This window comes from Marinomonas sp. ATLA20 (genome assembly GCF_057180105.1).
The window spans coordinates 115,343-173,013 of the sequence record NZ_JBXUKU010000001.1; the positions used below are offsets into that span (position 1 = coordinate 115,343).

Below are 57,671 nucleotides of genomic sequence, written 5' to 3' on the forward strand. Positions count from 1 at the left end.
AGTGTCATGGGCTTTGCTAACCTCGGGATTGTGTTGCCAAATTTTGTGTTAGCTCCTTTGTGTATCCTATTTTTCTCTATTTATAACCATTGGCTGCCACCTGGTGGCTGGAACGGTGGGGCTTGGCCTTACTTAGTCATGCCGGTCATCGCTATGTCCACCAGCTACATCGCTCAAATCGCACGTATTACCCGTGGCAGCATGATTGAAACTATGCATTCCAACTTTATTCGTACCGCGCGCGCCAAAGGTTTGCCGAAGTATCGCATTATTTTCCAACACGCTTTGCGTCCAGCTATGCTGCCCGTTATTTCCTACCTTGGGCCAGCATTCGTCGGCATAGTGACAGGTTCTGTGATTGTCGATGTGTATTTTGGTACCGGCGGTATTGGTCAGCACTTTATCAATGGCGCACTGAATCGTGACTACTCCATGGTTATGGGTGTGACTATTTTAGTCGGCACATTAACGATTCTATTCAATGCCATTGTCGATATTTTATACGCTGTCATTGATCCAAAAATTCGCTACTAAGGCCACGCAATTATGATTACTACAAAAGACAAAGTTCAGGCCGTCGAACAGTTCGCCGAAAAAGTGGTGGAAGTCGAAGGTCGCAGTTTATGGCAAGACGCTCGTCGTCGTTTTTTTTCTAACCATGCCGCGGTTACCAGCTTAGTTGTTCTAGCCATTATCACCGCCATTGCGTTGCTAGGTCCATTTTTCAGTCAATGGAATTACGACGATATTGACTGGGAAGCGCTATCTGATATTTCAGTATTGGGCCGCCCTAATATTGAAAACGGCCATTATTTTGGTACCGACACCTTAGGTCGCGATATCTTTGTTCGCACTATGCAAGGCGGTCAAATTTCGTTATTGGTCGGTATCATGGGCAGCGTAGTGGCTATCGTGATTGGGACACTTTACGGTGCAGCATCGGGTTACATTGGTGGACGTGTTGATAGCGTGATGATGCGCTTCTTAGAAATTCTTAACTCCTTTCCTTTCATGTTTTTCGTGATCATTTTGATGACGTTATTTGGTCGTCATATCTTTTTGATCTTTGTCGCCATTGGCGCGATCTCTTGGCTCGATATGGCGCGGATAGTTCGCGGCCAAACCTTGAGCCTAAAAAACAAAGAGTACATCGAAGCGGCTTACGCTTGCGGTGTGTCGACTCCGAAAATCATCTTGCGCCACATAGTGCCAAACGTACTGGGTATTGTGGTCGTTTATGCGACCTTGTTGGTACCAAATATGATCTTGTTAGAGTCTTTCATTAGCTTCTTGGGACTGGGTGTTCAAGAGCCAATGACGAGCTGGGGCGCATTGATCTCCGAAGGCGCGCAGAACATGGAAATTGCCATCTGGCAATTGGCTTGGCCACTGAGCTTCTTAGTAGTAACGCTATTTTGTTTTAACTTCCTCGGCGATGGCTTACGCGATGCGCTTGATCCAAAAGACCGCTAAGGAGGTTTTATGAGCTTATCAATGAAAAAGAACTTATTAGAAGTCAATAACTTAAAAGTAAATTTCAGAACACCCGATGGTTTTGTTACTGCTGTGAATGATCTGAATTTCACTTTGGCACAAGGCGAAACCCTCGGCATCGTGGGCGAATCTGGCTCTGGTAAAAGCCAAACGGCGTTTGCCCTAATGGGATTATTGGCTGGCAATGGCGTTATTGAAGGGGAAGCTCGCTTTAACGAGCAAAATATTCTCACTCTGAGTGAAAAAGCCATGAATCGCATTCGCTCTAAAGAGATTGCGATGATTTTCCAAGACCCAATGACGTCATTGAACCCTTATATGAAAGTCGGTAAGCAGCTGATGGAAGTCTTAATGCTGCACAAGGGTATGAACAAAGCCGAGGCGTTTGAAGCCTCAGTAAAAATGCTCGACGCGGTGAAAATGCCCGAAGCGCGCAAACGCATGAACATGTACCCGCACGAATTTTCTGGCGGCATGAGACAGCGTGTGATGATTGCTATGGCCTTGTTGTGCCAACCTAAGTTGTTGATCGCTGATGAGCCAACAACAGCCCTAGACGTCACCGTGCAGGCTCAGATATTAACCTTGCTGAACGAGTTAAAAGACGACTTCAACACTTCCATCATTATGATCACTCATGATTTGGGCGTGGTTGCAGGCTTATGCGACAAGGTACTGGTAATGTACGCGGGACAAACCATGGAATACGGCACTGCAGAAGACGTGTTTTATCGTCCTACTCATCCATATACCCAAGGTTTACTAAAAGCGATTCCACGTCTCGATGCAGAGGATGAGCAACTTTCAACCATTCCAGGTAACCCACCCAACTTGTTACAAATGCCATCTGGCTGCCCATTCCAAGCGCGTTGTGAGTTTGCCAGAGAACGCTGTGGAGAAAGCATGCCGCCGCTAGAAGAGTATGCACCGGGTCAACTACGAGCTTGTCATAAATCCGTTGATGGATGGGTCGCCTAATGAACACTGCAAACAATATTTTAATGGAAGTGAATAATTTAAAAGTTCACTTCAACATCAAGTCAGACAATGCGTGGCCGTGGGAAAAAGGCCAAGCCCTCAAAGCCGTGGATGGCGTTGATTTAACCATCTACGCGGGCGAAACACTTGGTGTGGTCGGTGAATCAGGCTGTGGTAAATCCACCCTAGCGCGCGCTTTATTACGCCTTGTACCCATCACTGAAGGCAATGTGGTTTGGCTGGGACAAGACCTGACAGATTTAGACAAAAAACAAATGCGCGACAAACGCCAAGAGCTGCAAATGATCTTTCAAGATCCATTAGCGTCTCTTGATCCTCGTATGACAGTGGGCGATATCATTGCTGAACCGCTTAAAACCTTTCGGCCAGAACTCTCTAAAGCGGAGGTAAAGGCAGAAGTCCGCGCCATTATGGATCGCGTGGGTTTATTACCAAACGTGATTAACCGCTATCCTCATGAGTTCTCGGGTGGTCAGTGTCAGCGTATCGGCATTGCGCGCGCCTTGATTCTGAAACCTAAGTTGGTTGTCTGTGACGAACCCGTATCGGCATTGGACGTGTCCATCCAAGCGCAAGTAGTAAACTTGTTGAAAGAGTTACAGGAGGAAATGGGCTTGTCTTTGGTGTTTATCGCTCACGATTTAAGCGTGGTAAAACACATTTCAGACCGTGTTTTGGTGATGTATTTGGGCAATGCGGTAGAGTTAGCAAGCAAACGTGCACTATACGAAAATCCTCAGCACCCATACACCAAAGCCTTGTTATCTGCGGTACCTGTGCCAGACCCAAGAGCAGAACGGGGTAAGAAAATTCAGTTATTAACGGGTGACTTACCCTCTCCTATTAGCCCGCCGTCAGGTTGTGTTTTCCGTACTCGTTGCCCTCATGCTAACGAAGGTTGTGCGCAGCAAAAACCAAGCTTGCAGGTGTTATCAGATGAACACCAAGCCGCTTGCTCGCGTTTAGCGGAAATTGCATAACGAACAACTAAAATACAATCACCACCAGCCGACGCCGCTTTAAGATTTTCAATTGAGGAAATCAAAGCGGCGTATTTGTATCTAAAACCCCATGTTCTTTCACTTCAAAGCGAGTTTTCATCGCACAAGACCGTTATTTTTGTCTATCATAGTATCAAATCCCTTTAAGTAACTAAGTTAGGCTCTTATTCATGCGCTTACGCTCTCCCTACACCACTCTAAACCTTTTTCTCTTAATATTTTTAAGTGTCACGTCTGTTTCGACCTACGCCGCAGAAAAACCAAAAGGAAGAGTGTTATTAACCGTGTCAGGCGCGATCAACAATACAGACTCAACACAGAAATCTAAGTTTGATTTGGCCATGCTAAACCGTTTGCCGCAATACACAGTCACGACCCATAATCCATGGACAAAAGGCCGTCACACTTACCAAGGTTTTTCGGCTATCGATTTATTCCCAAATTTGGGTAACTCGAACATCATTTTGCAAGTTACCGCACTCAATGAATACATGACTGAAATTCCACTGAGCGACTTTGCTGACAATGGTGCAATTTTTGCGACTCACATTGATGGCAAACCAATGAGCGTCAGAAACCTTGGTCCTATTATGGTGATCTATCCATTCGACGAACATGAAGAGCTAAAATCTGAAATGTTTTATGGTCGTTCTATCTGGCAAGTTGATCGCATTAAGACCATTATTATATCGGAGTAAACATGGAGCGCTTGTTTAAAGGGAAGACATGGTTATCCAAATTCAAGCTATGGGTGCTGTATGGCTTCATTGCTTTTATTATTGTGATCACCATCGCGGTGTTCGGTATTATCACCTATACCAGTGACAGCTCTAAACACAACAGCCGTCGCGTTTTTGAGAGCTCTTTATGGAACACTCTGCAACTGCAAATACAGTCCTATCGCTTCCTAAACTATTTAATCGCATTAGACGACAGCGATTACCCTTTGAACGGCAACGCTTTTTTTGAGTACGATTTATTGATGAGTCGAGTCGACTTGCTTAGACAGGGTGATGTTGGCTCTCTCATCCGAACGTTTGAAAGCGGACGTACAACGAGACTATTGAATATTATTAACGGTGAGTTGGAATTGCTTAGCTTCAATTTATCCAAGTTAGAAAATGGCGACACGTCTTATCTACCCAACCTAATTGAACGCATTCAACGTATCGAAGATCAAATCAACGAATTTGTTACCTTGGTGAACAAAGGCAGCAATGAGTTCATTAGTAACCAGCACAAAACATTGCAGATGAACCTAAATCATATACAGCTGCTTTCCATGGCATTGCTGGTTTGTTTATTGTGCTTATGTTTTTTTACGGTAAAAGGGTTAACCGAGCTTAAGAATGTCATTAGACGAAATGAAGAGCTCCAGCTAGGTATTCAAGCAGTTAATGAAGACAAAGCCAATTTACTCTCTTTCGTCAACCAGGAAATACGTTCTCCAATTAATGCCATTTTAGGCACCGCTAAGACCTTAAACGAATCGGTTTCAAAAAACGAAAAAGACGTTCTATCAAAGCATATTGAAGAGTCTGGGCTGCAACTACTGCAAACCATAGAAATGCTCTCTGACCTATCACTGATCGATGCGAAAAAGCTAACCCTGAATCCAACTATTGAGCACTTACAGCGCAGTATCGAAGATTATCTGGCTATTTTTGAGCCTCAAATGACACGCAAAAACTTGCAGAGTATCCTCTACATTGACCCGCTTTTGCCGAACTATATCAGCCTCGATTTTGTCAGAATCAAAGAAATTATCGTTGCACTGCTACAAAATGCGATTACGCACACCCCGTCGGGGAGCATCAGTTTACAAATTAGACCCTCGTCCCTAAACGCACCTCAAATGGCGCTTCCAACCGATACAACAGAAAGTAGAGTGCTACAAATAGCGCTTAGAGATACTGGGCTAGGCATGCCAAACGAGTTACAGCAAAATTTGAGAGTAAACCCATCCCTACCGATGCAGGAAGAAGGGCCACTACCAAGCAAAGTCGGCTTAAGTTTGGCGTTATGTCACAAGTTGGTTTACCTAATGCAAGGCGAGCTGCATTTTTCCTGTGCGCCACAAAAAGGCTGTGAATTTTGGGTGGATATTCCTTTTCACATACCCACTAATAGCCCAAGTAATGACCCGGAATCAAAAGACTCAAGCTTCCAATGCCCCGACAATACTCAAGCTTTAGTCATTGAAACAGACACACATTTGGCTAAAATTATTAGCTTGCAGTTAGCGGCGTTTAACATCGACACCATTCTATCGAAAGATGGCAGCCTGCAAGAATATAAGGACTATGATCTTGTCATTCTGGGCAACACTCCTCGCTTTGAGCGTGACGGCCATGATGCGCTCCAGCAATGGAATACTAAATCTTGCCCTGTCATCAGCTATCACTCTAGCGCCGTGGAGAACGCAGCGCACCGGATTATTCCAATCCACTTCCCATTAACTCAAAGCAAACTAGAGCCACTTATTGCTGGGCTATTTTCCTCAAAGGCACATAAATATGATTGATCACGCCCATCTGAACTCTCTAATCGAACTCATCGGCAAAGAAACCGTTAACAACATACGCTTGGAATTTGTTGAAGACAGCAATGAAAAAATCGCTTTGTTGTTACAAGCTTGGGACAGAAGAGATTATCAAGAATTAAGACAGGTTAGCCATTCACTCAAGTCGGCCAGTTTAAACATGGCCATGCAGGTGTTTGCTAAACAATGTCAGTTGATAGAAGAAGCAGCGACACAACAAAGTGATCAAGGAGTGCAGGCCATCATGGATAGCCTGCCCGCCACTCACCAGACTTCGCTGAAAGAACTTGATGCGTACTTTTCCAAATGAATTAGACAACAACGCTTACTCTTAGATTGACCAAACGCAGTCTGTGGCTTCAATAAAGGTGGCCACAAAAGACTCCAATCCCGCTTGGTCAATTTCAGAAAAACGCCCTACTTTCGGGCTGTCCATATCAAACACGGCAAGCAATTTGCCACCAACAATTACAGGAATAACCACTTCACTTGCTGAAGCCGCATCACACGCGATATGACCATCAAAGGCATGCACATCTTCAATACGTTGGGTTTGCAGGGACGTCGCGGCTTTGCCACACACGCCACGACCAAATGGGATGCGAGTACACGCCACTTTGCCAACATACGGCCCAAGCACCAATTCCTCGCCACGGGCAAAGTAGAAACCGGACCAATTCAGATCCGCCACCGTTTGCATCACAAACGCGGAAAATTGAGCGGCATTACAGATGAAATCGCGCTCTCCACTTAGCAATGCAGCTAGTTGAGCATTTAACTCACGATAAGATTCTTCGACAGAAGCGGTAGGATTGGTTTCTATGGTAAACATCGTATTTCACACCCGTTAAAACGAAAAGCAGATGATAACAAAGTCGGCCCGATAGCCCACCCATAAACAGTGAAAATACAATGATTGCAGAGGAGAAATAACGAAGAGTGAATGGGAAATATCGACCTCTTGGCTTTCGAATCAAACCAAGAGGTCGGCAACAAGAGTTATTTCTTATTCATTTCAACAGAAAGATCATTCACATTAACATGACGAACATCAACGCCTTTTACCATGAAGATCAAATGCTGACAGGTATGACGAGCATGATCGCCGATACGCTCTAAAGAACGTAATACCCAAATAACATTAATCACACGAGAAATACTGCGTGGATCTTCCATCATGTAAGTCACCAAAGAACGCATCGCTGTGTTGTATTCTTGATCTACTGCGCGATCTTGTTTCGCGACTTTAATGGCAGCATCAATATCTAAACGAGCATAGGCGTCTAAAGAGTCATGAATCATACGCGACACCATTTGACCGATGCGGTTGATCTCTACGTAACCACGAGGAGACTCGCCTTCATTGATCAAATTTAAGGTCAGATTGGCAATTTTCTTCGCTTCGTCACCGATACGCTCAAGCTCACTGACCGCTTTGCTGATCGACAAAATCATGCGTAAGTCAGACGCCGCAGGTTGGCGTTTCGCCAAGATACGACGACATTCTTCGTCGATCAAACCGTCTAGCTGATTCACCGTCGCGTCTTGATTTTTTACGTCTTCTGCCAAAGAGCCATTCGCGTCTAATAACGCTTGTACCGCGTCTTGAACTTGGTTCTCTACGACACCACCCATGGTCAAAAAGTGTTGGCGAAGCAGTTCCAGCTCGTTGTTAAACTGCTGAGAAATATGATCCGTTGTTAATTCTTTCATAATGCGTCCTCCGCCTAGCCGTAGCGGCCCGTGATGTAGTCTTCTGTTTGTTGTTTACTTGGGTTCGTGAACAAGGTGTTCGTGTCGCCAAACTCAACCAAATCGCCCATGTACATAAACGCAGTATAGTCAGAAACACGCGCAGCTTGCTGCATGTTGTGTGTCACAATCGCGATAGTGAACTCGTTTTTCAACTCATGGATCAGTTCTTCAATTTTCAACGTTGAAATAGGATCCAATGCAGAAGCAGGCTCATCCAACAGCAGCACTTCAGGTTTTACCGCCACCGTACGAGCGATAACCAAACGCTGTTGCTGACCACCTGACATGCCCAAGGCACTTTCATGTAGACGGTCTTTTACTTCGTCCCACAACGCCGCTGAGCGAAGTGCCCACTCAACGGTTTCATCAAGCAAGCGCTTTTTATTAATCCCTTGAATACGAAGGCCATAAGCCACGTTTTCGTAAATGCTTTTTGGGAACGGGTTTGGCTTCTGGAACACCATGCCAACGCGACGACGTAACTCAGCTACATCAGTGCCTTTCGCATAGATATTCTCATCTCGTAAGTTGATTTCACCCGTAATACGGCAACCATCAACTAAATCATTCATGCGGTTAAAGCAACGCAATAACGTTGATTTACCACAACCAGAAGGCCCGATAAACGCAGTAACCTTTTTCTCTGGAATGATCATATTCACGCCTTTCAGCGCTTCTTTTTCACCGTAGTACAGGTGCAAATCGTTTACAGATAGGCAAACGGTTTCATCTTCAATGCGCAACGCCTGTTGGCTACGCTGCATTGCTGAAATATCAATTGAGTGTGTTTTAACGTCGCTCATAATAATCTCTTCTCCGCCGCTTACATTTCCAGCGATTTGTATTTTTCACGTAAATGATTTCGGATCGTCACTGCCGACAAGTTTAATAGCGCAATAACAATCACAAGCAATAAGGCTGTTGCGTACACCAATGGTCGTGCGGCTTCTACGTTCGGACTTTGGAAACCCACATCATAAATATGGAAACCTAAGTGCATGAATTTTTGATCCAAATGGATGTAAGGATAGTTACCATCCAATGGCAACGATGGCGCTAATTTCACCACACCCACCAACATCAACGGTGCTACTTCACCCGCCGCTCGCGCTACCGCCAAAATAACCCCAGTCATAATAGCTGGACTCGCCATTGGCAGAACAACACGCCATAAAGTTTCAAATTTTGTTGCACCCAATGCCAAGCTGCCTTCACGTACGTTGCGAGGAATACGTGACAAACCTTCTTCGGTTGCCACAATAACCACAGGCACGGTCAATAGCGCGAGCGTAATAGATGCCCACATCAAGCCGCCAGTACCAAAGGTAGGTGATGGCAAGGCTTCTGGGAAGAAAGCTTGGTCAATACCTGACCCTAGGAAGTAAATAAAGAAACCTAAACCAAACACACCGTAAACGATGGAAGGCACGCCCGCTAAGTTGTTTACTGCGATACGTATAATACGAGTCACCCAACCTTGCGATGCATATTCACGAAGATAAACCGCCGCAACCACACCAAATGGCGTCACTATCACTGTCATCAGCAGAACCATCATGACCGTACCGAAAATAGCTGGGAACACGCCGCCTTCGGTGTTGGCTTCACGAGGCTCATCAGATAAGAATTCCCACACTTTAGTAAAGTAGAATCCCATCTTCTGACCGACATTCATCGCATTAGGGCGGAAGGCATGAACAATTTTTGCCACTGGCATTTCATGCTCTGTGCCGTCCATCACTTGAACAATGAAGGTATCACGATTGATCTGAGCGTAAAGGTCAATCAGGCTTTGCTGTAAACCTTTATACTCTTCATCGTATTGGCTACGCTCTACTGCCAAATCGGCTTCAGCGGCTGGCGTTAGCTTACCTTCTAACTCTAAACGACGCTGCTCAAGACGAATACGCTCCAATGCGTAGTTGATCTTACCAATGTCTTTTTTCTCAATGACATGAATTTCATCGAAAATTCTCGCAGCACGTTCGATGCTTTTCTCAAACGTATTCCAAGTTGCTAACGCAGAATCTGTAGGTGTCAGATCCGAGGTTTGAGACACGATTTTGCCGTCTTCTTTGACCGCTTTTAGGTAACCATATAAGTTACCCCACTCACGACGCTCTGCCGTAAACATCATCTCAGGGCGTTTAGTCTCTGTAAGATACTCATCGATCACCCAACGAAAGTCCGAACCATACACGTCACGGTTGCCGGTTTTCATCAAAGTACGCTGCATTAACTGATGATTGTCAGGTATATCAATCCCAGCTTCGCGCAACTGAGCCGCAGGCACTTCTACGCTTTCAACACGTTCTGCAACTAGATTGTATTCGGACTCACCTGGCAACGCATAATGTGTTTCAACCACATCAGCAGGCCAAAAATGTCCTAGACCACGCACCGCAATCAGTAATAACAAACCGACAACCATGATGACAGAAATCGCCACGGCACCTGCGTTTAACCACACCCATGGATCACCAGACTTCACCCATTCGGATACGGATTTTTTCTTCATTTTCATTTCAGTACTCATTATAGCGACCCGTATTTTTTGCGTAGGTGCTGACGCACGGTTTCAGCGATTGTGTTCACCACGAAGGTGAAGATAAAGAGCACAAACGCAGCTAAGAACAAGATACGATAGTGAGAGCTTCCCACTTCAGATTCAGGCACTTCTACCGCTAAGTTAGCAGCTAATGTCCGCATACCTTCAAAGATGTTGAAGTCCATAATTGGCGTGTTACCTGTCGCCATCAAGACGATCATGGTTTCACCAACGGCACGGCCCATACCAATCATGACGGCCGAGAAGATACCTGGGCTCGCAGTCGGTAATACAACACGCGTCATGGTCTGCCAATACGTTGCCCCCAATGCCAATGAACCTTGAGTTAAGGCTTTTGGCACACTAAAGATGGCGTCTTCGGTAATAGAGAAGATAGTCGGGATAACCGCAAAGCCCATGGCAAACCCCACCACCAGCGCGTTGCGTTGGTCAAATGTGATACCAAGATCATTGGTAATCCAGCCACGAATATTGCCGTCAAAGAAGCTCAACTCGATGATTGGACTCATTGCCAAACAAAACCAAGCCAAGAAAACGATGACAGGAATCAGCAATAATGGCTGCCAACCTTCAGGCACCATCCAGCGAATTTGCTGAGGCAGACGCGACCAAAGATAAGCAAACAATAGAATACCCACCGGAAGTACGACGAAAATACTGAAGGTCGCCGCTAGGTTTTCTTCTAAGAAAGGCGCGAAGAACAAACCGGCTAAGAAACCCAATATTACTGTCGGTAAAGCTTCCATTAGCTCGATGACAGGCTTGATCTTACGACGCAAGGCTGGCGCCATGAAGTAAGCCGTATAGATTGCACCACAAATTGCCAATGGTACTGCCATCAACATCGCGTAAAAGGCCGCTTTTAAAGTACCAAATGCCAAAGGCATCAAACTGTATTTTGGCTCAAAATCATTATTCGCTGCAGAAGACTGCCAAGTGTAAGTCGGCTCTTGATACCCTTCGTACCAGACTTTGCCCCACAAGGAAGACCAAGACACTTCTGGGTGCTCGTTATCTACGTAGAAGAAATGCAATCCTTTGTCGTCTTCCAGAAGTAAGCCGTTTGCTCGCGGTGCAAAACTGATTAGACGAGCATTGTCATCACTCAATTTTTCGTTTAGCACTTGGCGAGTCGAAGTGGCATTATAAATAGCAACCAAGCCACGCTCATCCAGTGTGGCAAAGCCTTTACGACGTTGTTCCATTGCCAAATCCACTAAAGCAACGGGTTGTTTTACGTCTCGGATGAAGGTGAGTTTTTCTTCATTCGTGTCATCGTTACGTACATTGAACCACTGGCTCACTCGGCCAGAAGTGTCCGCCACCATGATGGATGATTTGCCTAGCAGATACGTCATCGATACCAGCTTGGTATCGGCCTCTTTGATTAAAGCGATCTCGTCTTTTAATTCAATATTATCAAAGTCACGCAGGTCAAACTCGCTCATCGCGCCTGATCGCGTTGCAACATAAAGATAACGTTGATCACCACTCAGCAGCATACTAGCTACATCAGGAACGAATGGTAACGGCTCGCTTTGCTCACTCAATTCCACTTCTTCGGTAATGAAATTGACGTCTTTCGTTACCTTAGTGATCGCGCTGCTTGAATCACCAATCGCAGCAATCGTTAAACTATCACTACCATCACGTAGGGTGAGTTTATTAATCGCGAAATCGGCCACATCTATCGGCTCTTCACCGTATGGGTATTCCACAACTGGGGTGATTTTACGTGTGCCGCCAGGGTAAGAAATTTTGTAATCATGTTTTACGATTAACGCTTTACCATCTTCGTAACCAAATGCAATCAAACGACTGGTATCCGATTCAACCGCAAACGCCGTTACTTTTTCAGTACGAAGGTTTTTAATGGTGTTGATCACGCTGCCGTCAGCAACAGAGAAGAAGACGATACTACCATTGCTTGTCACTCGCATTCCGACTTCGGATTGCTCCTCCGTCGTTAAATAAAGGCTTTTTCCTTGATCCTCTGCAGGCAAAGTGTAACTCGCCTCAAGATCAATACTGGCGCTGGAAAACAAGGGCGCCACTTCATAAAGTAAGTAGAAGCAAATAAGCAGAACAGCCAAAATAACACTGCTGCCCCCCACGGCAATGCCCATTCCAGCCATACGGTCTTTCAGGGCGCGAATTTTACGATGACGCTTTAAAGCTGGCGTATTGAAATCCAGTTCAGGCATCTGATGGTCAGTTGATTTAGTCATCCGCATTCATCTTTGTTGTGTGACGTTTTTATATGACAGTAGTGTGACAGCCTACGAACCAAGAAAAGTAGGAGAGCATTTTGGCCCTCCTACTTTAAGCATATCGTCCGTAGCTCGCTACAGCGTTACTTAGTTAATACCTAAATCTTTCAGGTACTTAGTAGCTACTTTCGCTGGAAGAGGAACATAGCCGTCTTTTACGACAACCTCTTGACCCATTTTAGAAAGTACCATTTTAACGAATTCACGCTGTAGTGGTTCAAGCGGCTTATTAGGCGCTTTGTTTACATAAACGTAAAGGAAACGAGACAATGGGTATGCGCCAGTTGCTGCGTTTTCAATCGTTGCATCGATGAACTTACCACCTTCTTTCTTCGTCAAAGGAACAGCGCGTACAGAAGACGTTTTGTAACCGATACCAGAGTAACCAATACCGTTAAGAGACGTAGAAACAGACTGAACAACAGAAGCAGAACCTGGTTGCTCGTTTACAGAGTTTTTGAAGTCACCTTTGAAAAGCGCGTGCTCTTTAAAGTAACCGTAAGTACCAGATACTGAGTTACGACCAAACAATTGAATATCACGGTTCGCCCAAGCACCAGTCAGACCAGCTTTGCCCCAGTTAGTAATGTCTTCGCTGTGACCACCCTTACGAGTAGAAGAGAAAATGGCATCTACTTCAGGAAGAGACAAACCTTTGATTGGGTTATCTTTGTGTACGAATACTGCTAGAGCATCGATTGCTACTGGAACTGCAGTTGGCTTGTAGCCGTATTTTTTCTCGAACGCTGCGATCTCTTTGTCTTTCATCATACGAGACATAGGACCGAAGTTAGACGTACCTTCTGTCAACGCTGGTGGCGCAGTAGAAGAACCTGCCGCTTGAATTTGAATATTTACATTTGGGTACAGACGTTTAAAGTCTTCCGCCCACAATGTCATTAGGTTCGCTAGGGTGTCAGAGCCAACACTTGAAATATTGCCAGAAACGCCACTTGCTTTGCTGTAAGACATCAAATTTGAATCAACATCTGCAAAAGCGTTAACAGAAACGCCTACTGCCGCTGTCATCGCTAAACCTGCAACTAGTTTTTTCATCACATAAACCTCAGTGGTTGTAGTCAAATATTTATGAGCAACTGCCCATAGCTCGTTCGATGTTTTTCACTATAAAAGGCTTATGTGACAAAAATGTTAAACAATGAAATATTTCAAAAAAAAATGTTGAGGCTTTACACAATTAAGAGAAAACCAATGTAGCCTCAATAAACACTCCTATACTTCCTCTGCGTTGTTTTTATCACAAAGAACCGCTTAATTTCCGTTAAATACCTTCTAACAGGCCTTTCGCGCCGCCTGTAATATTCCCAAGCGTGGCGTTATCCAATAGACTAACGATCCGGATTTTATAGGCACTGTGGGCTCTTTAAACGTCCGATAAAAAATGATTAAAAACTGTGGGTATTTTAATGTTAAACAAACTGGTCAGTTCGGCTGAGGCGATTTCCCATTACATGGGAAGGTGCGTTGCTTGGCTTACATTAGCGATGATGCTGCTTACATGCCTCATCGTACTTTTGCGTTATGGCTTTGATATTGGTGCGATTGCTCTACAAGAGTCCGTGCTTTATATGCATGCTATGGTCTTTATGTTGGGCGCGGCGTATACCTTTAAAGATGATGAACACGTTCGCGTGGATGTTTTTTATCGTGATTTCTCTGTCACTAAAAAAGCGTGGGTGAATATCATTGGCGGCCTTTTCTTCCTTCTGCCATTCACACTTTATACTGCGTATTTGAGTTTTGATTACGTGAGTGCTTCTTGGCGCGTATTAGAGACCTCTCCTGAACCGGGCGGCTTACCTTTTGTGTATCTTCTAAAGACGTTAATTCCCATCATGATGGTGAGTATGATCATTCAAGGTTCGGCTGATATTTTAAAAAATATTGGCGTTGTGACTGCGGCTCGCTCCCCCATTAATAGACAGGCTAAAGGACAAAACTAATGGCTGAATTTATTCCTTTATGGCTCTTTGCCGGCGTTTGTGTCTGCTTGCTGTTCGGTTACCCTGTCGCATTTTCTCTGGGTGGTACAGCGCTTATTTTTGCGGCTGTTGGCTCTTTGTTCGGTACCTTTGATAGCGTTTTCCTAGAAGCCTTGCCAAACCGTTTATTCGGTATTATCGGCAATGAAACCCTAATCGCTGTCCCGCTTTTTGTGCTGATGGGCGTTTTGCTCGAAAAATCCAAGTTGGCTGAGAAACTACTCGACTCCATGGCGATGCTATTTGGCACCTTGCGTGGCGGTTTAGGCATTTCCGTTATTCTGGTGGGCATGTTGCTGGCAGCAAGCACAGGTATTGTGGGTGCGACCGTGGTAACTATGGGTATGATCTCGTTACCCACCATGTTGCGTCGTGGTTACGATCCGGCTTTAGCGGCGGGGACTATTTGCGCCACAGGAACATTAGGTCAAATCATTCCACCATCCATTGCCTTGGTTTTATTAGGCGACGTCATGTCCAATGCGTATCAAAAAGCGCAATTAGAAATGGGGATTTTTTCACCTAAAACAATCTCTGTGGGTGATTTGTTTGTTGGTGCCTTAATACCTGGATTGATATTGGTCGGCCTTTATATTCTTTACGTTATCATGGTCGCTTGGTTGCAGCCGCACAAAGCGCCCGCAGTGCCTCGTGAAGAATTACGTAATGGCTCAAACGAATCCTTAGTCGTTCAACTGTTTAAAGGATTGGTACCGCCTTTAGTACTTATCTTCGCCGTATTGGGATCTATTCTTAGTGGGATTGCGACACCGACTGAAGCCGCTGGCGTTGGCGCATTAGGCGCCGCTTTGTTGGCGATTGGAAGTGGCAAGCTAAGCCTTCCAACCTTGAAAGACGCTGTGTATTCGACGACTAAAGTCACCTGCATGGTGTTCATGATCCTGATCGGTGCCTCGTTATTTTCTTTGGTATTCCGAGGTTTTGGTGGCGAAGAACTGATTCAAGACTTCTTCTCGCAATTGCCTGGTGGCGTAGTTGGCGCAATGATCGTCGTAATGTTGCTGATGTTCTTCCTTGGCTTCATCTTAGACTTCATTGAAATCACTTTTGTGGTTGTACCAATCGTTGCGCCAGTGCTGCTCGCTATGGGCTTAGACCCAGTGTGGTTGGGGATTATGATGGCTATCAACTTACAGACATCGTTCCTAACACCACCATTTGGATTCGCACTGTTTTACTTGCGTGGTGTTGCGCCACCAGAATTAAAAACCCAGTCTATTTATAAAGGGGTGCTACCTTTTATTCTAATCCAAATATTTGTATTAATAATGTTGTCAGTCTGGCCAGAATTAGCGACTTGGTTGCCTGAACAGGTTTACGCGGATTAATACAAAAACACAGAACAACTTATGAAAAACAAAAATACTCATTAAGTTAGGACAAAAACATGAAAGCAATGCAAATGACAGACTACGGCTCAGCCAGCGATTTATCGCTGGCTGATGCGCCAAAGCCAAGCATCAACGAAGACCAAATTTTGGTTCAAGTCGGTGCGGCTGGTGTGAACCCAGTGGACACTTACATTCGCTCAGGAACCAATAATTACTCAGCCAATTTCCCGCACACACCAGGTTCTGATGGCGCAGGTACGATTGCGGAACTGGGCGCTAATGTTGTTGGTTTCGAGATAGGTCAGCGTGTTTATTTTAGTCGTAACCTAAGCGGTTCCTCGGCTGAGTTTGCCGCTTGCGCGGCAACTCATACGTATCCGCTGGCAGATGCTTTGTCTTTCGAAGAAGGGGCTTGTGTCGGTATTCCTTATACAACAGCGCATCGAGCTTTATTTGGTCGTGCCAACGGCAAAGCCGGTGACAAGGTATTAGTACATGGCGCAACCGGCGCTGTCGGTATTGCCACGGTGCAATTAGCATTGGCTGCAGGCATGGACGTGGTTGCCAGCTCAGGTACGGTAGAAGGTGCTGAATTGCTGCGTCAGCAAGGTGTTACTAACATCATTATGCACAATGAAGCAGACCATCTTGCGCCTTATCAATCGTTAGAGGCGGGTTTTGATATTGTTATCGAGATGCTGGCCAACCACAACTTAGATCAAGACTTAAAAGCCTTGGCCTTTGGTGGTTGTGTGGCGGTTGTCGGCAACCGCGGTACGGTTGAAATCAACCCTCGTGACTTAATGGCGCGTGATGCCTCTGTCGTCGGTGTGGCATTGGCTAATGTGAAACCAGCCGAACTGGCCTTGATTGCAAAGTCCTTGCGTCCATTGTTTGAAAGAGGCGTGCTAAAGCCCGTTATTCGTCATAGCTACCCGCTTACCGAATTAGCACAAGCACACGATGATGTCTTAAAGTCTGGTGCGCTAGGTAACCTTGTTATTCGTATAAGCTAGCATCCTAGTAGAACAAAAAGACGGCGTCTTAATAAGCTCTTTATGACGTTGAGCGCCGTCTTTACTTTTCCCTTCCATATGCTTCTTTATTCACTGTAAACACTCTATTCATGCGGTAAAATCCGACATCTTCACAAAAATACGCTACTAAAGCAGCCTTAAGGCCGCTATACTTTCTGATTAATGTTTATTTAAAAGGCATATTTTGACTGATTCTGATTCCGATGTTTTCAGCCTGCCTTCCGAAGCCGATGCCCATGATCATGATTATCATCAACTGGTAATCGTGCTGGATGGCAATACCGATTTCGACATAGAAGGCAAAGGCAAGCAACTGCATACTGGCGAAGGTTGTATTCTTCCGTCAGAGAACAGTCATGCGTTTGCGGGTCTGGGAGAAAATCGTATCATGGTGGTTAACCTGCCTGTTCCACCGCAAAAAGGCATTACCGACGAAGAATACGAAATCGTATCGCGTTTGTTTGATCAGGCGGCGTATTTTCAGCTCAATCCTCGCTTGCAAATACTGGCTTCAGCTCTGTCTGGTGAATTACAGCAATACCCAAACGATATGATTCTGGCTCGTGCTTGCGGCAATACCTTGTTAAGCGCCATTCGTCATCAGATCAATAACAAAGATGTACGCTCCCGAGGCAATCATCTCGATATCGATAAACTGGACCAGTTTATCGAGCTAAATTTGTCTCGTCGCGTTCATATTGATCAATTAGCAAACTTTTGCTTTTTGAGTGTCAGTCAGTTTCACGAACGTTTCAAAGATCGTACCGGCATGACACCGCATCAATACTTAATGCGCAAGCGCTTAGAACGTGCTCAAAGCTTACTCGCCGAAGGTTTTCCACCTATTCAAGTGGCCGAAATGTGTGGTTTCTCCAGCCAAAGCGCCATGACTAATGTGTTCTCTCAGACTCTTGGAATTACGCCATTAAAATACCAAAAACAATTTGGTAATCGCTGATTCTCGGTCCTAATTCATAAAACCCAACAACCCTCTCCCACTTATAAGCATTGCCATCACCTCTCAAAACTTCTGCACAAGAATAAATGACTGCTATGCTTATTCTTGTCCAGTCGGACTTTCTTATAAAAAAAAACGACTTTTTCGAAAGACAATTTATCCCTTCTGTCACTAAAGTGTCAGCATTATCCAGACATGCATTTTTTTGATTCAGCAGAGTGAAAAGCAGTCAAAAAAACGCTTAATGCTCTATAACAATATGCGGCCTTACTAAAACACCATGCTGTTTTTTTATGTTAACGCGGGAGAATCCAACCATGTTTAAAGCGATTGAGGTGTTACAGCCTAACTTCATTCAGCGTCCACTCAATGAATTGTGGCAGCTAATTTCCCCTCTTTATAATATGGATGAAGAGAAGTGGTTAAATGAACTATTACCTTTAGCCAAACCCACGGAAGGTGAGCTAGAAAACCAAACCAATGCTGCTGCAAATTTAATTACTGACGTTCGCAAAGACGACGACAGTATGTCAATGATTGACGCTTTGTTATTGGAATACAGCCTAGACACTAAAGAAGGCATCTTGTTGATGTGTTTGGCAGAAGCGCTAATGCGCGTGCCGGACAAAGAAACCGCTGATGCTTTTATCAAAGACCGTTTGAGCGTTGCCGACTGGGCATCTCACGCTAAAAACTCTGATTCTTTCTTCGTAAATGCGTCTACTTGGGGTTTATTGTTGACGGGCAAAATCGTCACGATGGACGAGAACAAAGACGGCACGCCCGCTAACTTGGTGAATCGCATGGTGAACCGTGTTTCTGAGCCGGTAATTCGTAAAGCGATGAACCAAGCGATGAAAATCATGGGGCATCAGTTTGTACTTGGTCGCAGCATTGAAGAAGCCTTGTCCCGTGGCAAAAGCTACCGCGACAAAGGTTATACTTATTCTTTCGATATGCTGGGTGAAGCCGCACTAACCGCTGCTGACGCTGACAAATACCTAACGTCTTATATGAAAGCCGTAGAATCTGTCGGCAAAGACACTTACAGTCAAAAACACCGCCCGACTATTTCTATCAAGCTGTCCGCTCTTCACCCACGTTACGAAGTGGGTTGTGAAGAACGAGTTATGACAGAACTGTTTGAAAATGTTAAGACCTTGATCACCAAAGCACGTTCGTTAAACGTCGGCATCACCATCGATGCGGAAGAAGCAGATCGTCTAGAGCTGTCTTTGCATTTATTCGAAAAACTTTATCGCGACGAATGCACCAAAGGCTGGGGCTTGTTTGGTCTTGTGGTTCAGGCTTACTCAAAACGCGCTTTACCGGTTTTGGTTTGGTTAGCTGCACTTTCAAAAGAGCAAGGTGATCGCATTCCTGTACGCCTTGTAAAAGGTGCTTACTGGGACTCTGAAATCAAGATGTGCCAACAACGCGGCATCAATGGCTACCCAGTTTACACTCGTAAAGAATCCACCGACGTGTCTTACCTAGCTTGTGCGCACTTCTTATTAAGCGAGCATACTCGTGCGAACATATTCCCGCAGTTTGCGAGCCACAACGCGCACACTATCGCGACAATTAGCTGCATCGCCAAGCAACTAGGTGCGACAACAGAAGAGTTCGAATTCCAGCGACTACACGGAATGGGTGATGCGCTGTACAACCGCCTGATCAAAGACAGCGACATCTGTGTGCGTATTTATGCGCCTGTAGGTAGCCATAAAGACTTGCTTCCTTACTTGGTTCGTCGTCTGCTAGAAAATGGTGCCAACAGCTCATTCGTTCACCGTTTAATCGACGCTAGTTACCCTGTTTCTGAGTTGATCGATCACCCAGTAACAACACTTGAAAGCCGTAAAACGTTGGCGAATCCACATATCAGCTTGCCTTCAGGTTTGTTTGACGACCGTAAGAACTCTTTTGGTCCAAACATCGAGATTGACTCTGAATGGACGCCATTCAAAGCAAAAATTGATGTATTCATGGGACAAGACACCCAATGGCGTGCCTTCCCTATCGTTGGCGGCGAAAAAGTCACAACAGGTCAAACGCATTCTGTCGACAGCCCTTACGACCACAGCCAAACAGCAGGTCAAATTGACTGGGCAGACGCAGCGACGGTTACCAAGGCAATTGATCTTGCCGAAGCCGCTTTCCCTGCATGGTCTGCGCGTCCAGCCACAGAACGTGCTGACTGCCTAGACAAAATGGCTGACTTGATGGAAGAGAACTACGCTGAATTGATGGCCCTTTGCCACCGTGAAGCGGGTAAAACGATTCAAGACAGCATTGATGAAGTACGTGAAGCCGTGGATTTCTGTCGCTATTACGCGCAACAAGCCCGTAGCCACTTCGCTAACCCAACGCACTACAAAGATTTCTTAGGCCAAGACAAACAAACCAAGCTAAACGGCCGCGGCGTGTTCACTTGTATCAGCCCATGGAACTTCCCATTGGCCATCTTTACAGGCCAAGTAGTTGCTGCTCTTGTAGTGGGCAACACAGTGGTTGCAAAACCAGCTGAGCAGACAAGCTTAATCGCTTTCCGCGCTATCGAAATGCTACACCAAGCAGGTGTTCCAACAGACGTACTTCACTTGTTACCAGGTGACGGTGCCACCGTTGGTGCTCCACTGACTAGCGACAAACGCATTGCTGGCCTTGCCTTCACAGGTTCCACTGGAACAGCACAATTGATCAACCGTACTCTAGCGGCTCGTGGCGTAGCGCCAGTGCCAGTGATTGCAGAAACCGGTGGTCAAAACGCCATGTTGGTTGATTCTACGTCTTTACCTGAACAAGTAGTGCGTGATGCGGTTCGTTCAGCCTTTGCTTCTGCGGGTCAGCGTTGTTCAGCATTGCGCGTATTGTTCGTACAAGCAGACATCGCAGACCGTGTCATTCCGATGATCAAAGGCGCCATGCAAGAACAAACTGTTGGTTTGCCTTACCTGCACAGCACAGATGTGGGTCCGGTTATCGACAAGAAAGCTCAAGACATGTTGCTTGAACACATCGAACGTATGACCAAAGAAAGCAAGTTAATTGCCCAAGCAGAACTGCCAGACTTCGCTAAAAACGGCACCTACGTTGCGCCAACGGCATTTGAAATCAGCAGCATTGACCAGCTAACGGATGAGAAGTTTGGCCCTATCCTTCACGTTGTACGCTACAAAGCACGCGACTTGGATAAGATCATCGACACCATCAATAACTCAGGCTTTGGTTTGACTATGGGCGTTCACAGCCGAAATGAAACCACTTGTGCTCGTATCGCAAGTCGCGCTCGTGTTGGTAACCTATATATCAACCGTGACCAAGTCGGTGCGGTGGTGGGTGTTCAGCCTTTCGGCGGACAAGGCTTGTCCGGCACAGGACCAAAAGCTGGCGGTCCTCATTACCTTCAACGCTTCGCTATTGAGCAAGACCTTTAAGGGGAGACATTACTATGACAATCGTACAACCTATCCAAATTCAGGTCGCTCAAAAAGTCTTCGAAGCATGGGATAAGCTAGGCGTAAATGGTCGTGCAGAAAAACTGCAAAAAGCCCTTAACGTTTTCCCTAGCGAACAAGGAAAAATGGCTGCTTGGCAGATCGACAATGCGAAGCAATCTATTTCCGAAACACGCGTTATGCCTGGACCAACTGGCGAACGCAATGAGCTGTCAAACCAAGGTCGTGGCGTGTTTCTTTGCTCGTCTTTTTTTGAAGGCGATAACGCAAAAGTCGGTTTAGTCGGCCAAGTGTTTGCCGCGCTAATTGCAGGAAATCCAGTGATTACAGTTGGCCCAATGGGACAAGAAATCATGGATATCATTTCTCCATTCGTGGCAGAAGGTGTGGTTCAAAATATTGCAGACTCTGCACAAGACTCGTTGATCGAAGCCGATCACCTTGCTGGTATTGCAACACTTTGCGACCCTGCACAAGCTCAACAACTAAGCCAACGTTTAGCCGCGAAAAGCGGCCTAATCTGCCAATTGGTAGAAGAAACGGATGCAGATAATCTAAGTGTGATTGCCAAGCCGCATTACATTCTACGTTTTGTCACAGAGCGTACCGTGTCTAACAACACCACCGCAATCGGCGGTAACGCGACACTGCTTGAATTGGGCAGCATGAACGACTAAACCTGCTCATCATAGATACGCTGTAAAAAAGGGCCCTTCTTGGTAGCAAGAAGGGCCCTTAATTTTATTTATTGCTCAAAAACGTTCTGTTACTCAAGCTCACGAGCATTGATATAAGCCCGCTCAGACACTTCGTGCCACGCTCTTACTTTGCCATTAAACTCTTTAAATGAGTTGTAGACTTTTTGACTCATTGGGTCTGCTTCAGCCACTTCTTCCAAAGTTTCAGCGGAGGCTTTTTTCAATGCTACCAAGACTTCCCTTGGGAAGGCTTTGAAAATAACATGATGTTCGTTCACCAAGGTTTCTAATGCCGCATTATTACGTGCTGTAAACTCATCCAACATATCGGCATTCACTTGGCGAGTCGCCGCTCGAACGATCAGCTGAAGATCTTTTGGCAAAGCCTCAAACGCGTCTTTGTTGTAAATGGCTTCCATCGTAGAACCTGGCTCGTGCCAACCTGGGTAGTAGTAAAACTTCGCCGCTTTATACAAGCCAAAAGCGAGGTCGTTGTAAGGGCCAACCCATTCTGTTGCATCAATAGTACCCGTTTGTAACGCCGTAAAGATTTCACTGCCTGGCAAATTAACCGGTGTGCCACCGACTTTTTTCAGCACTTCCCCACCCAAACCTGGAAGGCGCATTTTCAGGCCTTGGAAGTCTTCAAGTGAGTTGATCTCTTTATTGAACCAACCTCCCATCTGTACCCCTGTATTGCCTGCCGCCATAGGAATAAGATTGAAAGGCGCGTAGGTTTCTTCCCACAATTTGAGGCCGCCACCATAATGAAGCCATGAGTTCATTTCTTGCGCGGTAAAACCAAAAGGAACGGCAGAGAAAAACTGTGCAGCAGGGGCTTTGCCTTTCCAGTAGAAAGCGCCACCGTGACCCATTTGAGCAGTGCCACGAGATACTGCATCAAACACTTCCAAAGCAGGTACAAGTTCGCCTGCAGCGTATACTTTGACCGTCAAACGACCATTAGACATGGCGGTAATGTTTTCCGCTAAATGCTCTGCCGCTGTACCTAAACCAGGGAAATTCTTTGGCCATGTTGTGACCATTTTCCAATGAATAACATCAGCCGTTTTTTCCGCCTTGGCTGTTGTTTTTTCTTCAGATCCACCACAAGCCACCAAGCTTGCCGCCGTCAAACCAACTAAAGCCAGCTTTCCCCACATTTTTATTGTTTTCATTAATTATCCCTAAAAGACTGAATTACTTTATTTTTATATAAGCTTTGCTTGATACCATGAACTAAGCAAAGACGAGTCGACAACCAACTCTATAGCTATAACTTATTTACTAAGTGTTTCTAATAGTATAAAGAGCAATATCAAGCCTCAAGGCTTTTTTTACTTTTATTTATGCGCCACTTTTATAATGCATTAGAAATAAAAAAAGCTCTGTCATCAAGGATAACAGAGCTTTAAGATCAATAAGTTAGTTTACATCAAACGGGATAAAATACGCTTAGTTCAATTCACGCGCATTGATATAAGCACGTTCAGACACTTCATGCCACGCTCTTACTTTCGCACCAAATTCTTTGAATGAATCATAAACTTTTTGGCTCATTGGATCCGCCGCAGCGACTTCTTCTAGTGTTTCTGCTGAGGCCTTTTTCAGAGCTAACAATACGTCATTAGGAAAAGGCTTCAATGTCACGTTATGTTCGTTAACCAGCGTCTGCAGGGCAGAATTGTTCAACGCGGTGAACTCATCCAACATTTCCGCATTGGCTTGGCGCGTTGCCGCACGAACGATAAGCTGTAAATCTTTTGGCAAGGCTTCGAACGCTTCCTTGTTGTAGATCGCTTCCATCGTAGAACCTGGCTCATGCCAACCTGGGTAGTAGTAGAATTTAGCCGCTTTGTATAAGCCAAACGCTAAGTCGTTATATGGGCCAACCCATTCTGTTGCATCGATGGTTCCAGACTGCAAAGCAGTGAAAATTTCGCCACCAGGAAGGTTAATTGGCGTACCGCCCACTTTCTTCAACACTTCACCACCTAAACCAGGAATACGCATTTTTAGGCCTTGGAAGTCCGCCAAAGAGTTAATCTCTTTATTGAACCAGCCGCCCATTTGTACACCCGTGTTACCTGCAGCCATTGGAATCAAGTTAAATGGCGCGTAGATTTCTTCCCACAGTTTTAAACCGCCACCGTGGTGAATCCATGAATTGATTTCTTGAGCGGTGAAGCCAAATGGGACAGCCGTAAAGAACTGAGCCGCTGGCGCTTTGCCTTTCCAATAATAAGCCGCACCGTGGCCCATTTGAGCGGTACCACGCGACACAGCATCAAACACTTCCAAAGCAGGAACCAATTCACCCGCCGCATAGACTTTTACGTTGATACGTCCGTTGGACATCTCATTAATGCTTTTTGCTAGGTTTTCAGCGCCCGTCCCCAAACCCGGAAAGTTTTTTGGCCAAGTGGTGACCATTTTCCAGTTAATGATCTCGGCTGCTTTTTCTACTTTTGCCGTTTCTTTTTCTTCTGATCCACCACACGCCACCAAAGTGGCTGCTGCCAAACCGACCAACGCCAGTTTGCCCCACGATTTTATTGCTATCATTGATTATCCCTCAGGAGACTAGTTATTTTTATTGGACTTAGCGTGCATATAACGAACAACACAACCCTAATAGTGTACGAGCAAGAATCTTAAATAAGGATAAAATTCGAACTCTAGTTCATATTTTATGCACTAAGTGTATTGAATAGTATGAATTGCGCTGCCAGCGCTCAAGACCTTTTTGATATTTATTTTGTCTAGCCACTCTTAATCCTATTAATGCAAAACAAAAAAGCTCCGCTATCAAAGATAACGGAGCTTTTAGTGGTACTAGATAGATGTTTTAAAAGACAGGGAGCTTAGTCATCTGCTCGCGCATTGATATAAGCACGCTCAGAAACATCATGCCATTCACTGACTGGGGCTAAAAATTTCTTGAACGACTCATAGACTTTTTTACTTTCAGGATCACCCGCAGCCACTTCTTCTAGGGTCTCAGCAGATGCTTTTTTAAGCGCCTCTAACAAGTCACGAGGGAAAGGCTTAAGAATCACATTATGCTCATTTACCAAGGTTTGCAGGGCGGCATTATTCCGCGCCGTAAACTCATTGATCATATCCAAGTTAGCTTGTTTTACCGCTGCTCGAGCAATCGCTTGTAGATCTTTAGGTAAAGCCTCAAAAGCCTCTTTGTTAAAGATAACTTCAACCGCAGAACCTGGCTCATGCCAACCTGGGTAATAATAATACTTCGCTGCTTTATACAAACCAAAAGCAAGGTCGTTATATGGCCCAACCCATTCCGTCGCGTCAATCGTACCTGTTTGAAGAGCATTGAACACTTCGCTACCCGGCAAGTTAATGGGTGATGCACCCACTTTTTTCAGCACTTCGCCACCTAAACCTGGCATGCGCATTTTCAAGCCTTGAAAATCCGCTAACGAATTGATCTCTTTGTTAAACCAACCGCCCATTTGCACTCCTGCGTTACCGGCAACCATGGGGATTAAGTTAAAAGGTGCGTAGATTTCTTCCCAAAGCTGTAAACCACCGCCATAGGCAATCCACGCATTAAACTCCTGAGCGTTGAAGCCAAAAGGTACGGTTGAGAAAAACTGCGCAGCCGCCACCTTTCCTTTCCAGTAATACGCCGAACCGTGGCCCATTTGTGCCGTACCACGAGAAACGGCATCAAACACTTCTAGTGCAGGCACCAGCTCACCAGCAGCATAGACTTTAATATCCAAACGACCGTTAGACATTTCTGTAATATTCTTCGCAAGTGCTTCAGCCCCCGTCCCCATTCCTGGTAGGTTTTTTGGCCAAGTTGTCACCATTTTCCAATGAATAACATCCACTTTTTGCTCAGTCTTTGCTGTCTCTTTTTCTTCTGTCCCACCACAAGCAGCCAATGTTGCTACTATCAAGCCGACAAGTAAGGCTTGATTCCACTTTTTAATTTTATTCATGTACTTATCCATTAAAGAGTGAATCACACTCAGTATTAATGACTTAACTTGATGAGTTACATCAGGCTAGCAATATAAAATAAGCCCTACCATCTATGGATAGTAGGGCTTATCAAGATTACTTATTCTCTATTCTATAAATAAGAAAAGCATTAGTCGGTTGCGCGAGCGTTGATAAACGCACGCTCAGAAATATCATGCCACTCGCTAACAGAGTTTAAAAATCCAGTGAAAGAGTCATAGACTTTTTGGCTCATAGGATCGTTAGCAGCGACTTCTTTTAGAGTTTCATCAGATGCCACACGCAATGCTTCCAAAAGATCTTTCGGGAACTTTTTCAACACAACATTGTGTTCATCGACCAATGTTTTCAATGCCGCATTATTACGCGCTGTTAGCTCGCTCAACATATTCAGATTAGCTTGTTGTGCTGCAGAACGAACGATCTCTTGAAGGTCTTCTGGCAATGCATTAAACGCGTCTTTATTAATCAGCGCTTCAACAGCAGAACCTGGCTCTTGCCACCCTGGGTAATAGTAGTATTTCGCAGCTTTGTACAAACCAAAAGCTAAGTCATTGTAAGGACCCACCCACTCCGTTGCATCAATCGTACCGGTTTGTAGAGCGGTAAACATTTCGCTACCCGGAAGGTTCACAGTCACAGCACCCACTTTCTTCAGCACTTCGCCACCTAAACCTGGCATGCGCATTTTCAAGCCTTGGAAGTCTGCGAGAGAGTTGATCTCTTTGTTGAACCAACCACCCATTTGTGCGCCAGTATTACCCGCCGCCATAGGAATGATATTAAAGGGTGCGTAAACTTCTTCCCACAGTTGTAAACCACCGCCATAAGTAATCCAAGAGTTAAACTCTTGCGCCGTCATACCAAATGGTACAGACGAGAAAAACTGTACGGCAGGCGCTTTGCCTTTCCAGTAATACGCCGAGCTGTGGCCCATTTGTGCTGTACCACGAGAAACCGCGTCAAACACTTCCATAGCAGGGACCAACTCCCCTGCCGCGTAAACTTTAATCTCTAAACGACCGTTAGACATTTTTGTGATGTTTTTCGCTAATTCTTCAGCACTTGTGCCCAAACCTGGAAAGTTTTTTGGCCAAGTCGTGACCATTTTCCAGTGAATCGTTTCTACTTTTTTCTCAACTTTTGCCGTTTCTTCGGCTTTCTCTGATCCGCCGCAAGCGGCCAAAGACAAAGCAAACAAACCAGCAAACGCCAATTTGCCCAATACCATTAAATTACGCATTTTTTTCCCTCAGGGAGCCAGTTACTTTTTAACAACGTAGATGTTCAATCTAGATGAAATGTGTCTGAGACATGGGAAAGCGATGAAAAAGCACCACCATCCATGGAGATTGGATCAATAAAGGCATTAGCGAGATGCCGCCCTTTATTGCCTTTTTATTATAAGATCAGACAAAAAATTGCCCTTTTGCCGCATAAAACAGCAAAAGGGCAGAAGATGATAAGAATTGTAGGAACCTTGCTCAACTCTTTTTTACAATTTCTTGAGACTTATTTTACTCAGCTCCAAAGTGTGGCGTATAACTCCAAGACATGCGTTGACCACTTTCCGCGGATTGCTCCGCCAAACAAATCAAATAAATCAACTGACAAGCCTGCTCCATGGCAACCGGAGCCTCACCTTTACCAAGAATCGAGTCACATAATTGCGCATAGAACGCGGCATAGTCGCCTTGTGTAGCCGCTTCTTGAATGCTTTCAATATCATCTTGTGAATGTGCGACAAAGCGCGTAACTCTTTGCTGAGTGGCTTTCGAAGGAAATTCATCTTGCCATGGCATTTGTCCCGACCGTAACGCTTCTTCTTGTGGGTCTAGTCCCACACATTGCCAGCCGCCTTGAGAGAATCGAGCATTAAATCTACGCATTTCTCCCGCTTCAAACGGTGTAGACGCCAAACGCACACGTTTATCGTCATAACCCAACTCTACTTCAAACCAATCGTGTGTTTGGCTACCATCACGTAGTTTATCAATACTGGCATGCAACCACTTAGGTGTGCCAAATAAACTGAGAGCCTGATCCAGTAAATGCGGACCTAAATCCCAAAAGATTCCAGTGCCAACCCCCGGCTCTTCACGCCAACGGGTTTGTACTGTTGGACGAAAGCGATCAAAACGAGAATCCAAATGCTTCAACTCGCCCAGCTCACCACTTTCAATCAGCGCTTTAAGACGCAAGAAATCGCCATCAAAACGACGATTCTGATACACGCAAAACACCAAGCCGTTTTGCTTCGCAAGCGTACAAAGGGCCTCTATTTGATCGAGGCTCGTCACCGAAGGCTTCTCCAATAACACATGTTTGCCGTTTGATAGCGCCGCTTTAGCTTGCTCAAAATGCAAAGAATTTGGCGTCGTGATCACTACCAGATCCACATCAGGCGCGGCAAACACAGATTCCGCAGACGACACCACAGACACATCCGGCAGCACAGCCCTCACCTCATCCGCCTTTGAACTGCAAACATACGACATCGTCATGTCAGGATCATTCATCACAAACGGCGCGTGAAACACCCGCCCCGACAAACCAAAACCAATCAAACCAACACGAATCGCCATGTCACACTCCTTATCAGCTAAATACTTACAACTCTAAACAGTCTACATCTAATTAAAAAAATTTGCTGTAATTAAAAGCATTTACGCAGTTATACCGCTTAATAATAGTGAAATAGGTGGGGAACGTAGAAAGAAATGAAAACACAGAAAACAATACTACTACAAAGGTAAGCTGAGTCTTATTCCTGCGAAGCAGGCGCAAAGGAATAAGACTCAGTGTTACCGGAGAGTTAAAGCACTTCCAGTTTAGAAGCGACAACACCAGCCATTTGCGAAGTTAACCTGAACGCGAGATTGTGAGCCTTGTAACTATTCTGCACAGCTGTTTTATCGTTTACTTTTTCAACTTACACTGCCATTAACATTCAATACACAGAAGCATTGATGGGCACAATAAAATAAAGAAAAAAGCTTTTATCACCTAGAGCTTTCGCCCTAGCTGTTTTTCCACTTGTTTCTTTTCCCATTCAGGACCAAACAGCTTAATGATGTTAAAGACTCTTAAAGCATGAAAAACCAAGCCTATTCCCCAGCCTAACATCGGCCAAAATGCCCAAATATAAGAAGGGTTAGTAAACAGGTTAATACCGAATAACACCGGAATGATTACACAATACTGCATAAGATGAGCGTAAAAGCCTCTGATTTTGCGCACACGATAAAAAGCCAATTGTTCTTCTGAGCTAACGGCATAAGCCGATTTTTCTTCCATATCATGAGTTGTCATATCAGTGTCTCCTTGCAGGTCTGTAATAGAGAGTTCAAAAACAGCCGCTAAAGATTTCAATGATTCCAACCCAGGCTGTTGACCTTTCTCAATACGCTGAATCGTTCTGATACTTAATCCACTCAGTTGAGAAAGTTGCTCTTGAGACCAACCTTTTTGGAGTCTAAGTTTTTTTACGATCATCCTAATAATCCTTACTTGCTGTTTTCATTCAGCCTACTGAAACAAACACTCATCCGTGACGACATTACAGTGACACCAATATGACAACACTTAAAAATCAATAAGTTATAGTCCAATAAATTACAAAACTTCTAATTTAGCAAACGACAACACCAGCCATTTGGTGCCTTCGTCGTCGAAGTTAACCTGAACGCGAGCTTGTGGGCCTTGGCCTTCGTAGTTGATTACCAAACCTTCACCAAACACCGGATGATTCACTCGATCGCCCATGTTGACGCTGATTTCTGGCGCCTTGTAACTGTTTAATACATTGCTGTTTTGCAGTTTATTTTTTTCAAAGTTGTAATCTGGACGCTGCATAGACACAGGACGACTTACTTGCGAGCGAAGGCGCACTTCTTCCAAGCATTCCGGTGGCAACTCTTTGATAAAGCGCGATGGGCTATTAAACGACTCGCTACCAAACAAACGACGAGATTCCGCGTAAGTGATGTATAGCTTTTCCATTGCGCGGGTAATGCCTACATAACAAAGACGGCGCTCTTCAGCGAGTCGTCCAGGTTCTTCGAAAGACATCTTGCTGGGGAAGATGTTTTCTTCTACGCCCGTTAAGAACACCAATGGGAACTCTAGACCTTTCGCCGAATGCAATGTCATCAACTGCACGGCATCTTGGTATTCGTCCGCTTGCGCATCGCCTGCATCCAATACCGCTTTGTCCAAGAACGCCATCAACGGAGAGCTAAATTCTTCGTCTTCGTCGCTCCAACTGAATCCGCCAGCCGCACCAACCAACTCTTTCAAGTTTTCGATACGCGCTTCGCCCTTCTCGCCTTTCTCTTTTTCGTGGAAAGGGATCAAGCCGGCTTCCTCGATAATCTGCTCGAAAATATCATTCAGATTCAAATCAGGCTGCTGCACCGTGGTGCTCAAGCCTTCAATTAGATGCAAAAACGCCTTGATGGCATTGGTCGCGCGCCCTGCCATTAAGGACTGACGTACTATTTCTTGCGCTGCTTGCCACATAGAGCAACCATGGTCACGGGCAAACTCTCGTAGCGTACCAATACTGCGTTCACCAATACCACGAGGCGGCACGTTGATAACTCGCTCCATCGCACCATCGTCATTCGGATCCAACGCCAAACGCGCATAAGCCAAGGCGTTTTTGATCTCAAGACGATCATAGAATCTGTGCCCACCATAAATTCGATAAGCAATCTGTTCCCTAACTAAGCATTCCTCGATAACACGAGACTGAGCATTGGAGCGATACAAAATCGCCATGTCCGTCAGAGACGTTCCCTTGTCACGCCATTGTTTGATAATGCCAATGATAAAACGCGCTTCGTCTTGCTCGTTAAACCCTGCATAAAGAGAAATAGGGTCGCCTTCACCGCTATCTGTCCAAAGCTCCTTACCTAAGCGATCGTCGTTGTGTTTGATCAAACCATTCGCCGCATTCAGGATATGACCGGTTGAACGGTAGTTTTGCTCCAATCGGATGGTGCCAACGTCTTTAAAATCTTTGGTGAAGTTTTGAATATTTTCAATTTTCGCGCCACGCCAGCCATAAATCGATTGGTCATCATCGCCTACCGCAGTAATCGTACCTTCACTGCCCACCATGATGCGCAACCACGCGTATTGAATCGTGTTGGTATCTTGAAACTCGTCCACCAGCACATGACGAAAGCGATCTTGATAATGGCGTAGCAACGCCGGCGTACTGAGCATCAATTCATGAGCACGCAATAACAATTCGCCGAAATCCAATAATCCGCCACGTTCACAAGCTTCTTCGTAGTGGTAATACAACTCGCGCATGCCTTTGGAAAAAGGGTCATGGCTGTCTGGCACATGAGCCGCTCGGCGGCCTTCGTCTTTTTGTGCGTTGATAAACCAAGACACTTGCTTAGGCGGCCAGCGAGTATCGTCGATGTTCAGTTCTCGCATGATGCGTTTGATGAGTCGCAGCTGATCGTCGCTGTCCATAATCTGGAAGTTTTCTTTTAGTCCCGCATCACGCCAATGAGCACGCAATAAGCGATGTGCCAAGCCGTGAAAGGTTCCAACCCACATGCCTTGAGGAGGAACGCCCACCAGCTGCTCAATACGGCCTTGCATTTCACGAGCCGCTTTGTTGGTAAAGGTTACTGCCATTAAGCTGTAAGGCGACAATTCGTAAGCGTGCATCAACCATGCGATACGGTGCACTAGGACTCGGGTTTTTCCTGACCCAGCGCCAGCCAAAACAAGGCTATTCTGCAGAGGCGCAGCAACGGCTTCACGCTGCTTGTCATTCAATGAGTCGAGGATAAAAGAAACGTCCATTACATTCCGCCATAATAATTAATAAATTTGTCACAAAAAACGCGTAAAAATAGATTGATTTTTAATCTATTTGGGTTTTTTATTAGCTTGAAAATACGTTGTCTGTCTATTTTGACTTTTTTTAACTGTCGATGACAGTGATCTATGCACTTCAATGTCGTCGAACGTCCAAAAGGGTATAACGATGAGCGATTTTGCTGAAACATTAACTGAAGTAAAAACCGACATAATGCATGCGTCCATTAGCTTGGAGAACGAAACAAAAGAACGGAATCAAAAGGAAGACGCAGCACGTATGTTAAAAGCCAGACGTGCAATTGAACAGCATTTAGAAGAAAAACGTCTGCACCATGATATCTCAAACGGCTGGGACGATTAATTTTCCTCCTGATTGATTGAGACTTAAAGTGAACTAAATACGACCTAGCTGTTTGGTTAGGTCTATGTACCTTTTTCACTAAAAAACACACCTCTCAGCAACCTAAGTGTTGTGACACTACTCTGTCAGCCTAAAAAAGCGGCTTTATTTATAATAAGCAGCTACATTTTATACAGTTAATTCTTGCCCTTTTTCTCCAACTTATAGCGGTTACTCACGTGTTGGAGTACCATACAGTCTGATTTTAATATCTTCTAATCCATAATAAAAAAAGAAAATAACCCTCTTGGGGAGTTACCATGTTTGAACAAATCCAAGCTGCTCCAGCAGACCCAATTCTTGGCCTGAATGACGCTTATAAAAATGACCAAAATCCCAATAAAATTAACTTGGGTGTTGGCGTTTACAAAGATGAACTAGGCAATACGCCTATTTTAAAATCAGTCAAACAAGCAGAAGAACGTTTGTTGGCTCAAGAAAAAACCAAAAGCTATTTAAGTATCGAAGGCGCACCCGCTTATCGATCTGCCGTGCAAACGCTTTTATTTGGTAAAGACCACAATATTATTACCAAACAGCTTGCTCAAACAGCCCATACCCCTGGCGGCACAGGCGCATTACGCGTCGCAGCAGAATTCATTAAAAAACATTTACCAGAAGCAACCATTTGGGTCAGTAACCCAACTTGGGCTAACCATCAGGCTATTTTTCAATCCGTCGGTTTGGAAGTTGGAAGCTATGCGTACTACGATGCTGACAGTAAATCCTTAGACTTTGAAGCCATGCTTGCCAGCTTGTCTCAAATTCCTGAAGGCGATGTAGTCTTGTTCCACGGCTGCTGTCACAACCCAACAGGCATAGATCCAACGCCAGAGCAGTGGTATCAACTTGCTAAGCTTTGCAGTAAACAAGGCTTCTTGCCATTGTTTGACTTCGCGTATCAAGGTTTTGGCCAAGGTTTGCAAGAAGATGCTCAGGGCTTGCGTACTTTCTTAGAACACGTGCCAGAGATGCTAATCGCAAGTTCGTTCTCTAAAAACTTCGGTTTGTACAACGAACGTGTTGGCGCTTTGACGATCTTGTGTGAAACAGCAGAACAAGCTGAAGCGACATTTACACAGATCAAACGCTGCATTCGTACCAACTACTCAAACCCGCCATCTCATGGCTCTGCGGTTGTTGCCGAGATTCTGAATGACCCTGAGCTATTTGCTCTATGGGAAAGCGAAGTAAAAGCCATGCGTACTCGTATTCATGAAATGCGTAGCTTGTTTGTGAATACCCTACGAATCAAAGGCGTTAGCCAAGATTTCTCATTCATTTCCAAACAACAAGGCATGTTCTCTTTTTCTGGCCTAACGCCAGATCAAGTCGCTCAGCTACGTAAAGAGTTCGGCATCTACATTGTTGGCTCAGGACGTATCAGCGTAGCAGGCATGACCCATGACAACATGGAACCACTTTGTGATGCTATCGCCGCAATTTTAAAGGGCTAGTCTAATATTTAGTCATCATTATGTGATTTAAAAAAAGCGGCTTCAACTTGAGTGTTGAAGCCGCTTTTTTATACCCATCGTTTTTGTTTGTTGGTTGATCCTTGCTGTTTTCTAACTAAAAGGCTGCTACCTTATGGGCTCGCTTTTTTCTACCTTAATAGGAGCTATCCATGACGGCCACACTGATTTATTGCTACGACCCTATGTGCAGCTGGTGTTGGGGATTCCGCCCTACTTGGACCAAGCTACAAAAAGCACTGCAAGACCTAGTCGATGCGGATCAATTAACCATTCAACCCATGCTGGGTGGCCTTGCCATTGATTCCGATGTGGCCATGTCAGATGAGATGAAAAGTAAACTGGAAGGCACTTGGCAGAATATTCAAAGCTCGCTGGGAACAGAATTCAATTTCGACTTTTGGAGAACGGCCGCGCCACGACGCTCTACTTATCCTGCATGTCGAGCCTGCTATGTCGCAAGAGACACAGGACTAGAGGAAGAAATGTATCACGCCATCCAAGAGGCGTATTACTTAAACGCTAAAAATCCATCAAATTTAGACACGCTCATCGAATGCGCTGAGCATATAGGCATGAATGCCGACGGTTTCAAAAAAACCATGCAACACGTTAAAAGTAAGCGTTTATTGGAAGAAGAAATAGAGCAAGCTCGACACCTTGGCTTGAACTCTTTCCCATCGTTAGCCTTGCTGGTAGGCGATCAACTCACGCCAATTCCGCTAGATTACAAAGACCATTCAAGCATGCTAAATACCATAAAAAAGGCGCTATCGTAGCGCCTTTTTTATCGTAATAGATTGTACCTACTTTTAGCCAAAGTCATGATTAATTAAATCTAGCATGGGATTGTAGAGCGGCTCAGTTGTTGCGTTACGAGACTTATTGGTTTCCTTTTCAGAATCGGGTTGCGCTAAATCGCTTTCTATCGACTCAACAATGTCTTCTGTTTGCTCGTTTTCTTCGGCTGGCTCATCTTGCTCATGCGTCTCTGTAGCTTGCTCATCGGTTTCTTCAATACTAGGCTCTTCGGACTCATCAACTATTTCAGACTCTGCAACTGGCTCAACTTCATCAACGACTAAATGCTCCGCCAAAGCTTTTGCCAAAGGCTCAACATCGTCCAAAGTGACATTCACTGCTAACCAGTAATTCGCATCCGCTTCATGGCTTACTAACGCGCCAGGCACAATGGCATGGCGAAAACTGGCTAATAAAGCCGTCATACTGGCGACGTCTAAAGGCTTAGACAATCGCATCCAGAGCGACATTCCGCCCTTGCTGGCCGCAAAGCTAACATGCTCACCAAGTCGTGTTTCAAGGTGTGCTTTAACACGTTCTGAATTCGCCCAAACGCCTCGAGCGCGTTTAATTAATGAACGCTTACTATTTGGCTGTAATGCATCAGTCAAAGCGGCCTGTTGAACATCGCTCAACGCCATATCTGCGCCTAAAAAAGCCCCTTCCAACAAAGCTTGATGCTTACCCGGCAAGCACCAGCTTGCCGAGCGATCTACACCTTTTGATTCCACGCCGCCGATATAAACAATCTGATCCGACGAATCCAATGACTTGTAAGTCATCATCGAACCCGCGCGATACGCTAGATGCGAACACAAATCCCACTCAATCACTGGTAACTTGGTTTCTTCGATAATCGCTAACCAACGACGCAAGCTTAAATTACTCACCAACTGACCCGCTGGAAACGAAAACTGCCCCGGCAAGACAATTAGGCAGATGTCTTTATCACGCAAGCAGCGAATCGCTAAATCAAGATCGACACCGCGCTCGCCAGCAGAAAGTGCAATGACCTTTCGCCCTAAACTCTGCAAAGTGGTCGTGATTCTGGGATCACAAGGCGTTAACACCAAAACGCTATCGCCTCGTTGAGTCAGCGTTTGCACGGTTTGAGTGAACATAGCTAGAGGCGAATACCCTAGCCAAAGGTGAGAAGCATGCGCTTTGATACCAAGCCCTTTCAGATGCTCACTAACGGCTTCACGGGCTGCCAAATGACCTTTGCCTAAGACAGGAAGGCTTACGTCTTCCTGACGTGCTGCAGGGCTTAAAAAGGTGTCACTTTGATCTACCAAAGCGGCACGATGGGCTAGGCACGACCAAGCAGGCTTGGTTCCGTCATTAGCCAACTCACGTAAGTTATCACCCGCCAGTAACAACGCAGGCTTTGTCTCGCTGCGATGACAAACAAAGTAGCCCGATTTAGGACGAGATTCGATCCAGCCATCTTCACTTAATAACTCATAGCCATGAATGACCGTATTTAAGCTAAGACCCAACTGTTTCGATAAAGCTCGCAAGGATGGCATTTTGTCACCGGGCACAATGGCCTCTTGTGACATCTGATCCAAAAACCAATCCACCACACCTTTATATAAAAAATCCGCCACCGTTTTGTACCTTTTCTAGTTTGTCATCTAGTATCTGTTCTCAATCATTATAGCTGTCTTTAAAAAACGCAAGTAAAAGCCCAATAATTCACGATTTTGATGGGGGTTAAGGTACAATTTCATCAATTTAAGGCTGATTACATCGCTTTTAATCAATCTATCATCGGTTAAAATCAGCTCATTGTTCAAACATAAAGTAGAGTATCCATGGCTTTTGACCCTTCCTCGCTTCGTCACCTATTCCCAATTTTGGCGCAGCCTGCTTACGATCATCCGTTAATCTATTTGGATAACGCCGCGACGACACAAAAGCCCTTATCAGTATTGGATGCCATTCAAGATTATTACCGCAGCTATAACGCCAATGTCCATCGCGGCGCACACTTCCTGAGCGACCGAGCAACTAACCGCTTTGAGCAGGCTCGTGACACTGTGGCAAGCTTTATCAATGCTCCCGAAAAAAGCCATGTGATTTGGACCAAAGGCGCGACCGAAGCCATTAATACGGTCGCGTTTGGCTTAGAACACCTGATCGAAAAAGGCGATGAAATCCTCATTACCAGTTTGGAACATCATGCTAACCTTGTGCCTTGGCAGCAATTGGCCTTTCGTACGGGCGCTCGATTACGTATTCTGCCATTAACGTCCAATGGCGAATGGGAACCTGAATTCAGCCACTATTTCACCGATAGAACACGTATTTTTGCAGCAACGCAGATCTCCAATGCCATCGGTGCCAGCACACCTCTGCAAACCATGCTTGATCATGCTAAGCAACAAGGCGCGTTTACTCTTGTCGATGGCGCTCAAGCCGTGGCGCACTACCCTGTTGATGTACAAACACTGGATTGCGACTTCTATGTTTTCTCTGGCCACAAAATGTACGGACCAACTGGCATTGGTGTGTTATATGGCAAAAGTCATGCATTGGAAGTCTTGATGCCCTACCAAACTGGCGGCGAAATGGTGCGTCATGTTTCATACCAAGCGACTGAATTCAATGTTTTGCCTTATCGCTTGGAAGCAGGAACGCCGCATATTGAAGGCGTTATTGGATTGGCGACGGCCTGTGATTTTCTGAACGCGCAGGATCGTATCGCCTTGCTAGCTTGGGAGCAATCCCTCGCCTCTCATGTCTATTCTCGTCTTCACAAAGAAGGTGGCATCGATATTTATTCACCAGAGAAAAACACGACTTTGGTTTCTCTAAGTGTACCCAATATTCATACTTTAGATTTAAATGCTTACCTAGATAGCCAAGGTGTCGCGGTTCGAGCTGGCAGCCACTGTGCCCATCCATTAATGGCGCAACTTGGCGTGGCTGGAACCTTGCGAGCTTCGTTTGCCTGCTACAACACCATGGAAGAAGCCAACCGCTTTTGTGACGTACTGCTAGAAGCCATAGACTTATTAAATGATGAGTAACAAGTAATGACAGATTCTTTAAATCAACAAAAGCCTGCAAACATCAAAGAACAACTACAAGCTTGCCGTAGTAAAGAAGAAACCTTCAAAGCCTTGGTAACACTAAGCAAAACCCTAACGCGTTTAACAGCTGAAGAAAAAACCGAAGACAACAAAGTAAAAGGCTGCGAAAGCGCAGTTTGGCTCATCATTGAAGAAAAAGATGGCCTGCGTCATTTCAAAGCCGACAGCGACGCCAAACTCATGCGTGGCGTGCTAGTCGCCATATTGAGTTTAGTAGAAGGGAAAACACTCACAGCTACTCAGCAAATAGATTTAAAAGCTGAGCTTGAAGAGCTTAATTTATCAAGTTACCTCACCAGCTCCAGAACCAATGGTGTATTGGCGATTTTAGACAAAGTAACATCTCACTAAAATCGTTCGTTACCACCCTGTTTTAAGTTATTAATCTTGGTTTTACCTAAGAGTTTCAATAACACGTTACGACAAGATCGTAATATTGGGTACAAAATATCCGAGATTTTTTTGGAGCTAAACAACCAATAGTTCAAGCGGTTAAACAAGCCAGAGCGACTGCTAAGCAAAGCTAAAAGATGAATAGCATCCGCGCCGTAGTAAAGCAGTCCATCCATCTTCAATACCATACCTTGATCTATGTCCAAACCCTCAGCAGTGATTTCTTGCAACACTTCAGGGTTCTCTCTCGCATCAATGAGTACTAGTTCACCGACACTTTGGCGTATACGAACGATCTGGCAATAAAAATGACAAGCAGGACATTCTTTGTCATAGATGAGCAGTATCTGTTTATCTGTCATGCATCAATCAACTGATAAGAGATCAAATACAGCTGTTGGATCCCTGGATAAATATCTTGAATCACTTCCCTTAATTCAGCCAGCGTCATGTTTTCTTGCTCGGCATGATAATCCGATAAAGCATCAAACAAGACAGGCTCGACAGACACTATTTTTAAACGACAAAACTCACGACCCTCTTCGAAAGTAGACACAGTCACCACTGAGTTAGGCACATAGTACCTTTCAGCACCATCACGCAAGGTAATGGTCTTTTTGCCAGATAGAATATCGGCCTCAAAGCGCTCAAAGAACGTCATGGTGGTTGGTGTCATTTAGTTCGCCTTCTGTGCCAGTTTTTCTAATACTCTCGACACGGCCACAAACGCAAAAGAAGCCGTCACTGCGGTACTGGCACCAAAGCCAGTATCACAGTTCATTTTGGTTTCTGTATCGCCTTTTAAGCGCTGATGAGAAACCGTGCCGTCGCCTTGTGGGTAGCTCAATTGCTCGGTGGAATACACGCACTCGATATCAAAGCGACGCTTTGGGTTACGGGTGAAGTTGTAATAACGTCGCAGAAAGTTGCGTAATTTAGCTGCGAGCGGATCTTTTTCGGTTTTAGCGAGATCACCGATTAAAATCTTGGTTGGATCCATTTGACCGCCCGCACCACCAACAGTGATGACCTTACGCTTGTTGCTCTTACTCCAAGCCATAAGAGCGGCTTTTGGTTTAATGCTGTCAATGCAATCAATAATGTAATCAAACGGCTCAGAAAGCAGCTCAGTGATGTTCTCGGGGGTAATAAAGTCTTCAATACAATTAACTTGGCAGTCTGGATTAATCAACTTGATTCGTTCCGCCATGACTTCGACCTTCGATTGACCAATATTGCCATCTAGAGCGTGAATTTGGCGGTTCGTATTAGTAATACAAACGTCGTCCATATCGATCAATGTAATGTAACCAATACCGGAACGTGCCAAGGCTTCTGCCGCCCAAGAGCCAACGCCGCCAATGCCGATGACGCAGACGTGTGCTTGAGTAAAAAACGCATACGCGGCATCGCCATATAAACGGCGTATACCACCAAATCGTTGATCGTTTGTCACTTTTCTCTCCTCGCAGCCAGATCGTCCTGCGCTTTTTATATCAATAAGTGTATTCTGTGAGCTTAGAAAATACAGACTACATTCTCTAAATAATTATCATGTACTGTGAGCCGTATGATTCAACAAGCTTTTGAAATGCTTGGTTTGACACCAAGAGAAACGCAACTTTACCAAACCCTATTAAAACTAGGACCTTCTTCGATCAGAGACATTGCCGAACACAGCGGCATCAATCGAGGAACGGCCTACGAGTCGCTAAAACAACTACAAAGCAAAGGTGTGGTCAGCTATTTTCCCAAAGGCAAACGTCGGCTATTTACCGCTGAAAATCCAGATATCCTGTTGAATCTAGCGGAAGAAAAACGCAACCGCTTAGACAAAACCATAGAAAACCTAAAAAACACCATCATTCCAAATTTGCACCAGCAACAACCAGATTATCATCAAACCCATGTACGTTATTACGAAGGTGATGATGGCATAGAGTGGGTTTTACGCGATATTTTAAACGTGGTGTCACAACAAGACCACAAAGAATATTGTGTGTTTTCTTCTAAACCGATTCGTCCTTTTTTGTATCGCCCGTTTCCCAACTACACAAAACAGCGGGTAAAGCTTGGTATTAACGTAAAAGTTATTGCTTTAGGGGATGGTGGTGAAGAAGCACAGTTGTCGGAACGAAAGTGGATTAAAACGGAAGGTTCAGTCGACGCCAGCTACATCGCTATCTATCCGCCAAAGTGTGCGATTATTTCTTTGGCGAGTAATAACTTCCCTTCTGCCGTGGTGTTGGAATCAAAAGACATCGCCAAGGCACAACAGATCATCTTTGACACCCTGTGGAAGATGCTCTAAAAAAACAACACTGCACTCGAATAACAGGCAATAAAAAAGCAGCTCGAAAGCTGCTTTTTTGACTTCAAACTCAACATTGCCGCTTATTTGTGCTCGCGGAACTGCTGAATAGTACGCAAGCGGGCCATAGCTTCTGCTAGTTCCACTGTCGCACGAGTGTAGTCGACGTCAGGTTTTTGGTTAGCCAAAAGCTCTTTAGCATGTGCCTGAGCTTTTAGTGCCGCCTCTTCGTCCAGATCTCTTGCACGAGTGGCTGTGTTAGCCAAGACGGTGACACGGTGCGGTTGAACTTCTAGGAAGCCACCGGACACGAAGATTACCTCTTCGTCACCATTTTCTTTAACCACACGAACAGGACCTGGTTGCAGAGTTGTCAACAATGGCGCGTGACCAGGCATAATGCCCAAATCGCCATAGCTGCCTGCAGCCACAAGAGATTGAACCGTACCGGAAAAAATCTCTTGTTCAGCGCTTACGATATCGCAGTGTACTGTGATAGCCATAAGTTGCCTCTCTTAGTCATACTTAGCAAAAGCGCTTAATAACGCTTTTGCTACGCGTGATGGTTAAAGTTTCTTAGCTTTCTCGACCGCTTCGTCGATACTACCAATCATGTAGAACGCTTGCTCTGGAAGATCATCAAACTCACCATCCAAGATGCCTTTAAAGCCACGAATAGTGTCTTTCAAAGAAACATACTTACCTGGAGAGCCAGTGAATACTTCTGCTACGAAGAAAGGCTGAGACAAGAAACGCTGGATTTTACGAGAACGGTTAACCGTTTGCTTATCTTCTTCAGATAACTCGTCCATACCCAAGATTGCGATAATGTCTTTCAATTCTTTGTAACGCTGCAATACCATCTGTACACCACGAGCTACGTCGTAATGCTCTTGACCGATAACTAGTGGGTCAAGCTGACGTGAAGTAGAGTCAAGAGGATCGATCGCTGGGTAAATACCCAAAGATGCGATGTCACGAGACAATACAACCGTTGCGTCCAAGTGAGAGAAGGTTGTTGCTGGAGATGGATCTGTCAAGTCATCCGCAGGTACATATACCGCTTGAACAGACGTGATAGAACCAGTCTTAGTAGAGGTGATACGTTCTTGAAGAACACCCATCTCTTCAGCAAGTGTAGGCTGGTAACCTACCGCAGATGGCATACGACCTAGCAATGCAGATACTTCTGTACCCGCAAGCGTGTAACGGTATATGTTATCTACGAAGAAAAGTACGTCACGACCTTCGTCACGGAACTTCTCAGCCATTGTCAAACCAGTCAAAGCAACACGAAGACGGTTACCTGGTGGCTCGTTCATTTGGCCGTAAACTAGAGATACTTTGTCGATTACGTTCGAGTCAGTCATCTCATGGTAGAAGTCGTTACCTTCACGAGTACGCTCACCAACACCTGCGAATACAGAGTAACCGCTGTGCTCGATGGCGATGTTACGGATAAGTTCCATCATGTTTACGGTTTTACCTACACCGGCACCACCAAACAGACCAACTTTACCACCCTTCGCGAAAGGACAAACAAGGTCGATAACCTTGATACCCGTTTCTAGCAATTCGTTGCTAGAAGACTGCTCAGCATAAGAAGGAGCTGAACGGTGAATTGACCAACGCTCTTCTTCGCCGATTGGGCCTTTTTCGTCAATCGGATTACCTAGAACGTCCATAATACGTCCTAGTGTTTTAGTACCAACTGGTACAGAAACCGGTTTGTTTGTATTTTCTACAACCAAGCCACGTTTAATACCGTCAGTGGAACCCATTGCGATGGTACGAACAATACCGTCGCCTAGTTGCTGTTGAACTTCCAACACCAACTCTTTACCCTCAATGGTCAGGGCATCATATACTTTTGGCACGCTATCACGTGGGAATTCCACGTCCATTACCGCGCCAATAACCTGTACGATGTGTCCGCTACTCATGTTCGGATCCTCTTAAATACCTAAATACCTTAAACCGCTGCCGCGCCGCTGACTATCTCAGAAATTTCCTGAGTAATCGCTGCTTGACGAGCCTTGTTGTACACCAACTGCAATTCATCAATGATATCGCCAGCGTTGTCTGTCGCGTTTTTCATCGCAAGCATACGAGCTGCTTGTTCACACGCAATGTTTTCAACCACTGACTGATACACTTGAGATTCAATATAGCGAACCAATAATTCGTTCAAAATTTCAACGGCTTCTGGTTCATAAATGTAATCCCAGTGGTGCTTTAACTCTGTATTCTCTTCCGCTTTTAATGGCAAAAGTTGTTCAACCGTCGGGTTTTGAGTCATGGTGTTCACAAACTCATTTGAAACCACATAAAGACGATCAATACGACCTTCATCAAATGCGTCTAGCATCACCTTTACACTTCCGACTAATGCGTCAGCTTTGGGTGCATCACCTAAACCGGTGAAAGCTGCTGTTACATTTCCGCCGTAGTTACGAAAGAAAGAAACCGCTTTACTACCGATTGCACAGATGTCGACTTCAACACCGGAATCAGCGAACTGTTTCATATCTTTAATGGCTTTTTTGAACACGTTAACGTTCAAACCACCACATAAACCACGATCAGAAGAGATTACGATATAACCAACACGCTTCGCCTCACGTTCGGTAAGGTAACGGTGTTTATACTCAGGATTCGCGTTGGCCAAATGACCAACTACTTGGCGAATTCGTTCCGCATACGGACGAGAAGCGGCCATACGATCCTGAGCTTTACGCGTTTTACTTGCCGCTACTTTTTCCATAGCACGAGTAATTTTACGCGTATTGTTAATGCTCGAAATCTGAGTACGTATCTCTTTTCCGACTGCCATAATAGAACTGCCCTTGTGAGAATGTTATTTCACAAACTGCAAGAAAGTGGTGACAAGCTTTAATCGCCAGTCACCAAACTCATTACCAAGTTTGCGTCGCTTTAAACTTCTCGATTGCCGCTTTAAATGTCGCTTCAATCTCGCCGTTAAAATTACCAGTTTTGTTAATGTCAGCAATAAGATCAGCGTGTTCGCTGTTCATATAGCTCAACAAAGCAGTTTCAAAACTACCAATTTTGCTTGTTTCAACATCTTCAAGGAAGCCATCATTAGCAGCGTAAAGAACTACGCCCATATCAGCTACAGACATAGGAGAGAACTGTTTCTGTTTCATCAGTTCAGTAACCTGTTTACCGTGCTCTAGCTGCTTACGAGTCGCTTCGTCTAGGTCAGATGCGAACTGAGCGAAAGCCGCCAATTCACGGTACTGAGCCAATGCAAGACGAATACCACCGCCAAGTTTCTTGACGATCTTAGTTTGTGCTGCACCACCTACACGAGATACCGAAATACCGGCGTTCATCGCTGGACGAATACCCGCGTTAAACGAGCTCGTTTCCAAGAATATCTGACCATCTGTGATGGAGATAACGTTGGTTGGTACGAATGCAGATACGTCACCACCTTGAGTCTCGATGATTGGCAATGCTGTCAAAGAACCAGTTTTGCCTTTCACTTCACCATTGGTGAATTTCTCTACGTAATCAACGTTTACACGTGATGCACGCTCAAGAAGACGAGAGTGAAGGTAGAAAACGTCACCTGGGTAGGCTTCACGACCTGGTGGACGACGAAGAAGCAAAGAGATCTGACGGTAAGCCCAAGCTTGCTTGGTCAAATCATCATAAATAATCAACGCATCTTCACCACGGTCACGGAAATATTCACCCATAGTACAGCCAGTGTATGGCGCTATGTAAAGCATCGCTGCTGGATCAGATGCGCCAGCGGCTACAACTGTGGTGTATTCCATTGCGCCAGCTTCTTCAAGCTTACGCACGACGTTAGCAATTGTAGATTGTTTCTGACCGATCGCTACGTACACACATTTAATGCCAGAATCTTTCTGAGCAATAATGGTGTCGATTGCTAGAGCAGTCTTACCAATCTGACGGTCACCGATGATCAACTCACGTTGACCACGACCAATTGGCACCATGGCGTCAATGGCTTTGTAACCCGTTTGAATAGGTTGATCAACGGACTGACGTTCGATAACGCCTGGCGCCACTTTCTCAACTTTATCCGTTAGTTTTGCATTGATAGCGCCTTTGCCGTCGATTGGGTTACCCAATGCGTCAACAACACGACCAAGCAATTCAGGACCAATTGGAACTTCCAATATACGACCTGTACATTTCACTTTTTGACCTTCTACAAGGTCTTGGTATTTACCAAGTACTACCGCACCTACAGAGTCACGCTCTAGGTTCAAAGCAATACCGTAAACACCACCAGGGAATTCAATCATTTCCCCGTACATAACATCTGCCAGACCGTGGATCAGAACGATACCGTCTGCCACGCTGACAATTGTGCCCTCATTTTGGGCATCAGAAGATACATCGAGGTTCTCGATGCGCTTCTTGATAATCTCGCTGATCTCAGATGGATTCAGTTGCTGCATGCTAAATTCCTCAACCCTGGTTTCGATTTAACGAAACGCTAGGAGTTTATCGCCTCGGCCAGTTTCGCTAATTTACCGCGTACTGAACCGTCGATGATTAAGTCACCCGTACGAATAACCACGCCACCAAGTAGGCTTGCGTCTGTTTCACTGGTTAAGTTGACGGTACGATCCAACTTTTTCGCCAGTGAAGCGGCTAATGCTTGTGTTTGTTCTGCTGTTAATTCAAATGCAGACGTAAATTCAACATTTACGGCTTTTTCGAAATTCAGTTTGAACTGTAAAAATAACTCAGAAATAGCAGGAAGAAGCGATAAACGCTTATTCACAGCTAGGGCTAGCAAAAATGCTTTACCTTGTTCTGTTGTCACTTCTGCACAAACGTCCGCTAGAGCGCTTGCCTTCTCTTCCGCACTAAAAGCTGGATTTCCAAGTGCTTTCTCAAGCTTAGGTTCAATCGTTACAGCAGCCAATATGTTCAACATATCCGCCCACTCAACAATGTGACCTTGCTCTCTAGCAACTTCAAAAACCGCTTTCGCGTACGGTCGCGCGACTGTTTTTAATTCAGCCATTAGACCCTCGCTTAAAGCTCTTTGGCGAGCTGTTCAACGATCTCGCTATGTGCTTTTTCGTCAATGGTGGCTCCCAAAATCTTCTCGGCACCAGCAAATGCAAGAACGGACACTTGAGCACGCAATGCTTCTTTAGCACGCATTACGTCTTGTTCGATCTCAGCTTGAGCTGCTTCGCGCAGACGCTTGCCATCGGCAATCACCTGCTCTTTTGCCTCGTCGACCATTTGGTTCGCACGTTTGTTGGCTTGTTCAATAATCTCGGCCGCGTTCTCTTTGCTTTCACGTAGAATTTGAGTGGCTTGTTCTTGTGCCAACTCAAGATCACGTGAAGCACGGTTCGCTGCTTCCAAACCGTCTGCAATTTTTTTACTGCGCTCTTCGAGCGCAGTAATAACTGGTGGCCACACATATTTCATGCAGAACCAGACAAAAATGGCAAACGATATAGCTTGGCCTAGAAGTGTGAGATTTAAGTTCACGCTAATACCCTCGCTTTTAGTCGTTTAAAAATCATTTCCGCAATATTTTGCAGAATATTAACCAGCGACCAAAGCAACAAAAGGATTCGCAAAAGTGAAGAACAATGCGATACCTACACCGATCATAGTTACGGCATCTAGAAGACCCGCTACGATGAACATTTTAACTTGCAGCATTGGAACCATTTCTGGTTGACGCGCAGCGCCTTCCAAGAATTTTCCACCCAAAATACCAAAACCAATCGCAGTACCTAGGGCACCTAGACCGATTAGAAGGGCTACAGCGATCGCAGTAAGACCAACTACAGTTTCCATTTTAACTCCTACATTTTCACAGTTTTAGATAAGGTTTAAAAAATTATTACTTTAAAGAACACACTCTTAGTGATCTTCGTGCGCCATACTCAAGTAGACGATAGTCAACATCATAAAGATGAAGGCTTGAAGCACGATGATCAAAATATGGAAGATCGCCCATGGCACAGACAGAGCCCATTGTAGACCCCACGGCAATATAGCAATCAAAATAAAGATCAACTCACCAGCATACAAGTTACCAAACAATCGCAATGCTAATGAAACAGGTTTCGCAAGTAGACCAACACCTTCAAGCAATAAGTTGAAAGGGATCATCCATTTGCCAAATGGCTGTAACGTCAGTTCACCAACAAAACCACCAATGCCTTTCACTTTGATACTGTAGAAAACAATCAAAGCAAAAACAGAAAGAGACATTCCTAACGTGGCATTAATGTCTGTTGTTGGAACAAATTTGAAATACACATGATTAGGATCAGCGCCAAACACTGAAGAGCCAATCATTTGAGCAACAGCAGGCAAGAAGTCAACAGGGATTAAATCCATGAAGTTCATCAAGAAAACCCAAACAAAAATAGTAAGTGCTAAAGGTGCAATGACCTTGCTCTTACCATGAAAGGTTTCTTTGACACTGCCATCAACAAACTCAACCATAAGCTCTACAAAATTTTGTAGACCTGACGGTGTATCAGTCGAAATTTTCTTTGCGGCCTTACGGAACAACCATAAAAACAAGAAACCCAAAGCAATCGAAACCGCCATGGTGTCTACATGAATTGCCCAGAATCCCATATCTGCTGCTTCTTTAGCATCATGGGCAAGACCCCATGTTCCATCAGGATGTTGACCATAGGTCAAATTCTGAAGGTGATGCTTTATATATGAAGAAGCTGTTGGACTTTCAATACCCATACTTATATCCACGCTCTCTCAATGATTAAAATCCTATTACCTATCGTACTAAGTATTTCTTAGCACGATAGGGCTGAGCCAATGACTCAAAATTGCACCGCCAAAACCTGCAAAAAAAGCCCCTGCAGCTAGTGGCTTTATCAGAAGAAAAACCAGCGACAATAAAACCACTGTCATAGCCAACTTACCGGCTTCTCCTCGATAGAATGATCTAACGACATCTTTTGCTGGGCGAGTTCCCTTATAACCAAATATTCGCCAAGCCATATAAACACTCGGCAATATGCTAGTTAAGGCGCCTAATATAAACGAGTACCCATACAGACCACCAGCAACGTAAAAAATTCCCAAAGAAACTAAAAAAGTGAGCAATAATTGTAATAACAAGAAACGAAATATAGCCTTCTTTTTAGCGCTAATAATTGCACTCGCGCTTAGTGGCTTTTTCGTCTCCATTACCCAACTCTCTTTTCGCACTATAAAAGTGCAATCAATGTGATGATTTACAAAATTCGAGGCATTATATGGGTAATGGCGGCTGTGTTCAACTTAAACTGGCTATCAAGATCATTTTCTAGCTATCTTGTCTAGATAGAAAAAAGCATTTGTCACGAATTGCTTCATTTCCCTGCAAGCAGTTCGCTAATCAAGAGTTCTAGGTGTTCAGGGTTACGGTACTCAATTACCAACTTGCCTTTTCCTTTAGCTGAAGGTTGTATTTTTACCGCCGCATTAATTTTTTGACTAACACGCTCTGCTTCTGCACTTAAATCTGGCAGGGAAGGTTTACTATCTTGATTTTTTTCAACAACTTGAAAGTTTTTCACTAATCTTTCCGTCTCACGAACTGACAAAGATTTAGTAACAACTTGTGACGCCGCTTGAATTTGTTTGTCATGCTCTAGAGGCAATAACGCTCTAGCATGGCCCATTTCGATATCACCATGCTCTAGTAAACGACGAACTTCAGGAGTTAATCCCAACAAACGTAATAAATTGGCTACAGTTGAGCGAGATTTACCAACGGTATCAGCAACTTCTTGCTGTGTAAGATGAAAGTCTTCGACTAAACGCTGTAAAGCCAAAGCTTCTTCAACGGGGTTTAGGTCTTCACGTTGAATATTTTCTATCAAAGCCAGAACCACAGCATCGGCGTCTTCAACGTGACGAACAATAACAGGGACTTGTGTTAAATCCGCCAATTTAGCAGCTCGCCAACGGCGTTCACCAGCAATAATTTCGTATTGATTATGGCCGTTTGGTCGCACCACAATAGGTTGCATAATACCTTGATTACGAATCGACGCGGCTAAATCTTCAAGTTGCGCAGGATTCATGTCACGACGAGGTTGGAATTTACCTTTGGATAGCCATTCCACAGGCAAATAAGTCAGGCCTTTTATTTGCTCACTATCAGAGCCACTATCAGCCTCATTGGTTGGCGTTGATTGTGGTGCCAATAATGCATCTAAGCCACGACCTAGACCTCTTTTTTTCATCGTCATTTCATTAACCCTAATTGGAATTAAACTACGCTTATTAAACAGTAATTACGCAACAGATTTTCGAATAAACTCACCCGCTAGTGCAAGGTAAGCAATAGCACCACGAGACTGCTTTTCATAATGCAACACAGGTAACCCATAACTTGGTGATTCCGCTAAACGAATATTTCTAGGGATCACGGTATCATAAACCTTGTCGCCAAAATGCTTGTGAAGCTGGCTAGAAACATCATGCGTTAAACTAGGGCGAGGATCATACATGGTTCGTAAAATACCTTCGACCTCTAGAGAGGGATTTAATGCTTGCGTAATACGATTGATCGTTTGCAATAATGCCGTTAACCCTTCTAATGCGTAATATTCACATTGCACAGGAATCAATACACCTTGAGAAGCCGCTAAGGCATTTACTGTCAACATATTCAATGCCGGTGGGCAGTCAAGCAAGATATAATCAAAGTCATTATCGACTTCATACAGGCCAGCACGCAGACGAGTTTCCTTACTTGGTAAATCAAGTAAAACCACTTCTGCGCCAGTTAAATCACCATTTGCAGGCAATACCCAGTAGTCCCCAGGCATGCTTTTTTTCATGACTTCTTTTACGCCATGAGAACCAATCAATACGTCGTAGACGCTCGTGTCTAACTCTTCTTTGGTGAAACCACTTCCTGTTGTCGCATTACCTTGCGGATCTAAATCGATTAATAACACTCGACGCTTCATTGCCGCCAGTGACGCCGCTAAATTAACACAGGTGGTGGTTTTACCCACGCCACCTTTTTGGTTGGTAACTGCGATGATTCTTGCCATGTTTTATCCTTTACGCGTCATCACTACCATGTGACGCTCCGCCTGAACATTTGGCACATTAAGAGGCTCTACAGATACTAAATCAACCTCTTTCGGTAGCGCCGCTATTTCTTCACTAGGGTAAACGCCTTTCATGGCTAGAAAATTACCAGTCTCTTTGGGGAGAGGTAAAGTCCAATTAATCATATCTTGTAAAGACGCAAAAGCTCGAGAAATGACATGATCGTACTCCCCTTGGTAAGGGTGTTTTTCAACACGTTCATTTGCCACAGTGGCATTATGAATGCCCAACTCCATCTTAACTTGCGTCAAAAAACGGGTTTTTTTGCCGTTACTGTCGAGTAAAGTGAAACGTTTTTCTGGATAACATATAGCAAGCACCATACCAGGTAAGCCAGGACCAGTACCTACGTCTATAATATTGTCACCGGTTATAAAGGGTAAAGTCGCCAAACTGTCTAATAAATGCAAAGAAATCATTTGCTCTACATCTCGAATAGCAGTCAGGTTATAAGCCTTGTTCCACTTTTCTAGCATGGCTAGGTATTTTACAAGAGTCTGAATCGTTTCATCAGATAGAGCAGCGCCCATTTGTTGGGCGCCTTTTTGAATAGTGTCAAAGTGTGTCACAGTCGATCCATTTCTATAAAGATAGCAATTAGGGATTATCGGCTGATGATTCTAGGCACTTTTGCGTGCAATCGCACGTTTTTTCAAGTGAATTAATAGTAAGGATACCGCCGCAGGCGTCACACCTTGGATTCGAGATGCCGCTGCAAGCGTTGCAGGACGCTGTTGAGTCAGCTTTTGCTTGATCTCATTCGAAAGACCTTCCATCTTGGTATAATCCAAATCTTCAGGTAGCTCGGTATTTTCTTGACGACGTAGACGCTCAATATCTTCGGCTTGACGAGAAATATAGCCAGCGTATTTAACGGCTATTTGAACCTGCTCAGAAACTTGTTCGTCCACAGGCTCATCAAGAGCATTTTTCAAATTCGCCACATCGGAATACACAATGTTCGGACGTTTAAGCAAATCTAACAAGCTGTACTCATGAGTAATTGGCGTCTCAAGCTTTGGATTAATACTTTCCGCTTCAGGCGTATTTGGCACAATCCAACTCGATTTAAGACGTTGCGTTTCTACTTCTATCGCTTCACGTTTTTTGCAGAAGGCAGCCCAACGCTCATCAGAAACCAAACCAAGTTCACGGCCTTTTTCAGTCAAACGCATGTCAGCATTGTCTTCACGCAAGATCAAACGATATTCTGCACGACTAGTAAACATGCGATAGGGTTCTTTTGTCCCCATACTGATCAAATCATCAACCAGTACACCTAAATAAGCTTCATCTCGTCTAGGTGTCCAAGCATCTTTGTCTTGTGCAAGCAAAGCCGCATTTAGACCAGCCAGTAAGCCTTGTGCACCAGCTTCTTCATAACCTGTTGTGCCATTAATTTGTCCTGCAAAGAACAAACCAGGCATGTGTTTGGTTTCTAATGAATATTTTAAATCCTGAGGATTAAAATAATCGTACTCAATAGCATAACCAGGACGAGTAATATGGGCATTTTCCATGCCTTTCATAGAACGTACTAGCTCAATCTGTACATCAAACGGTAAAGACGTCGAAATTCCATTCGGATACAGTTCGTGCGTCGTTAAACCTTCTGGCTCGATAAAGATTTGATGGGAGTTCTTATCGGCAAAACGTACAATTTTGTCTTCAATAGAAGGACAGTAACGAGGCCCAATACCTTCAATAACGCCAGAATACATTGGTGAACGATCCATACCGGCACGAATTATATCGTGAGTCTGTTCATTGGTATGAGTGATAAAACATTCAACTTGACGAGGGTGCATTGCGCGATTGCCCATGTATGACATAACTGGATCAATATCATCGCCAGGTTGTGCTTGCATCAGAGAAAAATCGACAGTACGAGCGTCAATACGAGGTGGCGTTCCCGTTTTTAAGCGATCAACGCGAAATGGCAAAGCACGAAGCTTTTGCGCTAAACCTATGGATGGCGGATCACCGGCACGACCACCTGAGTGGTTTTGTAAGCCAATATGGATAACGCCACCTAAAAAGGTACCGGCCGTTAAAACAACGGTTTTACTATTAAAGCGAATACCTGTTTGAGTAATCACACCACGAGCAGCACCATCTTCAACAATCAGATCTTCAGCCGATTGTTGAAAAAGCCATAAGTTTTCTTGGTTTTCTAACTTATGACGAATAGCCGCTTTATATAAAATGCGATCAGCTTGAGCTCGTGTGGCTCGAACAGCAGGTCCTTTACGAGAGTTCAAAGTACGAAACTGAATCCCGGCTTGATCTGTGGCCAATGCCATAGCGCCGTCTAAAGCGTCTATTTCTTTAACCAGATGGGACTTCCCTATGCCACCAATGGCGGGGTTACAGGACATTTGTCCTAAAGTTTCAATGTTGTGAGAAAGTAACAAAGTTTTAACGCCCATACGAGCTGCTGCTAAAGCTGCTTCTGTACCAGCGTGTCCGCCACCAACCACAATCACATCAAAGCGACTTGGGAAATCCACAGGAACCTCGGTATTACTAAATAAAATGAATAAAAAACGATCAATCATCGATTGAGGCCGCTTAGTATATAGGCTAATTTCCAAAAAGAAAGAGATCGAAACTCTCTTAACCCGGTCATCAATATTAATATATTTAAGTAAGTATATAAGGTCTTTTATGTTTGTTATGTTTATATAGCAAGCTAATTTCTGTGTATAAAGATAAAAAATCCATAATTATTAAGTGTTTATAAAGATAACATCTTGTTAAGACTGGGCTGGTTATCTTGTGGTGTGGATAACCTGAACCTGTGCATAAAATAGGGACTTATACAGAGTCGATTTTTAAGGCCCAAGTTGTTAAAAACTGTGCAAAACTTCCTATCAAGCTATCACCATACTTATCAACAAGCTGTTTTTTGTTTTCTGAATACTTTAACTTGTTGTTTTTTATGGTTTTTTGTATTTTTTCCCACAAAAAAAGCCCTTTTTATAAAAAAAATAATCCACAAGCAAAAAAATAAAATTTTTATATTTTTCGTTTTTTTCTAGATAGACAGTGTGAATAATTACCTTAGATCCTGCTTTTTGTTGATGTTCGAGCCATTGTGGAGAAAGAAAGACAATCTTGAAAAAATCTACCTGTGAGTAACTATTTTGCTTTTATGATCATCTTCGCTGTATAAAGCGACAAATGAGGATGAGGCTATATTTGAGAGAGTGGCTTGTATTGAATTATCAAAAGCGATATCGGCATTCAATGAAACAATGGAGAGAAGTTTTTTGTGCAGTGGCGACGTGGTTAAGAAGAAAACGAGTTGATTACAGGCCTTAGCGCCCTCGCCCTGTTGCGTTTTTTAGTTATCAAACTGGACCGTGATAGAAAATAGAGCAAAAAAAAGCGCCTATCAAAGGCGCTTTTTAAGGTAAGAAGCTATAAAGCGAGGTTAAGCTTCTTCTTTCAAGCTTTTCATATCGATAATGAATCGGTATTTCACATCGCCTTTTTTCATGCGCTGATAAGCTTGGTTGATATCCTGGATATTGATCATCTCAGCATCACATTCAATGTTATGCTCTGCACAGAAGTCCAACATTTCTTGTGTTTCTGCAATACCACCGATCAAAGAACCAGTGAGTACACGACGTTTCATCACCAAGTTGGCCGCATGAACCGCTGGTTCCATTGGTTCGATAAGACCGACTAAAATGTGCGTTCCATCGACTTTTAAGCAACCCAAGTACGGGTTCAAATCATGTTGAACGGGAATGGTGTCTAATAAATAGTCGAACGTCATTGCGGCTGCTTTCATTTGTGCTTCGTCAGTTGAAACGATCACATAATCTGCGCCTTGTTTTTTCGCTTCTGCAATTTTGCTTTCTGAACGAGTGAAAATAGTCACTTCTGCACCAAAGGCTTTTGCGAATTTCACGCCCATGTGGCCTAAACCGCCCATTCCTAAAACACCGACTTTATCGCCTGCCTTAATGCCGTGATGACGTAGTGGAGAATACGTTGTGATACCAGCACATAATAAAGGAGCGGCTTTACTCAGTTCTAAAGTCTGAGGAATAGATAAGACGAACTTTTCACGCACTACTATGTGATCTGAATAACCACCGTAGGTTAAAGTTCCGTCGATTAGATCGTGAGCACCATAGGTTCCGACTGGACCATTATCGCAATATTGCTCTAAGTCCGCGGCGCAATGGGAACAATGCTGACAAGAGTCGACCATACAACCTACACCGACAATGTCGCCAATCTTATATTTGGATACTTTACTGCCAACTTCGGTGACTTTACCCACAATTTCATGGCCAGGAACGATTGGGTAATTACTTGGTCCCCAATCACTTTCTGCCGTATGAATATCAGAGTGACAAACACCACAATAAAGAATGTCGATATTTACATCGTCTTCACGAAGCGCGCGACGTTCAAATGAAAAGGGTGCTAAAGGGGTTGTTGCAGAGAGTGCAGCATAAGATTTTGCTTGGCTCATAAATAGTTACTCCAGTGTTGGAACATGAAATATGTGTTACCTAGTGTAGAGTAAGCTTTGGTGTTTTGTGTTGTGCATTCTTGCTATTGTTTTGCCTATTCCTCTAAATAGTTAAAACATAACTTTTCCTACACAATCTTGTATGGATAATAACTTCATTGATTTTTATAGACAGATGGATCAAATATGAGCGATAGAAATTTAGTAGATTTGATCAAACCTCTGGTGAGAGAAGATGGTTTCTGCGATACCTTGATTGCCAATGTTCGTTTAATGAAGTGTGAAAAATCTTTGCCTAGAATGCCGCTTATTTATCGGCCTGGACTCACCATTATTGTTCAAGGTCGTAAAATTGGCTATTTAGGCGATCGTGAAATTCACTACAACTCTAGTCACTACTTGGTGCAAACTTTACCCTTGCCTTTCGAATGTGAAACCTTTGCCAGCCAACAAGAACCGCTTTTGGGGATCTCTATTGATATCGATCCTGTTGTGTTATCCGAGTTGGTTTCTGTTTCTTCTGAATATACATCAAATCCATCTGTATCTAACTTTTCCATGTCATCCGTCCCAATGAGTGATGATATGATTGAATCTGTCTCTCGTCTTATCAAAGCCTTACATGATCCATATACCGCAAAAATCATGGGACAGAGTCGGGTTCGAGAAGTTATTTTTGAAGCTTTACAAAGTTCACAAGGCGATGCGTTACGTGCCTTGGTGCTTAATCAAGGACGCTTTTCGCTGATAGTGAATTCCCTCAAACAACTGCATCAGCAGCTGGATCAAGAAGTCCGTGTGGAACAGCTTGCAGACGATGCCAACATGAGCGTTTCAAGCTTCCACCATCATTTTAAAAACATCGCAGGATCGTCTCCATTACAGTACCTGAAGCGTTTACGTCTATTGAAAGCACAAATGCTGTTAAGTCAAGGTCACCTGAATGTCAGTCAAATTTCTCTAGAAGTTGGTTATAAAAGCGTTCATCAGTTTAGTCGGGACTACAAACGCTATTTTGGCGCGCCGCCGACAAAAGACAAATTAAGGGAAGACACCGTAATATGAGACTTTTAGCCTTTTCTTGAATTAGCTTGCTTGAACTAACTTTCTTGAACTAACTTTCTTGAACTAACTTTCTTGAATTAAATAGACGAGTGGTCTAAATTAATGGACAACCATTTTATTGCTTAGGTATTAGACATTGCACTCGGAATCCAATCCAGCCACTAACCTCCCTATTAAGCCTCGTCGAGGGCGGCCAAAAAAAACGTCAGTAGACGCTTTAGATACACGCGACGCTTTATTACGAGCTGGAATGCAAATATTGACAGAATCTGGCTTTATTCGCAGCGGCATTGATCCGATTTTAAAATCTATCGGAGTGCCAAAAGGGTCTTTCTATCATTATTTTCCGAGTAAAGAAGCCTTTGGTTTGGCTGTTTTAGCGCGTTATCGTCGTTATTTTGAAGCAAAATTAGATGGTTTCTTATTGGACGAGTCATTTTCTCCCCTAGAACGATTACAGCGCTTTGCCCAAGATGCCCAAGACGGCATTGTCCGGCACGAATTTAAACGTGGTTGTTTAGTGGGTAACTTAGAACAAGAATCCAGTCTGCTTTCTGAGACGTTTCGAGAGCAACTGCAAGCAACCTATCAAAGCTGGCAAATAAGAGTGGCGACCTGTTTATTAGAAAGTCAAAAACAAGGTGAAATTGATCTTACAGTCAATATTAACGATATTTCTCAAGCATTCTGGATTGGCTGGGAAGGTGCTGTTCATCGGGCGAGATTAGTCAAAAGCACACAACCACTAAGCTTGTTCATGGCGTTTTTTATCCAAGCAATTCAAATTAAAACAGACTAATAACAATAGCCAAGTGAAGCCACTTGGCTTTTTATAAGCTAAAAATAGACGATCGGTCTAAAATTGGAGGACTTATGTTTAAAGGTTTATTGATCACGCAAGAAGACAAAAAAAGTACAGCATCCGTTGTGGAACTACAGGAAGATCAGCTACCTGAAGGTGATGTGTTGGTTGAAGTTCACTACAGCACCTTAAATTACAAAGATGGTTTAGCCATCACTGGTAAGTCTCCCGTTGTGCGCTCTTTTCCTATGGTGCCTGGAATAGATCTAGTCGGTAAAGTGCTACAAAGTGATTCTGAACGCTTCACTGTTGGTGATTTTGTTGTATTGAATGGTTTTGGTGTCGGTGAAGTGCATTGGGGCGGTTTGGCTCAAAAAGCACGACTCAAAAGCGAGTGGCTCATTCCTCTTCCAAAAGGTATAGATGCTAAACATTCTATGGCAATAGGTACAGCGGGTTATACGGCGATGTTGTCGGTACTTGCTCTTGAAAAACAAGGTGTTACGGCGGATTCTGGCGAAATTCTAGTGACAGGCGCCAACGGTGGCGTTGGCAGTTTTGCGATTCGCCTACTGAACCGTCTTGGCTATCACGTTGTTGCTTCTACAGGACGAATGGAAGAAAGCGACTACTTAAAAAGCCTTGGAGCAAGCGACATCATCGACCGGAATACACTGTCTGAATCTGGTAAACCCTTACAGAAAGAGCGTTGGGCTGGCGTCATTGATTGTGTCGGCAGTCACACTTTAGTTAATGCCTGCGCCACTACTAAATATGGCGGTGTGGTGACGTGTTGCGGCTTAGCACAAGGCATGGACTTCCCTGCTTCTGTAGCGCCTTTCATTTTACGAGGTATCAAGCTGATTGGCATAGATAGCGTCATGCGACCATTAGCTGACCGCATTGAAGCATGGCAACGTTTGAGTGAACTACTACAGCCAGAGGATTTTGACAGCATGAGCGAAGAAATTGGCTTGGAAGATGTGGTAGAAACGGCTAATAAGCTACTTGGTGGCAAGGTACGTGGTCGTGTATTGGTAAATGTTAAGGCTTCATAACTATATTTTCTGCTTCATTGACGGGTACTAGATAATATTACCTCAACTATCCAATCAGGTGATTTGATTGGATAGTTGATCTTATAGCGAATGAAAACGTTACGGTTTTTTTACGCGCCAATACCTCCGCCCTTTGCTACAGTCTTGCTTGTGCCCTTCCTTACTTAAAAGGCGTTGACAAGCGACACTATGAAAATGAAAACACCAACCATCCCTTCTCATTATTTAGTTGTGTTTGCTATTAGCACGGCTTTGCTAATCAGCTATGGATTAGATATTTGGCTTGGATCCAATATTGCGGTGTTGCTGATCTTGCAACTGGCTGTGGTGGTGGTCGCTTTATCCTGTCGTTCCCGTTGGGTCTATGGCGTGGCTGTACTTGAAGCCTTATGTTTTAACTTCCTGTTTACCGTTCCGCGTTATTCGTTCGAGATGTTTAATGGCGATGACATGGTGAATTTGCTGGTGTTTTTGCTGGTGGCGGTGATCACCAGTAAGCTGGCTGAGTTATATCAATATCAGCAAAACCAATTAAAACAAGAGCAACTGCGTAACAGTATTTTATTGTCGGTTTCTCATGATTTGCGCACACCGCTGTCGACCATTATTGGTACCTTGAGCACACTAAAAGAATACATGGATAAGCTCTCGGAGCAGGAAAAGCA

54 protein-coding genes (2 of these 54 running past the window's edge) are annotated in these 57,671 nt (G+C 44.4%); 23 read left to right on the forward strand and 31 right to left on the reverse strand.

Annotated features, from left to right (window positions below):
• The 7 genes from oppB to AC2A4J_RS00515 form a co-directional block, all read left to right on the forward strand.
• Positions 1-534: the 3' portion of an oligopeptide ABC transporter permease OppB gene (gene oppB / locus AC2A4J_RS00485; RefSeq protein WP_255827239.1), read on the forward strand. 387 nt of this gene lie to the left of the window's left edge; 534 of the gene's 921 nt are visible here — the last part of the coding sequence; its start codon lies off the left edge, out of view; it ends in the stop codon at positions 532-534.
• A 12-nt stretch (positions 535-546) separates the two neighbouring features.
• The gene (oppC, locus tag AC2A4J_RS00490; RefSeq protein ID WP_255827240.1) at positions 547-1,473 is read left to right on the forward strand and encodes an oligopeptide ABC transporter permease OppC; all 927 of its coding nucleotides are present in this window, start codon (positions 547-549) and stop codon (positions 1,471-1,473) included.
• A 9-nt stretch (positions 1,474-1,482) separates the two neighbouring features.
• The gene (gene oppD / locus AC2A4J_RS00495; RefSeq protein ID WP_255827241.1) at positions 1,483-2,472 is read left to right on the forward strand and encodes an ABC transporter ATP-binding protein; all 990 of its coding nucleotides are present in this window, start codon (positions 1,483-1,485) and stop codon (positions 2,470-2,472) included.
• Positions 2,472-3,473: a murein tripeptide/oligopeptide ABC transporter ATP binding protein OppF gene (gene oppF, locus AC2A4J_RS00500; RefSeq protein ID WP_484174488.1), complete on the forward strand. Its 1,002-nt coding sequence runs from the start codon at positions 2,472-2,474 to the stop codon at positions 3,471-3,473. The genes oppD and oppF overlap by 1 nt, the downstream gene beginning before the upstream one ends.
• A 191-nt stretch (positions 3,474-3,664) precedes the next feature.
• Complete coding sequence (locus tag AC2A4J_RS00505) at positions 3,665-4,192, forward strand: putative pterin-binding protein (RefSeq protein ID WP_484174489.1); 528 nt, start codon at positions 3,665-3,667, stop codon at positions 4,190-4,192.
• Between the two features lie 2 nt (positions 4,193-4,194).
• Positions 4,195-6,018: a sensor histidine kinase gene (locus AC2A4J_RS00510; protein ID WP_484174490.1), complete on the forward strand. Its 1,824-nt coding sequence runs from the start codon at positions 4,195-4,197 to the stop codon at positions 6,016-6,018.
• Positions 6,011-6,346 carry an Hpt domain-containing protein gene (locus AC2A4J_RS00515; RefSeq protein ID WP_484174491.1) on the forward strand — a complete coding sequence of 112 codons (336 nt, stop codon included), beginning with the start codon at positions 6,011-6,013 and terminating at the stop codon, positions 6,344-6,346. The genes AC2A4J_RS00510 and AC2A4J_RS00515 overlap by 8 nt, the downstream gene beginning before the upstream one ends.
• A 21-nt stretch (positions 6,347-6,367) precedes the next feature.
• Here the strand turns inward: AC2A4J_RS00515 and AC2A4J_RS00520 are convergent, their stop codons facing one another.
• The 6 genes from AC2A4J_RS00520 to AC2A4J_RS00545 form a co-directional block, all read right to left on the reverse strand.
• The gene (locus AC2A4J_RS00520) at positions 6,368-6,868 is read right to left on the reverse strand and encodes a GAF domain-containing protein (protein WP_484174492.1); all 501 of its coding nucleotides are present in this window, start codon (positions 6,866-6,868) and stop codon (positions 6,368-6,370) included.
• Positions 6,869-7,035: 167 nt separating this feature from the next.
• A complete protein-coding gene (phoU, locus tag AC2A4J_RS00525; RefSeq protein WP_212917022.1) occupies positions 7,036-7,749 on the reverse strand; it encodes a phosphate signaling complex protein PhoU in 714 nt (237 codons plus the stop codon).
• Between the two features lie 14 nt (positions 7,750-7,763).
• Positions 7,764-8,594, reverse strand: a complete 831-nt coding sequence (pstB, locus tag AC2A4J_RS00530; protein ID WP_304941371.1) for a phosphate ABC transporter ATP-binding protein PstB — start codon at positions 8,592-8,594, stop codon at positions 7,764-7,766.
• Positions 8,595-8,614: 20 nt separating this feature from the next.
• The gene (gene pstA, locus AC2A4J_RS00535) at positions 8,615-10,315 is read right to left on the reverse strand and encodes a phosphate ABC transporter permease PstA (RefSeq protein ID WP_484174493.1); all 1,701 of its coding nucleotides are present in this window, start codon (positions 10,313-10,315) and stop codon (positions 8,615-8,617) included.
• 11 nt (positions 10,316-10,326) lie between these two features.
• Entirely contained in the window at positions 10,327-12,588 is a 2,262-nt protein-coding gene (locus AC2A4J_RS00540; protein ID WP_484174494.1) for an ABC transporter permease subunit, read from the reverse strand.
• Positions 12,589-12,717: 129 nt separating this feature from the next.
• The gene (locus AC2A4J_RS00545; protein ID WP_255827249.1) at positions 12,718-13,686 is read right to left on the reverse strand and encodes a PstS family phosphate ABC transporter substrate-binding protein; all 969 of its coding nucleotides are present in this window, start codon (positions 13,684-13,686) and stop codon (positions 12,718-12,720) included.
• 371 nt (positions 13,687-14,057) lie between these two features.
• Between AC2A4J_RS00545 and AC2A4J_RS00550 the strand changes: the two genes are divergently transcribed.
• The 6 genes from AC2A4J_RS00550 to AC2A4J_RS00575 all read left to right on the forward strand — a co-directional run bounded on the left by AC2A4J_RS00550 (position 14,058) and on the right by AC2A4J_RS00575 (position 22,118).
• Positions 14,058-14,594 (forward strand): TRAP transporter small permease subunit, encoded by a 537-nt coding sequence (locus AC2A4J_RS00550; protein ID WP_484174495.1) that lies wholly within the window; start codon positions 14,058-14,060, stop codon positions 14,592-14,594.
• The gene (locus AC2A4J_RS00555; protein WP_484174496.1) at positions 14,594-15,982 is read left to right on the forward strand and encodes a TRAP transporter large permease; all 1,389 of its coding nucleotides are present in this window, start codon (positions 14,594-14,596) and stop codon (positions 15,980-15,982) included. The genes AC2A4J_RS00550 and AC2A4J_RS00555 overlap by 1 nt, the downstream gene beginning before the upstream one ends.
• A 59-nt stretch (positions 15,983-16,041) precedes the next feature.
• The gene (locus AC2A4J_RS00560; RefSeq protein ID WP_484174497.1) at positions 16,042-17,001 is read left to right on the forward strand and encodes an NADPH:quinone reductase; all 960 of its coding nucleotides are present in this window, start codon (positions 16,042-16,044) and stop codon (positions 16,999-17,001) included.
• Between the two features lie 205 nt (positions 17,002-17,206).
• On the forward strand, positions 17,207-17,980 hold the full coding sequence (locus AC2A4J_RS00565) for a helix-turn-helix domain-containing protein (protein ID WP_255827253.1): 774 nt from the start codon (positions 17,207-17,209) through the stop codon (positions 17,978-17,980).
• A gap of 317 nt (positions 17,981-18,297) precedes the next feature.
• The gene (gene putA, locus AC2A4J_RS00570; protein ID WP_484174498.1) at positions 18,298-21,420 is read left to right on the forward strand and encodes a bifunctional proline dehydrogenase/L-glutamate gamma-semialdehyde dehydrogenase PutA; all 3,123 of its coding nucleotides are present in this window, start codon (positions 18,298-18,300) and stop codon (positions 21,418-21,420) included.
• 14 nt (positions 21,421-21,434) lie between these two features.
• Entirely contained in the window at positions 21,435-22,118 is a 684-nt protein-coding gene (locus AC2A4J_RS00575; protein ID WP_484174499.1) for a 1-pyrroline-5-carboxylate dehydrogenase, read from the forward strand.
• Between the two features lie 89 nt (positions 22,119-22,207).
• Here AC2A4J_RS00575 and AC2A4J_RS00580 read toward each other — a convergent pair whose 3' ends face one another.
• From AC2A4J_RS00580 to uvrD, 7 genes are all read right to left on the reverse strand, one after another.
• Positions 22,208-23,317 (reverse strand): TRAP transporter substrate-binding protein, encoded by a 1,110-nt coding sequence (locus tag AC2A4J_RS00580; protein ID WP_255827256.1) that lies wholly within the window; start codon positions 23,315-23,317, stop codon positions 22,208-22,210.
• A gap of 277 nt (positions 23,318-23,594) precedes the next feature.
• Complete coding sequence (locus AC2A4J_RS00585; RefSeq protein WP_484174500.1) at positions 23,595-24,704, reverse strand: TRAP transporter substrate-binding protein; 1,110 nt, start codon at positions 24,702-24,704, stop codon at positions 23,595-23,597.
• A 299-nt stretch (positions 24,705-25,003) separates the two neighbouring features.
• Positions 25,004-26,113, reverse strand: coding sequence for a TRAP transporter substrate-binding protein (locus AC2A4J_RS00590; RefSeq protein ID WP_484174501.1), 1,110 nt, complete (start codon positions 26,111-26,113; stop codon positions 25,004-25,006).
• 152 nt (positions 26,114-26,265) lie between these two features.
• Positions 26,266-27,378 (reverse strand): TRAP transporter substrate-binding protein, encoded by a 1,113-nt coding sequence (locus tag AC2A4J_RS00595; RefSeq protein ID WP_255827259.1) that lies wholly within the window; start codon positions 27,376-27,378, stop codon positions 26,266-26,268.
• Positions 27,379-27,652: 274 nt separating this feature from the next.
• Complete coding sequence (locus tag AC2A4J_RS00600; RefSeq protein ID WP_484174502.1) at positions 27,653-28,720, reverse strand: oxidoreductase; 1,068 nt, start codon at positions 28,718-28,720, stop codon at positions 27,653-27,655.
• Positions 28,721-29,141: 421 nt separating this feature from the next.
• Positions 29,142-29,630, reverse strand: coding sequence for a 2TM domain-containing protein (locus tag AC2A4J_RS00605; RefSeq protein ID WP_212917036.1), 489 nt, complete (start codon positions 29,628-29,630; stop codon positions 29,142-29,144).
• A 120-nt stretch (positions 29,631-29,750) separates the two neighbouring features.
• Positions 29,751-31,964, reverse strand: coding sequence for a DNA helicase II (uvrD, locus tag AC2A4J_RS00610; protein ID WP_484174503.1), 2,214 nt, complete (start codon positions 31,962-31,964; stop codon positions 29,751-29,753).
• A gap of 184 nt (positions 31,965-32,148) precedes the next feature.
• On the opposite strand from uvrD, the gene AC2A4J_RS00615 reads away from it, so the two are divergent.
• The 3 genes from AC2A4J_RS00615 (at position 32,149) to AC2A4J_RS00625 (ending at position 34,636) form a co-directional block, all read left to right on the forward strand.
• A complete protein-coding gene (locus AC2A4J_RS00615; protein WP_255827265.1) occupies positions 32,149-32,343 on the forward strand; it encodes a PA3496 family putative envelope integrity protein in 195 nt (64 codons plus the stop codon).
• Between the two features lie 299 nt (positions 32,344-32,642).
• A complete protein-coding gene (locus AC2A4J_RS00620) occupies positions 32,643-33,839 on the forward strand; it encodes an amino acid aminotransferase (RefSeq protein ID WP_255827266.1) in 1,197 nt (398 codons plus the stop codon).
• Positions 33,840-34,009: 170 nt separating this feature from the next.
• The gene (locus AC2A4J_RS00625; RefSeq protein ID WP_484174504.1) at positions 34,010-34,636 is read left to right on the forward strand and encodes a DsbA family protein; all 627 of its coding nucleotides are present in this window, start codon (positions 34,010-34,012) and stop codon (positions 34,634-34,636) included.
• Positions 34,637-34,669: 33 nt separating this feature from the next.
• Here AC2A4J_RS00625 and AC2A4J_RS00630 read toward each other — a convergent pair whose 3' ends face one another.
• Positions 34,670-36,268 carry a GntR family transcriptional regulator gene (locus AC2A4J_RS00630; RefSeq protein WP_484174505.1) on the reverse strand — a complete coding sequence of 533 codons (1,599 nt, stop codon included), beginning with the start codon at positions 36,266-36,268 and terminating at the stop codon, positions 34,670-34,672.
• A 207-nt stretch (positions 36,269-36,475) separates the two neighbouring features.
• On the opposite strand from AC2A4J_RS00630, the gene AC2A4J_RS00635 reads away from it, so the two are divergent.
• Both AC2A4J_RS00635 and AC2A4J_RS00640 read left to right on the forward strand, forming a co-directional pair.
• The gene (locus tag AC2A4J_RS00635) at positions 36,476-37,693 is read left to right on the forward strand and encodes an aminotransferase class V-fold PLP-dependent enzyme (RefSeq protein ID WP_484174506.1); all 1,218 of its coding nucleotides are present in this window, start codon (positions 36,476-36,478) and stop codon (positions 37,691-37,693) included.
• A 6-nt stretch (positions 37,694-37,699) separates the two neighbouring features.
• A complete protein-coding gene (locus AC2A4J_RS00640; protein WP_484174507.1) occupies positions 37,700-38,107 on the forward strand; it encodes a SufE family protein in 408 nt (135 codons plus the stop codon).
• On the opposite strand, the gene AC2A4J_RS00645 is transcribed toward AC2A4J_RS00640, so the two are convergent.
• Genes AC2A4J_RS00645 through tcdA form a run of 3 tightly spaced genes read right to left on the reverse strand, consistent with a single transcriptional unit; the run spans position 38,104 to position 39,605 of the window.
• The gene (locus AC2A4J_RS00645) at positions 38,104-38,511 is read right to left on the reverse strand and encodes a DCC1-like thiol-disulfide oxidoreductase family protein (RefSeq protein WP_255827276.1); all 408 of its coding nucleotides are present in this window, start codon (positions 38,509-38,511) and stop codon (positions 38,104-38,106) included. The genes AC2A4J_RS00640 and AC2A4J_RS00645 overlap by 4 nt on opposite strands.
• The gene (gene yqfB / locus AC2A4J_RS00650) at positions 38,508-38,825 is read right to left on the reverse strand and encodes a N(4)-acetylcytidine aminohydrolase (RefSeq protein WP_255827277.1); all 318 of its coding nucleotides are present in this window, start codon (positions 38,823-38,825) and stop codon (positions 38,508-38,510) included. The genes AC2A4J_RS00645 and yqfB overlap by 4 nt, the downstream gene beginning before the upstream one ends.
• Positions 38,826-39,605: a tRNA cyclic N6-threonylcarbamoyladenosine(37) synthase TcdA gene (gene tcdA, locus AC2A4J_RS00655; RefSeq protein WP_255827278.1), complete on the reverse strand. Its 780-nt coding sequence runs from the start codon at positions 39,603-39,605 to the stop codon at positions 38,826-38,828.
• A gap of 114 nt (positions 39,606-39,719) precedes the next feature.
• Here tcdA and AC2A4J_RS00660 point away from each other — a divergent pair, with 114 nt between their 5' ends.
• Entirely contained in the window at positions 39,720-40,460 is a 741-nt protein-coding gene (locus AC2A4J_RS00660; RefSeq protein ID WP_255827279.1) for a TrmB family transcriptional regulator, read from the forward strand.
• 83 nt (positions 40,461-40,543) lie between these two features.
• Here AC2A4J_RS00660 and AC2A4J_RS00665 read toward each other — a convergent pair whose 3' ends face one another.
• The 14 genes from AC2A4J_RS00665 to AC2A4J_RS00730 form a co-directional block, all read right to left on the reverse strand.
• On the reverse strand, positions 40,544-40,963 hold the full coding sequence (locus AC2A4J_RS00665; RefSeq protein ID WP_484174508.1) for a F0F1 ATP synthase subunit epsilon: 420 nt from the start codon (positions 40,961-40,963) through the stop codon (positions 40,544-40,546).
• Between the two features lie 63 nt (positions 40,964-41,026).
• Positions 41,027-42,403, reverse strand: a complete 1,377-nt coding sequence (gene atpD / locus AC2A4J_RS00670) for a F0F1 ATP synthase subunit beta (protein ID WP_484174509.1) — start codon at positions 42,401-42,403, stop codon at positions 41,027-41,029.
• Positions 42,404-42,432: 29 nt separating this feature from the next.
• Positions 42,433-43,293 (reverse strand): F0F1 ATP synthase subunit gamma, encoded by an 861-nt coding sequence (gene atpG / locus AC2A4J_RS00675; RefSeq protein WP_484174510.1) that lies wholly within the window; start codon positions 43,291-43,293, stop codon positions 42,433-42,435.
• An 82-nt stretch (positions 43,294-43,375) separates the two neighbouring features.
• Positions 43,376-44,920, reverse strand: coding sequence for a F0F1 ATP synthase subunit alpha (atpA, locus tag AC2A4J_RS00680; RefSeq protein ID WP_484174511.1), 1,545 nt, complete (start codon positions 44,918-44,920; stop codon positions 43,376-43,378).
• Between the two features lie 38 nt (positions 44,921-44,958).
• Positions 44,959-45,495 carry a F0F1 ATP synthase subunit delta gene (locus AC2A4J_RS00685; RefSeq protein WP_484174512.1) on the reverse strand — a complete coding sequence of 179 codons (537 nt, stop codon included), beginning with the start codon at positions 45,493-45,495 and terminating at the stop codon, positions 44,959-44,961.
• A gap of 11 nt (positions 45,496-45,506) precedes the next feature.
• On the reverse strand, positions 45,507-45,977 hold the full coding sequence (locus AC2A4J_RS00690) for a F0F1 ATP synthase subunit B (RefSeq protein ID WP_113915291.1): 471 nt from the start codon (positions 45,975-45,977) through the stop codon (positions 45,507-45,509).
• A gap of 57 nt (positions 45,978-46,034) precedes the next feature.
• Positions 46,035-46,292, reverse strand: coding sequence for a F0F1 ATP synthase subunit C (gene atpE, locus AC2A4J_RS00695; RefSeq protein ID WP_012072127.1), 258 nt, complete (start codon positions 46,290-46,292; stop codon positions 46,035-46,037).
• Positions 46,293-46,358: 66 nt separating this feature from the next.
• The gene (atpB, locus tag AC2A4J_RS00700; RefSeq protein ID WP_484174513.1) at positions 46,359-47,207 is read right to left on the reverse strand and encodes a F0F1 ATP synthase subunit A; all 849 of its coding nucleotides are present in this window, start codon (positions 47,205-47,207) and stop codon (positions 46,359-46,361) included.
• Positions 47,208-47,255: 48 nt separating this feature from the next.
• Positions 47,256-47,663 (reverse strand): ATP synthase subunit I, encoded by a 408-nt coding sequence (locus tag AC2A4J_RS00705; RefSeq protein ID WP_072839329.1) that lies wholly within the window; start codon positions 47,661-47,663, stop codon positions 47,256-47,258.
• 164 nt (positions 47,664-47,827) lie between these two features.
• Positions 47,828-48,712 (reverse strand): ParB/RepB/Spo0J family partition protein, encoded by an 885-nt coding sequence (locus tag AC2A4J_RS00710; protein ID WP_484174514.1) that lies wholly within the window; start codon positions 48,710-48,712, stop codon positions 47,828-47,830.
• Positions 48,713-48,757: 45 nt separating this feature from the next.
• Positions 48,758-49,525 carry a ParA family protein gene (locus AC2A4J_RS00715; protein ID WP_255827289.1) on the reverse strand — a complete coding sequence of 256 codons (768 nt, stop codon included), beginning with the start codon at positions 49,523-49,525 and terminating at the stop codon, positions 48,758-48,760.
• A gap of 3 nt (positions 49,526-49,528) precedes the next feature.
• Positions 49,529-50,155 carry a 16S rRNA (guanine(527)-N(7))-methyltransferase RsmG gene (gene rsmG, locus AC2A4J_RS00720; RefSeq protein WP_255827290.1) on the reverse strand — a complete coding sequence of 209 codons (627 nt, stop codon included), beginning with the start codon at positions 50,153-50,155 and terminating at the stop codon, positions 49,529-49,531.
• 51 nt (positions 50,156-50,206) lie between these two features.
• Positions 50,207-52,096 carry a tRNA uridine-5-carboxymethylaminomethyl(34) synthesis enzyme MnmG gene (mnmG, locus tag AC2A4J_RS00725; RefSeq protein ID WP_255829329.1) on the reverse strand — a complete coding sequence of 630 codons (1,890 nt, stop codon included), beginning with the start codon at positions 52,094-52,096 and terminating at the stop codon, positions 50,207-50,209.
• 926 nt (positions 52,097-53,022) lie between these two features.
• Positions 53,023-54,081: an NAD(P)-dependent alcohol dehydrogenase gene (locus AC2A4J_RS00730; protein ID WP_114410483.1), complete on the reverse strand. Its 1,059-nt coding sequence runs from the start codon at positions 54,079-54,081 to the stop codon at positions 53,023-53,025.
• Positions 54,082-54,267: 186 nt separating this feature from the next.
• On the opposite strand from AC2A4J_RS00730, the gene AC2A4J_RS00735 reads away from it, so the two are divergent.
• From AC2A4J_RS00735 to AC2A4J_RS00750, 4 genes are all read left to right on the forward strand, one after another.
• Positions 54,268-55,146, forward strand: coding sequence for an AraC family transcriptional regulator (locus tag AC2A4J_RS00735; RefSeq protein ID WP_255827291.1), 879 nt, complete (start codon positions 54,268-54,270; stop codon positions 55,144-55,146).
• A 136-nt stretch (positions 55,147-55,282) separates the two neighbouring features.
• Positions 55,283-55,945, forward strand: coding sequence for an acrylate utilization transcriptional regulator AcuR (acuR, locus tag AC2A4J_RS00740; RefSeq protein WP_205116585.1), 663 nt, complete (start codon positions 55,283-55,285; stop codon positions 55,943-55,945).
• Between the two features lie 74 nt (positions 55,946-56,019).
• Positions 56,020-57,006 (forward strand): acrylyl-CoA reductase (NADPH), encoded by a 987-nt coding sequence (gene acuI / locus AC2A4J_RS00745; RefSeq protein ID WP_255827293.1) that lies wholly within the window; start codon positions 56,020-56,022, stop codon positions 57,004-57,006.
• Between the two features lie 189 nt (positions 57,007-57,195).
• Positions 57,196-57,671, forward strand: the 5' portion of a protein-coding gene (locus AC2A4J_RS00750; RefSeq protein WP_484174515.1) for a sensor histidine kinase. 595 nt of this gene lie beyond the right edge of the window; 476 of the gene's 1,071 nt are visible here — the first part of the coding sequence; the start codon lies at positions 57,196-57,198; its stop codon lies off the right edge, out of view.

Excerpts from the sequence above, each read along its gene's own strand:
- oppD (WP_255827241.1), top strand. The coding sequence starts at position 1,483 with ATGAGCTTATCAATGAAAAAGAACTTATTAGAAGTCAATAACTTAAAA.
- atpE (WP_012072127.1), bottom strand. The coding sequence starts at position 46,292 with ATGGAAACTGTAGTTGGTCTTACTGCGATCGCTGTAGCCCTTCTAATC.
- AC2A4J_RS00550 (WP_484174495.1), top strand. The coding sequence starts at position 14,058 with ATGTTAAACAAACTGGTCAGTTCGGCTGAGGCGATTTCCCATTACATG.
- AC2A4J_RS00645 (WP_255827276.1), bottom strand. The coding sequence starts at position 38,511 with ATGACAGATAAACAGATACTGCTCATCTATGACAAAGAATGTCCTGCT.
- AC2A4J_RS00730 (WP_114410483.1), bottom strand. The coding sequence starts at position 54,081 with ATGAGCCAAGCAAAATCTTATGCTGCACTCTCTGCAACAACCCCTTTA.
- AC2A4J_RS00620 (WP_255827266.1), top strand. The coding sequence starts at position 32,643 with ATGTTTGAACAAATCCAAGCTGCTCCAGCAGACCCAATTCTTGGCCTG.
- AC2A4J_RS00735 (WP_255827291.1), top strand. The coding sequence starts at position 54,268 with ATGAGCGATAGAAATTTAGTAGATTTGATCAAACCTCTGGTGAGAGAA.
- atpB (WP_484174513.1), bottom strand. The coding sequence starts at position 47,207 with ATGGGTATTGAAAGTCCAACAGCTTCTTCATATATAAAGCATCACCTT.
- AC2A4J_RS00665 (WP_484174508.1), bottom strand. The coding sequence starts at position 40,963 with ATGGCTATCACAGTACACTGCGATATCGTAAGCGCTGAACAAGAGATT.
- atpD (WP_484174509.1), bottom strand. The coding sequence starts at position 42,403 with ATGAGTAGCGGACACATCGTACAGGTTATTGGCGCGGTAATGGACGTG.
- pstB (WP_304941371.1), bottom strand. The coding sequence starts at position 8,594 with ATGAGCGACGTTAAAACACACTCAATTGATATTTCAGCAATGCAGCGT.
- AC2A4J_RS00660 (WP_255827279.1), top strand. The coding sequence starts at position 39,720 with ATGATTCAACAAGCTTTTGAAATGCTTGGTTTGACACCAAGAGAAACG.
- phoU (WP_212917022.1), bottom strand. The coding sequence starts at position 7,749 with ATGAAAGAATTAACAACGGATCATATTTCTCAGCAGTTTAACAACGAG.
- AC2A4J_RS00520 (WP_484174492.1), bottom strand. The coding sequence starts at position 6,868 with ATGTTTACCATAGAAACCAATCCTACCGCTTCTGTCGAAGAATCTTAT.
- AC2A4J_RS00545 (WP_255827249.1), bottom strand. The coding sequence starts at position 13,686 with ATGAAAAAACTAGTTGCAGGTTTAGCGATGACAGCGGCAGTAGGCGTT.
- oppC (WP_255827240.1), top strand. The coding sequence starts at position 547 with ATGATTACTACAAAAGACAAAGTTCAGGCCGTCGAACAGTTCGCCGAA.
- AC2A4J_RS00595 (WP_255827259.1), bottom strand. The coding sequence starts at position 27,378 with ATGCGTAATTTAATGGTATTGGGCAAATTGGCGTTTGCTGGTTTGTTT.
- AC2A4J_RS00555 (WP_484174496.1), top strand. The coding sequence starts at position 14,594 with ATGGCTGAATTTATTCCTTTATGGCTCTTTGCCGGCGTTTGTGTCTGC.
- AC2A4J_RS00600 (WP_484174502.1), bottom strand. The coding sequence starts at position 28,720 with ATGGCGATTCGTGTTGGTTTGATTGGTTTTGGTTTGTCGGGGCGGGTG.
- AC2A4J_RS00590 (WP_484174501.1), bottom strand. The coding sequence starts at position 26,113 with ATGAATAAAATTAAAAAGTGGAATCAAGCCTTACTTGTCGGCTTGATA.
- AC2A4J_RS00575 (WP_484174499.1), top strand. The coding sequence starts at position 21,435 with ATGACAATCGTACAACCTATCCAAATTCAGGTCGCTCAAAAAGTCTTC.
- AC2A4J_RS00685 (WP_484174512.1), bottom strand. The coding sequence starts at position 45,495 with ATGGCTGAATTAAAAACAGTCGCGCGACCGTACGCGAAAGCGGTTTTT.
- uvrD (WP_484174503.1), bottom strand. The coding sequence starts at position 31,964 with ATGGACGTTTCTTTTATCCTCGACTCATTGAATGACAAGCAGCGTGAA.
- AC2A4J_RS00540 (WP_484174494.1), bottom strand. The coding sequence starts at position 12,588 with ATGACTAAATCAACTGACCATCAGATGCCTGAACTGGATTTCAATACG.
- AC2A4J_RS00585 (WP_484174500.1), bottom strand. The coding sequence starts at position 24,704 with ATGATAGCAATAAAATCGTGGGGCAAACTGGCGTTGGTCGGTTTGGCA.
- atpA (WP_484174511.1), bottom strand. The coding sequence starts at position 44,920 with ATGCAGCAACTGAATCCATCTGAGATCAGCGAGATTATCAAGAAGCGC.
- yqfB (WP_255827277.1), bottom strand. The coding sequence starts at position 38,825 with ATGACACCAACCACCATGACGTTCTTTGAGCGCTTTGAGGCCGATATT.
- AC2A4J_RS00580 (WP_255827256.1), bottom strand. The coding sequence starts at position 23,317 with ATGAAAACAATAAAAATGTGGGGAAAGCTGGCTTTAGTTGGTTTGACG.
- AC2A4J_RS00505 (WP_484174489.1), top strand. The coding sequence starts at position 3,665 with ATGCGCTTACGCTCTCCCTACACCACTCTAAACCTTTTTCTCTTAATA.
- AC2A4J_RS00635 (WP_484174506.1), top strand. The coding sequence starts at position 36,476 with ATGGCTTTTGACCCTTCCTCGCTTCGTCACCTATTCCCAATTTTGGCG.
- AC2A4J_RS00510 (WP_484174490.1), top strand. The coding sequence starts at position 4,195 with ATGGAGCGCTTGTTTAAAGGGAAGACATGGTTATCCAAATTCAAGCTA.
- AC2A4J_RS00605 (WP_212917036.1), bottom strand. The coding sequence starts at position 29,630 with ATGATCGTAAAAAAACTTAGACTCCAAAAAGGTTGGTCTCAAGAGCAA.
- AC2A4J_RS00715 (WP_255827289.1), bottom strand. The coding sequence starts at position 49,525 with ATGGCAAGAATCATCGCAGTTACCAACCAAAAAGGTGGCGTGGGTAAA.
- atpG (WP_484174510.1), bottom strand. The coding sequence starts at position 43,293 with ATGGCAGTCGGAAAAGAGATACGTACTCAGATTTCGAGCATTAACAAT.
- AC2A4J_RS00625 (WP_484174504.1), top strand. The coding sequence starts at position 34,010 with ATGACGGCCACACTGATTTATTGCTACGACCCTATGTGCAGCTGGTGT.
- AC2A4J_RS00515 (WP_484174491.1), top strand. The coding sequence starts at position 6,011 with ATGATTGATCACGCCCATCTGAACTCTCTAATCGAACTCATCGGCAAA.
- AC2A4J_RS00710 (WP_484174514.1), bottom strand. The coding sequence starts at position 48,712 with ATGACGATGAAAAAAAGAGGTCTAGGTCGTGGCTTAGATGCATTATTG.
- AC2A4J_RS00640 (WP_484174507.1), top strand. The coding sequence starts at position 37,700 with ATGACAGATTCTTTAAATCAACAAAAGCCTGCAAACATCAAAGAACAA.
- pstA (WP_484174493.1), bottom strand. The coding sequence starts at position 10,315 with ATGAAAATGAAGAAAAAATCCGTATCCGAATGGGTGAAGTCTGGTGAT.
- AC2A4J_RS00615 (WP_255827265.1), top strand. The coding sequence starts at position 32,149 with ATGAGCGATTTTGCTGAAACATTAACTGAAGTAAAAACCGACATAATG.
- acuI (WP_255827293.1), top strand. The coding sequence starts at position 56,020 with ATGTTTAAAGGTTTATTGATCACGCAAGAAGACAAAAAAAGTACAGCA.
- oppF (WP_484174488.1), top strand. The coding sequence starts at position 2,472 with ATGAACACTGCAAACAATATTTTAATGGAAGTGAATAATTTAAAAGTT.
- putA (WP_484174498.1), top strand. The coding sequence starts at position 18,298 with ATGTTTAAAGCGATTGAGGTGTTACAGCCTAACTTCATTCAGCGTCCA.
- AC2A4J_RS00705 (WP_072839329.1), bottom strand. The coding sequence starts at position 47,663 with ATGGAGACGAAAAAGCCACTAAGCGCGAGTGCAATTATTAGCGCTAAA.
- AC2A4J_RS00560 (WP_484174497.1), top strand. The coding sequence starts at position 16,042 with ATGAAAGCAATGCAAATGACAGACTACGGCTCAGCCAGCGATTTATCG.